63 protein-coding genes, 1 tRNA gene and 1 other RNA gene (2 of these 65 cut by a window edge) are annotated in these 57671 nt (G+C 39.8%); 38 read left to right on the top strand and 27 right to left on the bottom strand.

What is annotated here, in order from left to right:
- The 10 genes from tgt to VHO47_04350 all read right to left on the bottom strand — a co-directional run.
- On the bottom strand, positions 1–136 hold the 5' portion of the coding sequence (gene tgt / locus VHO47_04395; GenBank protein ID HEX2978330.1) for a tRNA guanosine(34) transglycosylase Tgt. Its footprint begins 998 nt before the window's first position; 136 of the gene's 1134 nt are visible here — the first part of the coding sequence; its start codon is at positions 134–136; its stop codon lies off the left edge, out of view.
- Positions 133–807: a queuosine precursor transporter gene (locus tag VHO47_04390; GenBank protein HEX2978329.1), complete on the bottom strand. Its 675-nt coding sequence runs from the start codon at positions 805–807 to the stop codon at positions 133–135. Before VHO47_04390 ends, tgt begins: the two co-directional genes overlap by 4 nt.
- A 12-nt stretch (positions 808–819) precedes the next feature.
- Positions 820–1695 carry a hypothetical protein gene (locus VHO47_04385; GenBank protein ID HEX2978328.1) on the bottom strand — a complete coding sequence of 292 codons (876 nt, stop codon included), beginning with the start codon at positions 1693–1695 and terminating at the stop codon, positions 820–822.
- A 181-nt stretch (positions 1696–1876) separates the two neighbouring features.
- A complete protein-coding gene (locus VHO47_04380; protein ID HEX2978327.1) occupies positions 1877–2392 on the bottom strand; it encodes a hypothetical protein in 516 nt (171 codons plus the stop codon).
- Between the two features lie 7 nt (positions 2393–2399).
- Positions 2400–3017, bottom strand: coding sequence for a hypothetical protein (locus VHO47_04375; protein ID HEX2978326.1), 618 nt, complete (start codon positions 3015–3017; stop codon positions 2400–2402).
- 10 nt (positions 3018–3027) lie between these two features.
- Positions 3028–3699 carry a hypothetical protein gene (locus VHO47_04370; protein HEX2978325.1) on the bottom strand — a complete coding sequence of 224 codons (672 nt, stop codon included), beginning with the start codon at positions 3697–3699 and terminating at the stop codon, positions 3028–3030.
- A gap of 8 nt (positions 3700–3707) precedes the next feature.
- Positions 3708–4646 carry a UDP-N-acetylmuramate dehydrogenase gene (gene murB / locus VHO47_04365; GenBank protein HEX2978324.1) on the bottom strand — a complete coding sequence of 313 codons (939 nt, stop codon included), beginning with the start codon at positions 4644–4646 and terminating at the stop codon, positions 3708–3710.
- Complete coding sequence (locus VHO47_04360; protein HEX2978323.1) at positions 4612–5571, bottom strand: rhodanese-related sulfurtransferase; 960 nt, start codon at positions 5569–5571, stop codon at positions 4612–4614. The genes murB and VHO47_04360 overlap by 35 nt, the downstream gene beginning before the upstream one ends.
- 77 nt (positions 5572–5648) lie before the next feature.
- Positions 5649–6437 carry an ABC transporter permease gene (locus VHO47_04355; protein ID HEX2978322.1) on the bottom strand — a complete coding sequence of 263 codons (789 nt, stop codon included), beginning with the start codon at positions 6435–6437 and terminating at the stop codon, positions 5649–5651.
- The gene (locus VHO47_04350; protein ID HEX2978321.1) at positions 6434–7411 is read right to left on the bottom strand and encodes an ABC transporter ATP-binding protein; all 978 of its coding nucleotides are present in this window, start codon (positions 7409–7411) and stop codon (positions 6434–6436) included. The genes VHO47_04355 and VHO47_04350 overlap by 4 nt, the downstream gene beginning before the upstream one ends.
- A 242-nt stretch (positions 7412–7653) precedes the next feature.
- Here VHO47_04350 and pheT point away from each other — a divergent pair, with 242 nt between their 5' ends.
- The 7 genes from pheT to VHO47_04315 all read left to right on the top strand — a co-directional run bounded on the left by pheT (position 7654) and on the right by VHO47_04315 (position 15238).
- Complete coding sequence (gene pheT / locus VHO47_04345; protein HEX2978320.1) at positions 7654–9969, top strand: phenylalanine--tRNA ligase subunit beta; 2316 nt, start codon at positions 7654–7656, stop codon at positions 9967–9969.
- Positions 9966–10430, top strand: coding sequence for a signal peptidase II (lspA, locus tag VHO47_04340; GenBank protein HEX2978319.1), 465 nt, complete (start codon positions 9966–9968; stop codon positions 10428–10430). Before pheT ends, lspA begins: the two co-directional genes overlap by 4 nt.
- Positions 10427–10858, top strand: coding sequence for a phosphatidylglycerophosphatase A (locus VHO47_04335; protein ID HEX2978318.1), 432 nt, complete (start codon positions 10427–10429; stop codon positions 10856–10858). Before lspA ends, VHO47_04335 begins: the two co-directional genes overlap by 4 nt.
- A 34-nt stretch (positions 10859–10892) precedes the next feature.
- On the top strand, positions 10893–12101 hold the full coding sequence (locus VHO47_04330) for a hypothetical protein (protein HEX2978317.1): 1209 nt from the start codon (positions 10893–10895) through the stop codon (positions 12099–12101).
- Positions 12092–12754, top strand: coding sequence for a phosphoribosyltransferase family protein (locus VHO47_04325; GenBank protein HEX2978316.1), 663 nt, complete (start codon positions 12092–12094; stop codon positions 12752–12754). The genes VHO47_04330 and VHO47_04325 overlap by 10 nt, the downstream gene beginning before the upstream one ends.
- A gap of 80 nt (positions 12755–12834) precedes the next feature.
- A complete protein-coding gene (locus VHO47_04320) occupies positions 12835–13884 on the top strand; it encodes a peptidylprolyl isomerase (GenBank protein ID HEX2978315.1) in 1050 nt (349 codons plus the stop codon).
- Positions 13885–14062: 178 nt separating this feature from the next.
- Positions 14063–15238 carry a hypothetical protein gene (locus VHO47_04315; GenBank protein HEX2978314.1) on the top strand — a complete coding sequence of 392 codons (1176 nt, stop codon included), beginning with the start codon at positions 14063–14065 and terminating at the stop codon, positions 15236–15238.
- 25 nt (positions 15239–15263) lie between these two features.
- On the opposite strand, the gene sbcD is transcribed toward VHO47_04315, so the two are convergent.
- Both sbcD and glmU read right to left on the bottom strand, forming a co-directional pair.
- Positions 15264–16511, bottom strand: coding sequence for an exonuclease subunit SbcD (gene sbcD, locus VHO47_04310; protein HEX2978313.1), 1248 nt, complete (start codon positions 16509–16511; stop codon positions 15264–15266).
- Complete coding sequence (glmU, locus tag VHO47_04305) at positions 16508–17980, bottom strand: bifunctional UDP-N-acetylglucosamine diphosphorylase/glucosamine-1-phosphate N-acetyltransferase GlmU (GenBank protein ID HEX2978312.1); 1473 nt, start codon at positions 17978–17980, stop codon at positions 16508–16510. Before glmU ends, sbcD begins: the two co-directional genes overlap by 4 nt.
- Positions 17981–18186: 206 nt before the next feature.
- Here glmU and VHO47_04300 point away from each other — a divergent pair.
- The 5 genes from VHO47_04300 (at position 18187) to rsmA (ending at position 22377) form a co-directional block, all read left to right on the top strand.
- A tRNA-Ser gene (locus VHO47_04300) sits at positions 18187–18277 on the top strand.
- A gap of 46 nt (positions 18278–18323) precedes the next feature.
- A complete protein-coding gene (locus tag VHO47_04295) occupies positions 18324–19565 on the top strand; it encodes a hypothetical protein (GenBank protein HEX2978311.1) in 1242 nt (413 codons plus the stop codon).
- Between the two features lie 23 nt (positions 19566–19588).
- The gene (locus VHO47_04290) at positions 19589–20626 is read left to right on the top strand and encodes a rod shape-determining protein (GenBank protein HEX2978310.1); all 1038 of its coding nucleotides are present in this window, start codon (positions 19589–19591) and stop codon (positions 20624–20626) included.
- Positions 20627–20713: 87 nt separating this feature from the next.
- Positions 20714–21361, top strand: a complete 648-nt coding sequence (locus tag VHO47_04285) for a hypothetical protein (protein ID HEX2978309.1) — start codon at positions 20714–20716, stop codon at positions 21359–21361.
- Positions 21362–21597: 236 nt separating this feature from the next.
- Positions 21598–22377, top strand: a complete 780-nt coding sequence (gene rsmA / locus VHO47_04280) for a 16S rRNA (adenine(1518)-N(6)/adenine(1519)-N(6))-dimethyltransferase RsmA (GenBank protein HEX2978308.1) — start codon at positions 21598–21600, stop codon at positions 22375–22377.
- On the opposite strand, the gene VHO47_04275 is transcribed toward rsmA, so the two are convergent.
- Entirely contained in the window at positions 22367–23503 is a 1137-nt protein-coding gene (locus tag VHO47_04275) for a hypothetical protein (protein ID HEX2978307.1), read from the bottom strand. The genes rsmA and VHO47_04275 overlap by 11 nt on opposite strands.
- Positions 23504–23579: 76 nt before the next feature.
- Here VHO47_04275 and VHO47_04270 point away from each other — a divergent pair, with 76 nt between their 5' ends.
- The 5 genes from VHO47_04270 (at position 23580) to VHO47_04250 (ending at position 26657) form a co-directional block, all read left to right on the top strand.
- Entirely contained in the window at positions 23580–23732 is a 153-nt protein-coding gene (locus VHO47_04270; protein ID HEX2978306.1) for a hypothetical protein, read from the top strand.
- A 38-nt stretch (positions 23733–23770) separates the two neighbouring features.
- Positions 23771–24376, top strand: a complete 606-nt coding sequence (locus VHO47_04265; GenBank protein HEX2978305.1) for a hypothetical protein — start codon at positions 23771–23773, stop codon at positions 24374–24376.
- Positions 24377–24407: 31 nt separating this feature from the next.
- Positions 24408–24923, top strand: a complete 516-nt coding sequence (locus tag VHO47_04260) for a MauE/DoxX family redox-associated membrane protein (GenBank protein HEX2978304.1) — start codon at positions 24408–24410, stop codon at positions 24921–24923.
- A 75-nt stretch (positions 24924–24998) separates the two neighbouring features.
- A complete protein-coding gene (locus VHO47_04255) occupies positions 24999–25814 on the top strand; it encodes a hypothetical protein (protein ID HEX2978303.1) in 816 nt (271 codons plus the stop codon).
- A gap of 195 nt (positions 25815–26009) precedes the next feature.
- Positions 26010–26657, top strand: a complete 648-nt coding sequence (locus VHO47_04250; GenBank protein HEX2978302.1) for a hypothetical protein — start codon at positions 26010–26012, stop codon at positions 26655–26657.
- On the opposite strand, the gene VHO47_04245 is transcribed toward VHO47_04250, so the two are convergent.
- Together VHO47_04245 and VHO47_04240 are read right to left on the bottom strand one after the other, a co-directional pair.
- Positions 26654–27334 (bottom strand): TVP38/TMEM64 family protein, encoded by a 681-nt coding sequence (locus VHO47_04245; GenBank protein ID HEX2978301.1) that lies wholly within the window; start codon positions 27332–27334, stop codon positions 26654–26656. The two genes, VHO47_04250 and VHO47_04245, sit on opposite strands and share 4 nt — an antisense overlap.
- Positions 27335–27720: 386 nt before the next feature.
- The gene (locus tag VHO47_04240) at positions 27721–28119 is read right to left on the bottom strand and encodes a hypothetical protein (GenBank protein HEX2978300.1); all 399 of its coding nucleotides are present in this window, start codon (positions 28117–28119) and stop codon (positions 27721–27723) included.
- A 134-nt stretch (positions 28120–28253) separates the two neighbouring features.
- Between VHO47_04240 and VHO47_04235 the strand changes: the two genes are divergently transcribed.
- The 3 genes from VHO47_04235 to VHO47_04225 all read left to right on the top strand — a co-directional run bounded on the left by VHO47_04235 (position 28254) and on the right by VHO47_04225 (position 30836).
- A complete protein-coding gene (locus VHO47_04235) occupies positions 28254–29414 on the top strand; it encodes an FAD-dependent oxidoreductase (GenBank protein HEX2978299.1) in 1161 nt (386 codons plus the stop codon).
- Positions 29415–29481: 67 nt separating this feature from the next.
- Positions 29482–30183: a TIGR00730 family Rossman fold protein gene (locus tag VHO47_04230; GenBank protein HEX2978298.1), complete on the top strand. Its 702-nt coding sequence runs from the start codon at positions 29482–29484 to the stop codon at positions 30181–30183.
- A gap of 8 nt (positions 30184–30191) precedes the next feature.
- Positions 30192–30836: an LOG family protein gene (locus VHO47_04225; GenBank protein HEX2978297.1), complete on the top strand. Its 645-nt coding sequence runs from the start codon at positions 30192–30194 to the stop codon at positions 30834–30836.
- On the opposite strand, the gene VHO47_04220 is transcribed toward VHO47_04225, so the two are convergent.
- On the bottom strand, positions 30812–31489 hold the full coding sequence (locus VHO47_04220) for an HAD family phosphatase (GenBank protein ID HEX2978296.1): 678 nt from the start codon (positions 31487–31489) through the stop codon (positions 30812–30814). The two genes, VHO47_04225 and VHO47_04220, sit on opposite strands and share 25 nt — an antisense overlap.
- Positions 31490–31586: 97 nt before the next feature.
- Between VHO47_04220 and VHO47_04215 the strand changes: the two genes are divergently transcribed.
- Genes VHO47_04215 through VHO47_04205 form a run of 3 tightly spaced genes read left to right on the top strand, consistent with a single transcriptional unit; the run spans position 31587 to position 33936 of the window.
- On the top strand, positions 31587–32246 hold the full coding sequence (locus VHO47_04215; GenBank protein ID HEX2978295.1) for a hypothetical protein: 660 nt from the start codon (positions 31587–31589) through the stop codon (positions 32244–32246).
- Positions 32246–32932, top strand: coding sequence for a polyprenyl diphosphate synthase (gene uppS, locus VHO47_04210; GenBank protein ID HEX2978294.1), 687 nt, complete (start codon positions 32246–32248; stop codon positions 32930–32932). The genes VHO47_04215 and uppS overlap by 1 nt, the downstream gene beginning before the upstream one ends.
- On the top strand, positions 32929–33936 hold the full coding sequence (locus tag VHO47_04205; GenBank protein ID HEX2978293.1) for an NAD(P)H-dependent glycerol-3-phosphate dehydrogenase: 1008 nt from the start codon (positions 32929–32931) through the stop codon (positions 33934–33936). Before uppS ends, VHO47_04205 begins: the two co-directional genes overlap by 4 nt.
- Before the next feature lie 41 nt (positions 33937–33977).
- On the opposite strand, the gene VHO47_04200 is transcribed toward VHO47_04205, so the two are convergent.
- The 4 genes from VHO47_04200 to rnpB all read right to left on the bottom strand — a co-directional run bounded on the left by VHO47_04200 (position 33978) and on the right by rnpB (position 36257).
- Positions 33978–34550 carry a hypothetical protein gene (locus tag VHO47_04200; GenBank protein ID HEX2978292.1) on the bottom strand — a complete coding sequence of 191 codons (573 nt, stop codon included), beginning with the start codon at positions 34548–34550 and terminating at the stop codon, positions 33978–33980.
- 64 nt (positions 34551–34614) lie between these two features.
- Complete coding sequence (locus tag VHO47_04195; GenBank protein ID HEX2978291.1) at positions 34615–35133, bottom strand: hypothetical protein; 519 nt, start codon at positions 35131–35133, stop codon at positions 34615–34617.
- Positions 35134–35193: 60 nt separating this feature from the next.
- Entirely contained in the window at positions 35194–35892 is a 699-nt protein-coding gene (locus VHO47_04190) for a PASTA domain-containing protein (protein ID HEX2978290.1), read from the bottom strand.
- A gap of 23 nt (positions 35893–35915) precedes the next feature.
- An RNA gene (rnpB, locus tag VHO47_04185) (RNase P RNA component class A) lies at positions 35916–36257 on the bottom strand.
- Between the two features lie 558 nt (positions 36258–36815).
- Between rnpB and VHO47_04180 the strand changes: the two genes are divergently transcribed.
- The 3 genes from VHO47_04180 (at position 36816) to VHO47_04170 (ending at position 41092) form a co-directional block, all read left to right on the top strand.
- The gene (locus VHO47_04180) at positions 36816–37097 is read left to right on the top strand and encodes a hypothetical protein (protein HEX2978289.1); all 282 of its coding nucleotides are present in this window, start codon (positions 36816–36818) and stop codon (positions 37095–37097) included.
- Between the two features lie 134 nt (positions 37098–37231).
- Positions 37232–39073: a transglycosylase domain-containing protein gene (locus VHO47_04175; GenBank protein ID HEX2978288.1), complete on the top strand. Its 1842-nt coding sequence runs from the start codon at positions 37232–37234 to the stop codon at positions 39071–39073.
- A 90-nt stretch (positions 39074–39163) separates the two neighbouring features.
- The gene (locus VHO47_04170) at positions 39164–41092 is read left to right on the top strand and encodes a hypothetical protein (protein ID HEX2978287.1); all 1929 of its coding nucleotides are present in this window, start codon (positions 39164–39166) and stop codon (positions 41090–41092) included.
- Here the strand turns inward: VHO47_04170 and VHO47_04165 are convergent.
- The 3 genes from VHO47_04165 to VHO47_04155 are packed head-to-tail and all read right to left on the bottom strand — an operon-like array spanning position 41047 to position 44105.
- The gene (locus VHO47_04165; protein HEX2978286.1) at positions 41047–42087 is read right to left on the bottom strand and encodes a UDP-N-acetylglucosamine--N-acetylmuramyl-(pentapeptide) pyrophosphoryl-undecaprenol N-acetylglucosamine transferase; all 1041 of its coding nucleotides are present in this window, start codon (positions 42085–42087) and stop codon (positions 41047–41049) included. The two genes, VHO47_04170 and VHO47_04165, sit on opposite strands and share 46 nt — an antisense overlap.
- 13 nt (positions 42088–42100) lie before the next feature.
- On the bottom strand, positions 42101–43669 hold the full coding sequence (locus VHO47_04160; GenBank protein HEX2978285.1) for a tetratricopeptide repeat protein: 1569 nt from the start codon (positions 43667–43669) through the stop codon (positions 42101–42103).
- Between the two features lies 1 nt (position 43670).
- Positions 43671–44105 carry a DUF721 domain-containing protein gene (locus VHO47_04155; GenBank protein HEX2978284.1) on the bottom strand — a complete coding sequence of 145 codons (435 nt, stop codon included), beginning with the start codon at positions 44103–44105 and terminating at the stop codon, positions 43671–43673.
- A gap of 170 nt (positions 44106–44275) precedes the next feature.
- On the opposite strand from VHO47_04155, the gene VHO47_04150 reads away from it, so the two are divergent.
- The 4 genes from VHO47_04150 (at position 44276) to VHO47_04135 (ending at position 46977) form a co-directional block, all read left to right on the top strand.
- Positions 44276–44569, top strand: a complete 294-nt coding sequence (locus VHO47_04150) for a hypothetical protein (protein HEX2978283.1) — start codon at positions 44276–44278, stop codon at positions 44567–44569.
- A 109-nt stretch (positions 44570–44678) separates the two neighbouring features.
- Positions 44679–44990, top strand: a complete 312-nt coding sequence (locus VHO47_04145; GenBank protein ID HEX2978282.1) for a hypothetical protein — start codon at positions 44679–44681, stop codon at positions 44988–44990.
- Between the two features lie 32 nt (positions 44991–45022).
- A complete protein-coding gene (locus VHO47_04140) occupies positions 45023–45466 on the top strand; it encodes an archease (protein HEX2978281.1) in 444 nt (147 codons plus the stop codon).
- A gap of 53 nt (positions 45467–45519) precedes the next feature.
- Positions 45520–46977: an RtcB family protein gene (locus tag VHO47_04135; protein ID HEX2978280.1), complete on the top strand. Its 1458-nt coding sequence runs from the start codon at positions 45520–45522 to the stop codon at positions 46975–46977.
- A 363-nt stretch (positions 46978–47340) separates the two neighbouring features.
- Here VHO47_04135 and VHO47_04130 read toward each other — a convergent pair whose 3' ends face one another.
- The 4 genes from VHO47_04130 to VHO47_04115 form a co-directional block, all read right to left on the bottom strand.
- Positions 47341–47703 carry a hypothetical protein gene (locus tag VHO47_04130; protein ID HEX2978279.1) on the bottom strand — a complete coding sequence of 121 codons (363 nt, stop codon included), beginning with the start codon at positions 47701–47703 and terminating at the stop codon, positions 47341–47343.
- Positions 47704–47833: 130 nt separating this feature from the next.
- Entirely contained in the window at positions 47834–48613 is a 780-nt protein-coding gene (locus VHO47_04125) for a hypothetical protein (GenBank protein ID HEX2978278.1), read from the bottom strand.
- Positions 48568–49233 (bottom strand): dTMP kinase, encoded by a 666-nt coding sequence (gene tmk / locus VHO47_04120; GenBank protein ID HEX2978277.1) that lies wholly within the window; start codon positions 49231–49233, stop codon positions 48568–48570. The genes VHO47_04125 and tmk overlap by 46 nt, the downstream gene beginning before the upstream one ends.
- Positions 49230–49925, bottom strand: a complete 696-nt coding sequence (locus VHO47_04115) for a hypothetical protein (protein HEX2978276.1) — start codon at positions 49923–49925, stop codon at positions 49230–49232. The genes tmk and VHO47_04115 overlap by 4 nt, the downstream gene beginning before the upstream one ends.
- A gap of 201 nt (positions 49926–50126) precedes the next feature.
- Between VHO47_04115 and VHO47_04110 the strand changes: the two genes are divergently transcribed.
- The 8 genes from VHO47_04110 to VHO47_04075 form a co-directional block, all read left to right on the top strand.
- On the top strand, positions 50127–50312 hold the full coding sequence (locus tag VHO47_04110; GenBank protein HEX2978275.1) for a ferredoxin: 186 nt from the start codon (positions 50127–50129) through the stop codon (positions 50310–50312).
- Positions 50312–51889 (top strand): AMP-binding protein, encoded by a 1578-nt coding sequence (locus VHO47_04105; protein ID HEX2978274.1) that lies wholly within the window; start codon positions 50312–50314, stop codon positions 51887–51889. The genes VHO47_04110 and VHO47_04105 overlap by 1 nt, the downstream gene beginning before the upstream one ends.
- A 3-nt stretch (positions 51890–51892) precedes the next feature.
- Complete coding sequence (locus tag VHO47_04100; GenBank protein HEX2978273.1) at positions 51893–53008, top strand: glycosyltransferase; 1116 nt, start codon at positions 51893–51895, stop codon at positions 53006–53008.
- 323 nt (positions 53009–53331) lie between these two features.
- On the top strand, positions 53332–53676 hold the full coding sequence (locus VHO47_04095; GenBank protein HEX2978272.1) for a hypothetical protein: 345 nt from the start codon (positions 53332–53334) through the stop codon (positions 53674–53676).
- A gap of 116 nt (positions 53677–53792) precedes the next feature.
- Complete coding sequence (locus VHO47_04090; protein ID HEX2978271.1) at positions 53793–56033, top strand: hypothetical protein; 2241 nt, start codon at positions 53793–53795, stop codon at positions 56031–56033.
- A gap of 99 nt (positions 56034–56132) precedes the next feature.
- On the top strand, positions 56133–56624 hold the full coding sequence (locus VHO47_04085) for a hypothetical protein (protein HEX2978270.1): 492 nt from the start codon (positions 56133–56135) through the stop codon (positions 56622–56624).
- A gap of 77 nt (positions 56625–56701) precedes the next feature.
- Positions 56702–57205, top strand: coding sequence for a hypothetical protein (locus tag VHO47_04080; protein ID HEX2978269.1), 504 nt, complete (start codon positions 56702–56704; stop codon positions 57203–57205).
- A gap of 167 nt (positions 57206–57372) precedes the next feature.
- Positions 57373–57671, top strand: the 5' end (the start) of a protein-coding gene (locus VHO47_04075; GenBank protein HEX2978268.1) for a hypothetical protein. Its footprint extends 1009 nt past the window's final position; only the first 299 of its 1308 coding nucleotides appear in the window; it begins with the start codon at positions 57373–57375; the stop codon falls past the right edge of the window.

The following is a 57671-nucleotide window of genomic DNA, read 5'->3' as shown; positions in this document are numbered from 1 at the left end:
CCTTGAGCGTAGCGTTGGTGCCAACGGCGACAAAATTAGGAGTATCAATTGCTCCATGCGGCGTATGAATTCTTCCTACGCGGGCACGTGATTTTTTTGATTGGTGAATGAGTTCAAATCTAAACGGTAAATTCATGGCCTATTGGTCATTTGGCCTATAAACCTCGATAGCCAGATAGCTGGAATGGTAAGTATTACGGCGCATAGTTTAATAAAATAGCTGATAAGGACAACGTCCCACACAGATTCTACTATGCCATAAAGCCCTAAAAAGGTGAATAGAAGGGTGTCCACCAGCTGGGCAATAATCGTTGAGCTGCAAAAGCGGGCGATCATGAGATTTCCCGATAATTGCTTAGAGAGCCATGCAAAAATCGCTCGATCCAGATGCTGAGATGCTAAATAGGCAATGAGCGATGCAGCAATAATGCGGGGGCTATTGCATAAAAGCGCCTGAAAATGAGGATGCATCGAATCGCAGAGTGCTGGCAGATACCAAAGCTGAATTTGTCCGGCAATGGCTGCGACAAACATCATAAAAAAACTTATCCATATTGCGCGAATTGCTGTTTTGCTGCCAAAATATTCCTGGAGCATATTAAGCGAAAGAACGGCACCGATTGTATAGGCATCGGCAGCGGTAACAATAAATCCGCCCAGAGCAATTTGCTTGGTGACAAACAAGTTTGCAATAATGCTCAGCGTCGCAACGAGCGCGATAAGTGCATCTTTACCTATGCGGAGCGCATACAGAGTTGAGAAGCTAATAATAAGAGAGTGGATGATAAAGATAAATTCATTATTCATGCTGTAGACCGTTTATAATAATGTCTCTGTGTCTTTTCTCAATTCATTATACAATGCTCTCATTTTCACATACTCTGGACCATATTGTTTAACTGCTCTATTTAACTGCAATTGTTTTTTTACAAGCTGTAGATCAAAACTAGTTGTATAAAGATCTGGCATAGTTGCAATAGTAGGGCATTCTATACCCGAGTCTTGATGTGTTGTTTTCAATTCATCTATTTTAGCATCTAGCCAATGGGATGCGTCATCTGAAATTCTTTTGCCAAAAAATATTTTTAAGCTCTTTAAATTAGTTGCTTTAAAGCCATAGGTATTAGCTTCAAATGAAGAGTTTTCAGTGTCGATCACATAAAGCTTATCATTGGCATAAATGATATTTTGATTAGCATTATCGCCGAAATCGCTCAATCCAGATAGTTCAACAAATGAGGCAAAATCTTTCACTTGAGCTAGCGAATATTTTTCTTCCTGTTGGTCACTAGGTGTAATCTTTTGTGCAAAGATCTCTACAAGTCCATCGGATGTCTTTTTTGCATATTTCAGGGGTATACCTACATACTTAAACTTTTCATTCTCAATTAATCTCTGTGCGCGATAGGCATTGATAAGGCGATCAATATCATTGCCTTTATCTATTAACGTTGTTAGATCTGTCGTTTCCGGAATTTTAAAATGGGCGACAAATTTTTCGAGCTCACGCTCACCGCGTGATTTTTGGGGTTTATTGGAGCAGGTTTTATATAAAATCGTCGGAACAGCAACGCATAAAGCAGTAGCGGCAAAGAGAGCTTGAGGATTGCTTTCCAGTCCAAATAATCCGGCTTTTAGGGTGTTACTTGTAGCTATCTGGAAAAGTAAGGTAATTAACACCGATTTTTTTAACACAAGGATCTCCATATCGTGAATCAAATTTCATTGGTAAAAAACGTAACAACGCAGCAAACGCGAAAATGATTAGATTTTAACCAGAATACCAATTGACCGTTACGTGTCAAATTGAAAAAATTTGTACAATCCGATAGTGATCTTAAAAAGGTACCCAGGTTAATTTATTGCATAGATTTTTTCAATCAAAATACACAAAGTTAAATGTAGGCGAGTTTTTAGCGCGTTGAGCAATCAATTCATAGGCTCCCAGAACTGCAACCCACGAAAGCAGAAACGTACTTAAAGCAGCAGTTTCAAATGGGTACGAACTTAAAATAGGAAATAAAAAGGGTATTGGTTTATGCCATGCCTTTTTGTTCTCCCTTTTTTCAAAGTGTTCGATTCCGAGGAAAAGCTTGGCGAGTGGTATAATTGCATGGATCCCCGAAGCGGCAAGACCAACGCTGAATAAACCTAATGTAAATTGATCCGATTCTTGCGATGGCAATTTACTGTGCAATCGAGACCAAAACGTTTTTTTGGCAAGTTTATCGTTATTTTTTGTATTAAGATCAAAATTATAAAAAAGGTTCTTGCGAAGATCAATTAAACAATGCTGATTTGGTGGATTCTCAGGAAAAACGACCTCAGATATACTGTTGCTGTGGCTCTTAATGAAGGTAAGTTCAGGAAAATTTTCAAGAATGAGTTCCAAGTTTAATTTATTCAGTCGGTTTTCGGAAACGTCTAGAGATTTTATTGGTTTTTGACATGAGTAATAACCAAATGATAATACGTGTAACGCTTTTTTGATACGCTGAAATTTTTTTGTCTGCAAGAGCCTGGATGCCTTCGAGTGTTTTTAAGTAACCAGTTTTAATCGTAAGGGTGCCATTTTCTAATGTAATAGAGCGATTTTGCGCCGAAACTTTTTCTATTTCCAAAAGATTATGAACCGAATAAGATTTCCGCTTCAATAATTCTAAGCATAATTGTTTTTTTTCATCGCATACTTTTAGATACTCTGCAGCTTTATAAAGGTGAAGAAGTTTATCCCAGGTAAGAGCTTTTTGTTTTTTTATTTCGTACATAATTCCAGGGAAAGATGCTTCGGGACGTGAAAGTATATTTATTGCCAAAACTGAAATTGTTGGAAGTGCAATCTTGGCTTGCGGTTTGAGTGATTGAAACCGAGATAGTTCTTGCATGGTCAGAAAGGTGATGCCATCGGAGCATTTGATTTGGTGTTTCCAAATATTTTTGTTTATGGGAAAGTCTTTCTCCATGCAGTTAAGCAAAGAGCTGATGAGAAAAAAGAAAAGCCAACCAAATTGCTTCATTGGTAAATGTTTAATTTTTTGCCCAGAATTTTTTATAAGCTAAATAAGCGCAGCCAAGAGTTGTAGCTACGCTGGCAGTTGTAACCGCAGCAATGCGCCCCCAATAATATTTTCTGTAATATTCTTCTGGGCCAGGAAACTCGGCAGTGGTATAGTTGTTCCAGATTTTTTCTGCTGAAAATTTAAGTGTGTGAATGGTCGCAAGTGTGATTCCTGTTTCGGCAAAAAAATTTTGTTGACGCAATTTTAGCGTGGAGCCGGAGGGATGCCATTCTGGTTTTTCAAGCAGGTACCATTTCTCTCCCCGATAGACAATAGGTTTTGACTTACATGTTTGAAAATTATAATATCGAGTTTTAATTTGAAGTTGTCGCGCATTGAAAAGATCTTGCCCGGTAGCAGCCTGGACAACTTTAAGTTCATCATTCGCGAAAAATATTTTTTTATGGTTTTGTGATTCCCAGTTGCAATTGCGAAGATATATCACTCCGTAATTTTTTTCTGTTTCGGGTACTATCGTGGAAACTCTATAAGTGGATTTTTTTTCCTCTTCGAATATTATTTTATCCCCTTCGGTGCAGACGGGAATATTTTTTGCATTTTTCTCGAGAGTAAAAATTCTTGGATTTGCGCTTATTGCAGTCACATTCATAGCAAAAAGTACAAGTAACAAATAATTCATAATTTCTTCTATATTAATGTATCTTTAAATCCAATTAATCTGCATTCAGCATGCGGCGTCAAATTAAATTCTTTATGCACCAATTCCTGCATTTTTTGCGCCAAATTAATAATATCGGTGCTCGTTGCGTTGCCGCGGTTGATGATCATGTTTGCATGTTGATGAGAAACGATTGCATCACCAACAGAAAGTTTTCCTTTTACCCCGATTTTATCTAAATAATAAGCGATATAAGGCAGTTTTACTCCAGTTTTTTCTGGTTCAATTTCATGAGGCAAAAAATTTCTAAAAAAGCTGCCGCAGGTATTAGCTATTGGATACCGTTTGAAGCGATGCCGCATAATTTCTGTGCGGCGCCCGCGCGCATACGCCGTTTCAAGTTCAGAAATACGTTTAGTTTTAAAAGTTGCATGGACCAAATAATGTTTTTCATCGTGCAGCGTAGAAAAATCGTACGCAAAATTGAACCACTCGGGAGAAACTGTTTTTATAATTCCCGTTTCTCGCTCAATAACTTCGGCCCTTACTAAAAATTGATCAAGTAAGAATTCAAAATAGTGCAAATTAATATAGACCGATCCGCCGACGGTGCCAGGAATGCCGCTGAACTCTTCAAGTGCACTTAAATTATGCTGCAAGCAATATTCAATCAAATCGTTAATCGTAACGCCAGCTCCTGCATGAACAAATGCTATTTTGTCATCGATAATCTCGTGAGTAATTTGTTTGAGAAATGGACGAATTACCAAACCGTCAAAGCCATCATCACTAATTAATACGTTGGCGCCTTCACCTAGTACGAAAATAGGCAAATTATTTTGCTGTGCAAAGGCACACGCATATTGAAAGTCTTGCGCGTTTGCAGGCTCAATAAAAAAACGTGCAGCTCCGCCCGTTTTAAACCAGTTTTTGTCATTTAATGGAACATTGTGCTGGATCAGATTCATTGCTTTGATTCGTGCGCCCAATTCGTGATGGCTTAGTGCGAACTTTTACTTTATGCTCACGTACTAATTGTGAACAGATTTCGCTGCAGGTATTTATTAACGTTGATTGGCAATTGTCGCATAAGATTACCTGTTTATTACATTCGGCGTTGATGCAATTGATAGGTTCATCATAAGGTGCGTTGCAGCGATCACAATTGCCCACGCAATCGTCATTAATTTTTGCTGTGACGCGTCCATCAAACACATAATTTTTTCCGCGGAAGAATCCGTCAGGAAATTGTTCGGTATAGCGCTGAATGCCGCCATTAATTTGATATACTTCTTTGGCTACATTTTTCGATTTTAAATAGGCTGATGCGCGCTCGCAGCGTACGCCCGAGGTGCATGCCATTAAAATCTTTTTATCTTTAAATGTTTCTAGGTTCGTATCGATAAATTCAGGAAACTCCCTAAAATATTCAGTAGGGGCGTTGATGGTGTTTATCGTTTTGAATTGGCCGATTTTCCACTCATAGCTGTTTCTGGTATCAAGGACAATCGTATCTTCATTCATATGCGCCATAAATTCGTGAGCTTGCTGAGGAGAAAGATGTTTTCCCGCGTCTTTTGCGGTGAACTTTTTAGTATCAAGGCCTAAATGCACAATTTCTGGGCGGACGGCAATGCGCAAACGAGGGAAATAATCTGCGGCGCCAGCGCTATCTTTAAAATCAATGCCGCCAAATAGTGGATGTTCCAGCATCGTTTTTTGATAAAGTTCTATACCTTCATCGGTGCCGCCAACCGTGCCATTGATTCCTTCATGCGCAATTAAGATCCGGCCTTTGAGCCCAAGTTCAACGCACAGTTTTTTTTGCCATTTCATGATGGCTGTTGGGTATTCGATATCGACGTATTTATAAAAAATAGTAATTTTGCCCATAAATCCCGTTACCGCGAATAAATAATAGTTTTTTGTTACTTTATCATGGATCTATTTACTCGTCGAGCTGCGCTTTTTTACTGAAGGCTGGTAAAGCCCTTGATGCGGGATTGCTCAAACATAAAAACAAAGAACATCATCGATAAAATAACGTAGATAATATTCAGTACGATGCTTATCACAAGGTAGTCCATTGGAAAATAGTGATGCGTCACGATCGTGCGCAACCCTTCAAATGCATAGGTCATTGGCATTAGTTTACCAATATATTGGCCCCATTTTGGGAGTGTTTCAAGTGGATAGTAGACTGAACTGAATGGTGAAAAAATCCAACTAACGGTCCACGAAAAGAACAGCGCTTTTCTTCCCCAGTACATGATAAATGCGGTGGTGAAAAAACCGATAAATAGGCCGGATAAAAGAAGCGAAAACAAAAAGGGGAGAAGCATCAACCCTGAAGAAAAAACATTGCATGAATAAAGGAGCCAAACCATCGCGACGCAGATAAAAAGTGTATAAAAGATTCTAAAAAAACTCAGAATGATGATCGCCGTCATCCACTCAAAAATAGTGAGGGGGGTGGAAAATAAATTAATAAAGTTTCTATCCCAAAGCTCTTCGAGTGCGTTCATAGAAACCGCATCATGAGCCCTTTGCACCACGTACCAAAACACCAAGCAACTTAACAGTACCAGAATATTGGAAGACAACGATCCGTGCTGCTGGTCTTGCATCCACATGCTTGTCATTCCCCAAAGAATGATATCTAAAATAGGCCATAAAATATCATCCAAGAAATTGTGGAGATTGCGTATCCAAGTAAGCATATAACGAACTACCATCGCCCAGATGCGATGCCATTTCATGCGAGTTCCTTGAGGGTTTTATGCGGATTTGTGATTTTTAAAAAATAATCTTCCAGCGTCGGTTTCTCGATCGAAATAGTGGAATAAACGATCTCTTCTCGAGCAAAATGCTGCAATAGTTGAGCAATTGAATGCTCATCGAGCTCAATCGTAATTTTTTCTTTATCGATGCTATGCGCAACCGCATGACGATTCAAAAACTGATCCATTTTCTGTATATCGTGAGCGCCAGTAAATTGGACTCTCACCGTGGTAACTTCTTTTGCTAGTGTACGCGGACTGCTATCAGCAACCAGCATCCCATTATTCATAATAAGAACTCGATCGCACAATGAGGCAACTTCTTCCATATTATGCGATGCAAAGAGCATCGCAGTACCACGTGTTTTTTTTTCCTCAAGCAAGAACTGGCGTACCGTAAGTGCAATCTCCGGATCTAGAGAGGCTGTCGCTTCATCAAGAAATACGATTTCTGGTTGTGCTAAAAACGCTTTAGCTATCATGACGCGAGAAATTTGCCCATCCGAAAGCTGACCTGTTGAAAGATCTTTTAACTGAAAAATGCCAAACGTGGTTAATAATTGCTCAATGCGATTTTTTCGTACAGCTCGCGCAAGGCCATATAAACGAGCACAAATATCAAGATTTTGTGCAACGGAAATAGTGATGGGCAGTTTAATTGAGCCGCTGGCAAAAGCGATTCGCTGAAGAAGCTCGGAGCGGTTGAGAAAAAAATCCTGATTAAAATAATGAATTGTTCCAGAGGTTGGCTTTAAGGTTCCGATCAGCATTTGAAGCGTCGTCGTTTTTCCCGCACCGTTTGGCCCAAGTAGGCCCACGATTTCCCCTTTATGGATATCAAATGAAACGTCGCGCACGGCGATCGCCTGAGATATTGTGTGCGCAAAAAAGGGGCGCGTTATAAACGCCTTCGTGAGGTTTGCGACGCGTAAAATCGGTTCTTGCGGCGGCATAATATAGTTATGGGGTAATGTGAGGAAAACATACTTAATTGAGTATATAGAAAAAGTAATGAATCGCCACAAGCAATTAGAATTTGCTCCGATTGATCATTTTTGCAATTTGGCGTACTCTAAAATTCATACATTTTGAGCCAAAAATCTGATTTTTTCAGTATTTGTAATGCAAATTGTGGACGAGTGTTCTCAGGGTAATAGCCTCCAACAGCCTCCGATAGAAAAATAAGGGTATTGTTATGAAATTATCGCTCTCTTGGATTTTTGATCATTTGAAGGGATCATGGGCAGATTATGATATCCAGGAGTTGGTGCGCCGTTTTAATACGACGACCGCTGAGATTGAGCAGGTTGAGCATATTACGCTTAATACGGACCATTTCACGTTGGGCACCGTTTTAAAGATTGATAAAGAAAAAGTTATTCTCTTCAGCGCGGAGCTTGATAAAGAGTTTACACTGCCTTCTCGCACTGATGCAGTAGCGGGCGCTGTGTTTCTCGTCTTTCACAACAATAAAGATGTTCGTTGGGCCACGCTTGCCGATTGGCATGCGGCTAAAGAAGGGCTCATTGGCGCATTGAGCGCGACCGAAAAAGAGCTTGAGGGATCTTGGAAAGATTCTTTTGAAAGCGAAGATTATATTTTGCATCTTGATAATAAATCGGTGACGCATCGGCCTGATTTATGGGGCCATCGCGGCATCGCGCGCGAAATAAGCGCAATCTTAAAAATTAAAATGCGTTCAGAAAAAGAAATAATCAAAAAGTTTCCGATCGAACGGCACGAGTCGATTTCGTCTTCAAGCAAAGAACGTCCATTTTCTCTGAAGATAAAAAATCCTGAGTTGGTTAAACAACTTGGCGGTGGCTATATTTCATCGATCTCCTATTGCCCATCATTAATTTCGATGGCGCATCGTTTGGCACGTGTCGATAGCAAACCTATCGACGCAATTGTGGATACTACTAACTACGTTATGTTTGATATTGGTCAACCGATGCATGCGTTTGATGCAGCAAAAATAGATGTGAAAAAAATTGAAGCTGGATGCGCGAACCGCGAACAAACGCTTGAACTTCTTGATCGCCAAACAATAACGGTCGATCCTGAAGATCTGGTTATTAGCGACGGTGCAAAATCTTTAGGACTTGCTGGCGTTATGGGCGGGGCATCGTCAGCGGTAAGTGCAACAACGAAATCCATTTTTATCGAAGCGGGATGTTTTGATGCGGGAAGAGTTCGCAAAACGGCATTGCGTGTAAAAAAACGTACCGAAGCATCATCTCGGTTTGAAAAAAGCTTAGATCCTAATAACGTGATTAAAGCACTCGGGAGATTTTTAACTCTTTTGAGTGAAAATAAAATTGAATTTGAACTTGCGGGTTCTCTTGTACTCTTGGGGCATGCAGTTGGGCAAGAAGAGTTAAAAATCTCGCACGATTTTATTACTTCTCGTTTAGGTGCACCAGTTCCAGCAGCTGAGATTGGAAAAATTTTAAAAGCGCTTGATTTTGGCGTTAAGAGGGAGAAAAATGTTTATCATTTAAGCATTCCTACTTTTCGTTCATCGAAAGAAACGTTTGTAAAAGAAGACATCGTTGAAGAAATTGGGCGCTTTTTTGGATACAATACTATTCCGCTCGAAATGCCAGCTCTAAAACTCAAACCATCATCGCTTTCAGCTACGTTTCAAGAACGGAATCTAAAAAATTTCTGTGCCTATTCACTTTCAGCGCACGAAGTAACGAATTATGCAATTTTTGATGAAGAGTTTTTGCGTCAATTAAAATGGCAACCTGCGCAAACGGTTACTATTCAAAATCCTGTTTCAGAAAACTGGCAAGCGATGGTAACAAGCCTTGTGCCGCATTTAATAAAAAATGTGGTTCAGAATAAAACTGAGCGTGAGCTTCGTTTTTTTGAATATAATAATGTTTGGGATAAAAAGGGCACACAGGTTATTGAAAAAAAGAATCTAGCCGGAATTATTTTTGCCAAAGCTGCGCTTGATTTTTATGTTCTTAAGAATCAATTGAGTAAGCTTTTTTCTATGCTGAATATAGCAGCTGAATGGAAACAAGCGACTACTATCGAGCCCTGGATGCATCCGCATCAAACTGCGCGCATTCAAGTAAATGGCGCATCTCTTGGGTATGCAGGAATGGCAAACAGCGCATTTCTTGGGAGCGTTGTCGAAGGAAATGCATTTATTTTTGAGCTTGATGTACAAGAACTGACTAAAAATGCAGCGGTTGATGCGCAACGTTTTACTCCGTTAGCAAAATATCCTTCAACTTGGTTTGATATTAGCATGATGATTGCGCGTACGATTACGGTTGAACAAATCAAGAAAACTATTTTAGATGCGGATGGCAGAATTTATAAAGTCGAACTTGTAGATTTCTATGAAAAAGATGAATGGCAAGATCAGCGATCGGTTACGGTTCGTTTCTTTGCGCGCGATGCAGAAAAAACATTATCTCAGCAAGAAATTGATCATTTGTACGATCACGTTCTCATGAAATTAAAAAATACCGGCGCGGTGATTCGATGAAAAATAGATCACTCTTTTATGCCGCATTATTTTTTGGAATAATTATTCTAGATCGCGTGAGTAAATGGTGCGTTCTTACGTTTCTTTCATCAAGTTATCGTATCACATCGTTTCTTGAATTGACTAAAACGATGAATCGTGGAATTTCTTGGGGATTTTTTAATTCAGCGCCCGAATATGCTTATTGGATAATTACGTTTGTAATTGGTGCGTTTTGCATGATGCTTATTTGTTATGCATGGCAACGTGCGGCAAGAGGATTTAGCATTGTTGGCGAAATGCTTATTATTGCGGGCGGCCTTTCTAATTTTATTGATAGAATTATGTATAGCGGGGTTGTTGATTTTATTCTGGTTTCTTTTGGGCAGTGGTCTTGGCCGGTTTTCAATGTGGCCGATGCAGCAATAGTTATAGGTGCGGGATTGATGATTATAGAATCGTTTGGGGGAAAATCAAAATGAGTAGCTTTGCGCAACGTGCAGTAACACTTTCAAAAATTGGGTATGCACCGGCGCCGGGTACGATGGCGACGCTCGTAACATTGCCGTTGGTAATTCTTATTTCGCGGTTTTCGTTGGATTATCTCATTATTCTTGCAGCAACAATTGGCATTGGTTTTGCATTGGTGCGCGCAAGTTTGCCTTTTTTTGATAAAAAAGATCCGCACGAAATTGTGATCGACGAAGTTGTTGGTTGCTTGGTAACTTTTTATGGTATTGCGTTAACCTCAACCACGTTATGTGCAGGATTTATTCTTTTTCGCATTCTTGATATCTGTAAACCATCGTTTATCGGCCGCACAGAACGTCTTCCTGGCGTTTGGGGAATTATGCTTGATGATATCGTAGCGGGCGTTGTTGCAAATATAGTGCTGCGTCTTCTTTTTTAGGGAATGTAGGATTTTATTTTTTTAGGGTGGACAAATGCGTTTTATATTCGGATTATTTTTTCTTTTCACAATTTCGCAAAATATTTTTTGCAAAGTAGAGCAAAGCTACTGGGTAAATGTCCAAAATTTTTTTGGAATGAATTCACCAGAAAATGCGCGCTGTAAATTTATCGAAAAAACAATTCATAATAAGCAGTTTGAAACGATTTACGATCTTATTAAAGATGAAAAATATCAAGAACAGCGTAGTTGTTATTTGCGCGGCAATTGTGAAAAACATCCGATGGATGAGTTTGTGCAAGAATTGCAAAAAAATGGCCTGACCGTAAAAACGTTTGTAAAAGAAGTGTTGAAGGAACAGGGAAAACGTGCACTTGAAATAACAAAAAAAGATTTGGGCATATCTGATCAATCGGTAGAGAACGTAGAAAAAGAATTAACAAAATTGGAAAATTATCAAAAAAAATTATCGCAGCAAAAAATTTCAATTTACCCGGATAGGGATTTTCTTAGGCGAGATAATTCTTTAGCGATCACTAAAATGATCGAAGAGATTTGCGAGCAGGAACAGCTAAAAGGGTCTTTAAAAGTTACTTACGACAGAAAAAATAATGCCCGCATCGCTGCAATGGGAGAAGCTATTAAACTCACAAAGCGGCGTACTAAGACATCCTCCATTTCAATAGTAAAACAGCCGCGTGACCAAGTCTTATTATTAGGAAGAAAGTTTTTTTGGCTCACTCGTGATCAGCAAAAAGCAACATTACTTCATGAGATTGCTGGCCATGGGAAAAAGCGAGATCATGCATACAGGATAATTTTTTCGCACTTGATTACGGTTGGTGAAAAAAAAATTGAATTTTCTGATCTCTGTCTATTCGCTGAATATCGTGCGGACCAGCGACCTGCAGCTCAAAGACTAGATCATGCCTTGCTGATTGAAAACTTTTTAGCAGGCCATGCATTTCATGAGAACAATGGAGAGTTGTTGGTTATGATGGAAGAGTTGTATGGCAAGCCACCAAGCACACATCCCGATTCTATTGATCGCTACTACGCTGTCAAAGTGATTCGACAATTGCATCAGACAATGCATCGATTAAAAAATAATAAAGTTCATGGACGTTATTCTGAAGACCAATATTTAAAATATATAGTTGGTTATGAATTTATGTGGGATAGATGGTGCTACGAACAAAATCGCAGTGAACAAGTTGAGAAATATTTTCATCAATGGGAATAATTAAACATTTACTTATTAATAATGTGCGCCACCTCATTGCACCATCATTTTGTACCTATTGTGGCATTATTCTTTTTGAAAAAGCATGGTGGTGCGCGCAATGTGCAGCTCAAGTAAAGCCCGTTGTTTCAAAAACTATTGAAGTCACTAAATCTTTTCAGATGCCAGTTTTTGCGGCCGGTGTTTATGAAGAGCCACTCAAATCGCTTATTCTTGGAAAAAGTTGGTCTTCCCGCGTTGCCAGTGTTCAATTGGGAGAGTTAATTTGGCAACGCACTGCAATTTCTGTTTTAGATTTTGATTATATTGTTCCAGTGCCTTTGCACTGGCGGCGTTATGCATGGCGCGGATATAATCAAGCAGAGGTGATTGCGCAAACAATAAATAAAATTTCTGGAAAGCCGATTGCGCAGATCATAAAACGAAAAACATCGACTCCTTATTTATCATCCAGAAAAATTCACGAACGCTCCGAAATTATTTGCGATGCGTTTGCTCCAATCGGAGATTTAAAAAAGTATGATGGCGCAACTCTTTTGCTTATTGATGATTTGCTGACAACTGGAGCCACATTACACGCAGTTGCGCGCACTATTTTATACGGGTGTAAACCCGAAGCGCTTTACGGAGCTGTTGCTGCACGCGTTATATGATTTTGCAACGATTTTCGTTCTATGGTACGCTACCACCAGAAAAAAATAATTATATGTATCAAAGAAAGGATCTCGTGAAGATGCATCTTTATAGATCACTCCAAGGAGTGTTTGTTTTATCAATTTTAGTAGTTTTGCCTCAATGTGATTTTTTTGGCAGCAAGAATGAAGAAAGAAGCGAATCATCTGCCGCTGTGGATCAAATGCCAGCGGGAAGTGGAGAAGTTTTACTTTCTATCGATGGCAAACCGCGCATTACAGTTGATCGTTTTGAAAATTATGTAAGCACTGTTCTTGAAGCGCAACCGCAATTAAAGCAGCTTATTGCGCTGATGCCAGATGCTGAAATGGAACTTTTCAAGAGCATGGCAAATGAAGAAATGCTTCAAGCTTGGCTTGCAAAAAGTGGCATAGACCAAAAAGACGCATACAAAAAAGATCTTCAAATGATCGTTGATTTCGGCAAGCGTCAATTGGCGGTAAAATATTTCCAAGAAGCTCACCCAGTAAATGTGAGTGAAGCGGAAGTGCGCAAGTATTATGATGAAAACAAGAAAACCATTCCTGAGCTCATGATGAATCGCGGCGGCGTTGCAGCGCAAATTGCAACATTTGATAAACCATCAGATGCTCAAGCATTCTTGGCAAAAGTGAAAGAAGGCAAAGCTGATTTTGAACAAGCAGCACGAGAAGCAAAAGGCAACGTTAAATCGTTCCAAGAAATTAATGAAATGAGTTTTGATGTTGATCCAGTGGTTCGCGAAAAAATAAATGGCATGAAGAAATTCCCTGCTATTGAAATGGCTTCAGGTAAAGACAAAACGTGGGTTATTAAAGCAACCGCTAAAAAAGATGCACAATATGTGCCGTTCGATCAAATTAAGCCCCGCATAGAGGCGTTCTTGCAGCAGCAAAAAATGGGCGAATTGTTCAATAAAGAGCTCGAAAGCCTCCGCAATGAGTTCAAGATCGTTGAAAACAAAGACTATTTTGAGCGAAAAAAGAAGCTTAAAGAAGAAGAAATGAACAATATGATGGAAAAGGGTGGCCAAAAGCAAAGCATGAATCAGGGCGATGAAGAGCAAGGGGACAGCATTTCCCAAGCGCCATCAGCCATAAAGGGTGCATAAGGCCAGTTGCGCATTAGCGTGAAACATTTTAAGCTAATAACCAGAAGGGGCATTATATCGGTGCCCCTTCTTATTTTGACCCCAAAAAACTTAAGAGTTTGTTTGGGGACCCCGAATAAAAAATGAGATCTCTGGTAAAAAAGGCAAGGCTGGGAAACTACTTTAAAGGATGACTCGAATGAATATGCGTAATTTTCTCCTCTTAATCGTTTTGCTAGCCGGTTTTAGCTCTGGAGGGTTTTGCAAGCCTTCTACCTCCCCTAAAAAGCAGGCAACGGTTACTAAGAACGCTTTACCGGCAACTGCGCCTAAAAAAGCAACGAGCGTAACCAACAAATCAGCGCAAAAAAAACCTGCAGCGGCAACGCTTGCTGCAAAAAAAAGTGATGATTCATCTAAGGCACAAAAAGGCTCTAAAGCCAGCAAACAACTGACCCATTCTCAAGAGATAAAAAAGACCGACGATCCGCTAGCGGATAAGAAAATGCTCGTCGTTGCGCCCCCAAAACCCATGAAAGCGGGCAGAGTTTATCTGGATGGGGTTGCCTGCGCAGTTAACGGCCCAGAGAGATGCCAAATTTTTTGCGAGACCGACAAATACCGGCCAGGTTTAGCGCCAATGGCTGCTCGCACTGATGCTGAAAAACTAGAGATGTTTGCGTTTAATGAGTTGGTTTATCAAAATTGGATGCAGCTTATTGAGCGCCAAAAAATGGACCCGAACGATAACTCAATCGTCAACAATTATATTGATGGCCTCTGCAGACAAAATAATTGGAGCATGAGCGATTTAGAAAAAATTCTTGCGCAATCTGGCTATACGCTGCAAGAAGGTATTAAAGAGCTGAAAAAAATGTACGCGGTCAATTATATGAGCGAAATGAAAATGCAAGGCGTTGTGGTACCTGAAAATGAGATAGAAGCCTATTACAAAGAGCATCCAATTTATAATGAACCTCGAGTAAAAATTTCAAGAGCATTTGTTTCTTTTTCTCAAGTTAGTTCTAAAGATGAGTTGGTAAATAAAATTGCCGCGGGCGATACTTCATTTATTACATCTTGGGAAGATGAGTTTTGGCTCAAAGAGAGCGAAATGGCGGAGCATATGCGCTTTCTATTATCGCTGGATGTAAATAAGATTTCTGAACCACTAGAAACGAATGGCGGCTTTGAACTCTTTAAGGTATCGGCAAAAAAACCGCAGCGCTTAGTTTCTCTCAAAAAACGCTATAAGCATATTGTTGCAGAATTGCGCCAAGAGAAATCGGTCGATCTATTTAAGAAATATAAAGATCAGCTTTTTGATTCTGCATCGATCGTTTATTATTCTCACGATGCAACAACAAGTGCATAAAATAGGATCTGAAACTCTATTTTTTTCAGTCATTCCCACTCGTTATTTCGTTTAGAGCCAGTTCATCTTTGAGTGCAAGCGCTTTAGCAATAAGATTTTCTTTTTGCGCTGCTAGTTCTGGCTTGCCGGAAAAATAGAGATCCAAAATAGTTTCTAGATCCATATCAACTTTTAAATTGGATCTTTTTTCACGATTTTTTGGTTGGTGCACCGGAATAATGCCTACGACATGCAGTGCTGAAGCGCATGCGCGTTCAATTTTAGATAAGTCGACCGTATCTTTTATTGTTGGAGCGACGTGATAAATAATTTTCAGAATTGCTTGGGCGATATCGTGCTCTTTGAGTGCATCAAGAATTTGTTGTGTGTGATCGCAATCTGCTTGTAAATGAACTTCGATTTGAATAAAAGGGCGTGCGGGCGTTTTGATAAATTCGTACGATGTTTTCCCTTTTTGGGAAATCCGTACATCGCAAAAACCTTTTTCTTCCTTTCGTTCCCCAAAATCTATTCGTTCTGGCGATCCTGAATAAACTACTGGCGGGTGCGCGTGCGCATTTAAATCTTGAAAACGATGCAAATGGCCAAGGCCGACATAGTCAAACGGCGCAATTGCTAATTGTGATGGTAAAAAAAGTGGATCATTTCCGTATACCGCTCGTTTTTCAGAACCAGAAAAAATTCCTGAGCTTACGGTTAAATGCCCAGCAAGAACTGAAGGCAATTGTGGATCAAGTTGGGTAATTAAATGCTGCAAAATTGCGACCGTTGATTGAGAAATATAATCGGTTAATTCTCCCGCAGATTTGAACATATGATTTTGCGATGTGGCGATCGTTGTACGATTCGGCCACGGGAGCCCGACAATATTTACCGGCCCACTTTTTGTTTGTAACACAAACGCATGCGGCTTTGCCATTACATGAAAACCGCTTAGTGGCAAATCATTAAAGAGATCAAGCGTGTGCGCTTTTCCAAAGCTGAGTGGATTATCATGATTACCGACCACCATAACGAGTGGAATTTGTGCTTTGTGCAGTTTCAAAAAACATTTAAGCAAAAGGCGTTGCTGCGTTGGGCTTGGATTCGTTGTTTTATACGCGTCGCCCGAAAATAAAAAGAAATCGACTTGTTCTTTAATTGCGTACTCGATGCAAAAATCGAGCGCTCGTTCAAAATCCAGCAACCGAGTATGAATCCCTGTTGCTGGATCAATCTTGCCATAATTTTCGACGCCAAAATGAATATCAGCGGTGTGTACAAAACGTATCATGTGTTGCCAGAAAGTGCCGAATCGTTATGGGTTTTGAGTGCGCCGACAAATGAAACCTGTTCTGTTTCATTTACAGTATCTTTTGGTTTATCTTCACCTTGCTCAAATTTCTTGCGTAACTTGGCAGCATATCCTTCTTTATTAATCTGATATGCGCGTGCAATAGCAAGAGCATCTGCAGGAACTTGTTTATTAATTACAGAACCTGCTGCAGTATACGCATTTCTACCAATAGTTACCGGTGCTATCAGTGTACTATTGCTGCCAATATAAGCAAAATCTTCTATTGTTGTTTGATTTTTAGTTACACCATTATGATTGCAGGTTATGGTGCCGGCTCCTATATTTGCATGTTCGCCAATGCGCGCATCGCCAAGATAAGTAAGATGTTTTGCTTTGCTTGCAATTCCTAAAGAGGTTGCTTTAAGTTCTACGAAATTACCAACAACCGCAGTTTCTTTAATTACCGATTTGCCGCGAATATGAGCGAACGGCCCGATTTGTGCATCCGATTCAATAGTTGAATCTCGTAAGACGGAATGCGAATAGACGATAACGTTTTGGCTAAGTGTGCAATTATCAATAACGGCAAATGGTTCGATAGTGCAATCCGCGCCAATAACGGTTCCATTAATAATGTGCGCACCGTAGCTAATTGTCGTTCCTTTTCCGATCGAAACATTTACGTCAACATGCACCGCTTGTGCTGCAAAGAATCGTACGCCACGTTCCATCCACATCGAAATTAATTCTGAACGTTTAATTTGTTCGGCCGACCAAAGTTCTTTAAGCGTATTAATGCCGCGAATTGTATCAAAAGATGCTTGAATGGTAACAACGTTTTGTGCTTTTGCTATAAGATCGGTTAAATAATATTCATTGCTGGCATTTTCTGTACTCAACGTATTCAAGTATCCTTGCGCAAAAGATTTCTTGAAAATATAAATGCCTGCGTTAATACAGCACGACTCGTTTGCGATGGTTTTGAGATCTTTTTCTTCAACGATTTTTATTTTTCCGTTTGTCTCAATTACTCTGCCGTAGCCAGCAGCGACTGGATGATCGCAATGCGAAACAACAAAAGAAACTTCAGCATTTGAATCGGTATGTTTTGCAATAAGCTCTTCAATAATTGTTTCTGTTACCAGCGGCATATCACCATTCATCACCAGAAGATGATCAGCATGCCAAAAGGCTTGAGAACACATCAACGCATGCCCAGTTCCTTTTTGCTCGGATTGGAGTGCGATCGTAAGCGCTGGATGATGAGCGGTTACTGTTTTTTTTATCGCATCAGCTTCGTATCCTAAAACAAGAGTCGTTGGTAAATTGAGTGACTCTAAAAGTTTTGTTGTATACAAAATCATTTCTTGTCCGCATACGCGTTCAAGTAATTTTGTGCGGCCTGTGTTAAATCGTGTTGATTTACCAGCCGCTAAAACAATCGCTTGGATCGAAGGCGATTTCATGGTGTCTCCTTTTTTGAGTTCAAGTCGTGAGTTTCATAATTTAATAAAAAAAAGTTTCGTGATTTTTCAATTGTAAAAAGCTTAAACGCGAGTTCCTGCTAATGTCAATTTTCATTGTAGCGATGTAATGCGCAAAATTTCTTTAAAAAAAACGAAAATTGGTTATGATTAAGATCACACCTTTGCAAATAAGGTGACGGTACGCTGGAGAGATGGTTGAGTGGTTGAAAGCGGCTGCCTCGAAAGCGGTTATTCCTAATTAAATTGGAATCGGGGGTTCTAATCCCTCTCTCTCCATAAAAACTGTTGCTTTTTAATGCATCTAAAATCAGGATGATAGAGTATGGTGCGCCTTCGAAAAAACCTTCTGCTGTTCACCGTGATCTGTTGTTGGGGCATATCGCTTCGTTCAATGGTCTTTGATAATAGATATTTCCCCTTGTTTCCGCATACATTTTCGCGTACACCGGCAAAAAAAACTTATGCTTCTGCAGATGCTTTTTTTATGCTCGCGCATAATGCTACCGATGAAGAAGATATCACGTTTGGTATTCCTGAAATTTGGGGCCAGTATGATTTAATAAAACTTGCAAATGCGTTTGTACTTCTGGGAAACGCAAATCCACTTGCACCCAATTTTGACCAATTTAGTTCTATTATTTATAAAATGTCTGGCGCAATCGATTCCCAAGGTATTGAATGGGCGTATGAACACCGATTTACGAAACATTTCTCTATTGGTTTCAATGCATTTTTTATGCATCTTTTTTCGCGCATTAATTTTCATTTAGATGACCAACTCATCCGGCAGTACGGATTGAGTGAAGACCAAATTTTGCAGCTTGATCAAATTAGAAGGCAGTTACAAAATTCGCTTGGTTTGCAACCGACAAAATCAAGCACGGTTGGATTTTCCGATATCGATCTTTATTTTAGATTCGGCAAAATTTGGGAATATTTCTTAAAATTCAAACGCATCGATTTAGGAATTCGTGGCGGTATGATGATCAATACCGGATTAAAACGAGATGTCAATAATCCTGCATCGCTTCCGTATGGCGGCAACGGTTTTTTTGGTCTTTATTTAGCAGGTGATGCAGAATTTGAGTTGAAGGAAGATTGGAAAGCGGGGCTTTATGTGCGCATGAGTAAACGATTTGCGCGTACATTCCCGAATAGAATTCCTATTGCAAACGAGCAGCCGCTTTTTGGTGCTGTTCTTGGAGATTTGCGTGTTGATCCTGGATTAACATTTGCAATCTCGCCCTATGCTCGAGTAGAAGATATTCGCGATGGACTTGGCGGTCAGTTGCAATATACGGCCGTAGTTCATTATGATGATTTGTATGTCGATAAGCGCGAAAATCCAGTACCTTCTGCAACATTACAAGCATTGAACGATCGTTCAGATTTTGGATCTGAATATTTTACGGTGAATTTGTTTTATGATTTCTCTCGCGTGCGCAAACCGCATTGGTGCGCACCGATTGTTCAGTTACAATGGGATATGCCGGTCTCGGTACTTGCTGCAAAACGTGTGAGCAAAACGCAGCGATTTTCTTTAGGATTGTTACTTAGTTTTTAGAAAAAAGATAAAGGTGGGCCACTATGAGATTTTTTCCTGCAAAAAAATTGTTTAGCGCTTTCTCGACCGATTTAGCGATCGATTTAGGAACTGCAAACACATTAGTTTATGTACGTAATCGCGGTATTGTTCTGGATGAACCATCTGTTGTTGCGGTTAAGGCAAATACAAATCAAGTGCTTGCTGCAGGGCGAGGCGCTAAAGAAATGTTGGGCAAAACTCCTGAAAGTATTGTTGCATGCCGCCCAATGCGTGATGGCGTGATCGCAAATTTTGAACTTACAGAAAGCATGCTTCGTTACTTTATCCGTAAAGTGCACGGCAATCGCCGCATGCTTATCAGCCCGCGCATGATTATCGGTGTTCCATCGGGCATCACTCAAGTAGAACGCCGCGCCGTTGAAGATTCAGCAAAACAAGCTGGTGCGCGCGAAGTGTATACTATTATGGAACCGATGGCGGCAGCAATTGGCGCTGGATTGCCAGTACAAGATCCATCATGCAGCATGATAGTTGATATTGGCGGTGGAACAACCGAAGTTGCAGTGATAGCACTGAAAGACGTTGTTTTTTGCCGTTCAGTTCGCGTTGGCGGCGATGAGATGGATCGCGCAATTGTACAATATGTTAAGAGAAAATATAACTTGCTTATCGGTGAGCGCACCGCAGAATTGATCAAAATTCAAATTGGTTCGGTGATGCCGGAGTCAAAAGATGAATCGATGGAAGTTAAGGGGCGCGATCTAGTGACCGGAGTTCCAAAAACAATCATTTTGACGAGTGCTGAAGTGCATGAGTCTTTACTTGAAACAATTGCTACGATTGTGGACGTGGTGCGCGTGGCGCTTGAAAATACACCGCCAGAACTTTCTTCAGATTTAGTTGATAAAGGAATTGTGATGGCAGGCGGTGGTTCGCTTCTTAAGGGGCTTGCTCAATTGATTTCAAAAGAGACCGGCTTGCAAGTTCACCTAGCTGAAAATCCACTCCTTTGCGTTGTGATGGGTGCCGGAAAAGTACTGGAGCAATTAGATTTCTTCAAGGACGCACTTCTAAAATAATTTTCCATAGCTATACCAGGGAGCCACTTGCAAAACGTGGCTCTTTTTTTTTGAAACGTGCTATTACTAACAAAAATAGGGTAGGGAATGAATGTAAAACAATTATTGGGGATTTTTTTTCTTTCTGGATCGATAGTTACGGCGGAAGAATCATTATTTCTAAAAAAATTATTATTTTCAAAAGAAATTATGTGTGGGACGGCTTTATTGGGAGCCGCGTGTTACTATAATGCTGATTATATAAAAAATAAATGCACAACATATAAAGAAAAAACGATATGGAAGCAGTCATCTCAAACCGATTTTACCTCAACGGGCAAAGAAATAGTTTTTTCTAATGACGAGATTAAAAAGAAAATGAAGTCGATTCTCATGCCAGGAGAGGTACAAGAGGAATATGAATTTTATGATACTAATAAAAGACTTATAGAATCAACAGCACCCGCGAGCCCTGAAATGAAAGATGACGAAAAAATTCTCGAACATCTTTCGGAAATAAGAATCATCCCTAAGCGGCATGGTATTGAGAGACAGATGACCGTTTTTAAAAAGATCGAGGATGGGCAATGGATTCGTAAAGTAATTACTCAAGTTTCGGAAAAAAGTAAGATCGTTGAGATCGATCAAAAAAAAGAACAATCATTATTGCGGATTCGCAAAATTGTGCAAGGAGTGGGTTGCGGATTGATTTTAATCCGGGCAGCGCGGCGTTTATATAATTGCTTATATTCATAACCCGTTTTAAATTACAAGAGCAAAAAAACTTAAATGGGGAAGAAAAATTAGCCTAGGCACCGCGTTAGGGATTTCACTTTAGGGCATCTTTCTTCAGAACAAATAATTCTTTTGAAATTTCTGAAATTCGTAGATCGTGTGCCCTGGCCTGCCGCTTTTTCTATAAATAAAGCCATAAATGCTGTTTTTTTACTGGTCTATGGTACACTAAAACGGTGTTACTTAAGGATCTAAAGATGCATTTTGCTCATGGCATTCAAATAAAAAAGCAGTATGGCCAGCATTTTCTCCGTTGGCAAGTAGTGATCGATCATATGATCGAGCGCGTATCGCTTGATAAGAATAGTTCTGTATTTGAAATCGGTTGCGGCGATGGTTTTTTAACTCGCTCAATTTTAAAACAGCCAATCAAACAATTGTGGGTTTTTGAAATAGATCCACAATGGGCAGATTTTGTTCGTAAATCGATGCCAAATAAGCGGATGACTATTTATGAGCAAAATATTTTAGATCTTGATTGGTCGATTTTCGAACCTGATCAACCATGGACTCTTCTTGCCAATCTTCCTTATCAAATTACATTTCCTATTTTGCATATGCTGCAAAAAAACAGGCATCTTTTGCACGAAGGCGTCATTATGGTGCAGGAAGAAGTCGCAGAAAAATTGCTCAAATCGCATGGCCGCGGCTATGGGTATCCCTCGCTGTTTTTCCAATACTATTTTAATTGGGAAAAGCTTGATAAAGTGCCGCCTCAAGCGTTTGAACCGCCTCCAAAAGTGCACTCACGTTTATTATATTTTAAGCCAAAAGAAAATGTTGCCCCCATACCTGATGAACCAGCGTTCTGGGATTTCATTAAAATGTGTTTCCGCCAACCGCGGCGTACGTTGAGAAATAATATGCAACAAACCCATTTTGATATATCGATTATTTCTGAAGAATTATTAGCTTTGCGTGCACAGCAAATGAATATAGACGATTTTCTAACGCTTTGGAAAAAACTTAATTCTTAGTCGCGTATTTAACCGCATCAATCTCTTGGTTTGCTTGACGAATAATATCGCAAATCCGTTCATCAAATATTTTTGTATTAAAATTTTCAGGCCGGCATGCCAGCGCTTCATCTTTTAGTTGCTCAAGGAGAGATATCGGGATGAACGGCATACATATTCTCTTGCAGCCAGGTATTTTAACAAACATAAATTCGCGAGTTGGATGAATTTCAACAGAACCGTGGCATCCCTGTCCATGAGCATTTCTCATTGCCTGCGCGATAATTGGCAGGAATACTGCTACGGGGAGGGGATAGAGTGGAAATTTTGGGCGATAGCTGGTTGGCGACCAACCAAAAGACCAGAGCTCAGAATGGCCCGGATCAGCATTTCTGCTATGCAATCGATTTTTTATGACGCACCTTTGCATATCCACACAGCAATTTTTTCTGCATCGTTTTGTTGAATCGCGCCTAAACTTTAACTGTACTTGGGTTATTCGGTTTGAAAGAGGTTTTTGCCGAGACGGATAAAAGGCGCGGTCAGAGAACAAGATTTGTGAACAGAAAAAATCTAAACGCTGAATCCGATCCCCTTCAGAATAGAAATTATCAATTCTTTTAAAAAATGAACAATCGGCCAAATCGTACGATTCAGGAAGAATTGGGACGCCAATCAGCCAAAGATCTTCAACATGAAACGTGCAAGAATCAAAAAGTGCTAAGCGGAGCGCAAAATTCCCCCCGTGGCTATAGCAAACTAATCTAATTCGGGGTTCTTTTCCTTGAGCACGTAGAGCGTTTACGAGTGCTTCAAGATCTTGATAAAAAATTTGGGCTTCAAGCGTCCATAATCGCTGACTTAAAAGGCCAGACCAACCAAACGTATAATAAAGATTCTCGGGCATTTGCGGATTGGCCGATTTTGCAATTGCATCAAAACTGCGAGCAATAACGCCTGATGCGTATCCTTTTTCATAACAATCCAAATCGATTTTCTTTAAACCCATTTCTTGCATTGCATGATATTGATAGAAAAAATCGTCTTTGCGTGTAAGTTGAACGGCTCTTTCATATACCGAATTGCTGATATCGTCTCTTAAAAACCGGATAATATTAGCGGTGGTAAGATGAGGTTTAATACTCACAATTCCATGAACAAAAATAGTAATCCATTGTTCCTCCGCGCAAAATAATGCGCGTGAGCAAAGAGTGAAAGCGAAAATGGAACTTAAAAAATATTTGGGTAATCGCATAACATTCACTATTTTCGATTCAGTTATTTTCCTAGTTCAATCGTATCAATTTTTTGAAGCGCGAGCTATCGTTTTTTGCGTTATCGTTTCTATTGTGCGGTTCTCTGCGCTCTTTGTATAGTATAATTAAAATGGTGGGTGCGCTTTCTAGGAGAATGGATGTTCCCTAAAAAAAATATCAAGATTGTTTTTTTATTTGGTGTTTTATTGTACGACGTGCAGATACTCGCTATTCCCAAGTATTCTCGCTGGAACATGCTTTTATTGCCAACATATTCATTAGCACTTTTGGTCGGCGTTGTTGGTGGTGAAATTGGGGGGGCAATACTAGCAGGATCAGCTATAGGCATCGATAGGCTCTGCATGACTTTTGTGCAAAGAGATTTACAAACCATTTATATTCCTCGGCCAGACATTTTATCGCCGAGTAGAAAAGCGCGTAAAGATAGATTGCCAAATGATGTTCAACGACTTATTAATGATTATTCGAAAAATATTCAAGAAATTACTGCCAAACAAGTTTTTGGATCAACTAACGCAAAAAAAACATACAAATTTTCTCAACACTATACTTCGTTTTTTTATACCATAAAAAATCGAGGGATTATTTCTGGTGAGGTCAATAATGGAAAGTTTGAGCCCCTCGTAATTATTTATAAAAAGTCGAAAGTTATCGATCATCGCTGGAGCAAACGGGCTGTCATTTTCGGATCGATTTTAGCGGGGGTTGGAATCGGTTGCACAAAAGCCTTAAAAGGAACGTAGTTTCTTCAAAAAAATAAACAAGGAAAAACAAATGAAGATGCATAATTCAAATCCTACCGCAGGAATTACACTAAAGTCGTTTGCACCATTATTTTTCATTTTAAGTATTATTTTATTGTTCACAGTATTGCGTAGATTCATTTACGGTTGGAACATTATTGATGCAACGAACGATTTTATGGGAAGTTTTTTTATTGTTTTTAGTCTTTTTAAAATCTACAATTTGCATGGATTTGTTGAAGCATTTTCAATGTATGATCTTATAGCAAAGCGATCAATCGCTTACGCGTATATCTATCCATTTATAGAATTTTGCTTGGGCATTGCGTATCTCACTGGTATTTATCCCATTGCTACTAATGCGATAACTCTTTTTCTCATGAGCGTGGGAAGTATTGGCGTTGCTTACGAACTCGCGCAGCATAAAGAAATAATATGCGCGTGTCTTGGCGCAGTTTTTAAAATACCCATGACCTACGTTACGCTTCTAGAAGATCTTTCGATGGCAATTATGGCGCTCGTGATGCTTATTTATTATTATCGCTAAAATTTCTACATCGATATCAATTTCTTGAATCATCATTGATCGGTTGGTTAAGGTGAAAAAAACCAAAAGGAGTCAATGATGAAAAAAATTCTTTTTATAATGGCACTTTGTGCCGGATTGGTATCGGGTAATTTTTTTGCGATGGAAGCGCCGCAAGTGCCAGACACAAAACAAGAGCAACTCGAAGTTTCTGATCTAAACACACCAGATGAATCAGCCTACTTAGCATCTCGCTCGTGTGGTCTCTCACATGCAATAAGTAGTAAGGTTGTGGCAAACGAGCCGGCTAGAACAATGTTAGAAGAACAATGGGGCTTCAAGGGGGATATAAGCAATGAGAATAATAAAGTTCTGTATAAAAGAATGAGAGCATATAGAAAAACATGTGAAGAGGCTGCAAGATGTGCCGCGGATAAAAAAGACGAAATCGAAAAAGAAGAAGCGGCGTTGTTAGAAAATCCTTTGCGTGTGAAGGGCAGTTATCTAGGAGCAGGTTTTGCGCAGGCAATAGTCGGTATGGGTTGTCTTGCTCTTCTTGCCTATGATATAAAAAATATGATCAATGGCGGATTGATTGAAAAAGAGTCTTTATTTACAGCGCAAACAGCTCATTTAGGAACCATGAAAGCTTCAGCATACGTAATGCTATGTTCGGGCTCATTATGGGGATTGAAAAATGGCTTTTACAATGTAAAAAAGGGAGCAAATCTAGCAAAAGAGCTTGAGCTCGAAAAATTAATTGCTCGTGATAATGAGATTTTCTTTAGCGAGATAGGCAAGTTTATGAGCGGGATGCGCAAAGCGAATCCTAACCTGAAAACACCAAAAGGGCAAAGAAATAAGAAAACAGCAACGATTAATGAAGCGAAAAACACCGTTAATCATATTTAAAGAAAAAAGTTAGCTAACAACTGATGCCAAATGGCCCATAGAAATCTGATATGGGCCCGCTTTTGGGGGAGAACCATGTGCGTACTACTTATATGGTTTTTTTTCGTTATCAATATAATGACGCACATCTTTGGAATGGAAACCGTAGTAACGACAAAAAATTTAACTGTTCCATCGGTTAACATATTATGCGCATTGAGCGAAAATAAGCCGATTGCAAAAGGCGTAGCTGAATTATTCAGGATTGATACACTGACTTTGAAGAATAAACAATTCGAAGAACTTTGGAGTACTCGCAAAACATTTGAGGCTATTAAGATAGGATTCGCCAATAATCCGGGATTTAGTGATGTAATTAAAAATGGGGCTGAAATTAAAAAACTTCTCATTGATAAGGAAATGAGCGAAAAGTTAGAAAAAAAGAGCTCTTACCAAATCCGAGGTTTATTACTGGGCAGTTTTCAGGTGGGTGTAGCAATAGGTTTAATCAGTTTAATTGTATACGATTCAAAAAAAATGTTGAACGAGATATTTGCTAACAGAACAAATAATATAGAAATCTTGAAAGCTTCTGCGTGCACCCTAGGGCTTGGATTTTCTTCATGGAAATTGGCTCTTTCTGGTTGCTGGGATATTAAAAAAGCAATTGGACGAGAGCTTTATTGCAAGAATCAGATGAGCATCGCGAAAGAAAATATGCTATTGGCTGTTAAATTGGATCAATTCAGAAACAGATTGGATAATCCTAAACAGAGCGAGCTTGAAAATATTGATTCAAGTAGCAGTGAATATGGAAGCAGCGGGGTTTACCCGAGTAACCAAGACAGAACGAAGGATACCTAGCGTAAATTTTTCCGCTTTTTAAGAAGCACAGGAACTAAAGCTAGTAAACCTAAGCAAAAAAGCGCTGCAAAAAGATGTGGCGATAAAATATCACGCGGTGAGTTTATAGTGCACAGTTGGCGCCCAGCATAGGTATAAATCATTGTTCCAGGAATAATACCGAGAGCGGTCGTCCATGCAAAGGTGCTGAATGAAATCGTTGTAAGACCAGCAATGATATTAATCAAGAAAAATGGAAAAATAGGAATAATGCGCACCATCAGAAAGTAGTAGCTCCCGTATTGTTTTAATTCATCATTAAATTTTTTTAGCTGAGCAGAATAGCTTCTTTGCACCTGCTCTCCCAATAGATAGCGTGTTGCAAAAAATGCGAGAGATCCGCTTACGGTTGCGCCAATAATAATAAAAGCTGTTGCTTTTAAAACCCCGAATAAAAAACCACCGGCAAGAGCAAACATGGCAGCGCTGGGCGTGAGAACCGTAACCACAATATAAAGCAATATATAGATGATGCTTGCTTTGGTTTGGCTATTTTGTACATGTAATAGAAGCTCTTCTTTGACTTCATTAAAACATGCAAAACTTAAATAGGATGAATGTTGTGCAAAGTAGACTGAAAAGCTCATCAAAAGGAGAAGAAGAAGAAGAGTAATTTTTTTTTGTTTTGAAATGATCATATTCTTTTCAAAATGTTAAAATTTTATTTCACACGTAAACGCAGCTCGAAAATCAAAGAGGCGTTGCAATCCATATCTATTTTGTGCGATAGGCACTTGAAAACTTCCTTCCATTAGGAAATTTGCTCGTGTCCAGCTCAGAAGTGGCCCGAAAAAATAACTGCCTGGCCAGTATTTTGCAACTTCTTTTTAAACAAAATATCTTGTTCATTTATAAGTGTAACAAACTGCATAATATAGTAAAAAGATGACAGAGAGTCTTCATCAAAGTGCATGGTCCATCAAATACAAGTCCTAGATCTATTTCGTTTCCGTTTTTTTAATCGGCGTTTGCTTCTGGCCTGCCGGGCGAACGGCTGACCGATATATCAACGACGCCCTATTTATTATTCAATTATTTCATCGCAACATTCTGCAGCTTCATCGCATTTTGCTATGCAATCAAGAGTGGCATTCATGCAGCCTTCGTTGCCAGTACGGCATTCTTCGATACATTTTTTACAACTATCGACCACATCGTGGCAGATTTGCATACAATTATCGTAAAGAGAACGACCAGCAAACGAGCCATCTTTGAGTTCTTGTTTGCACCATGCGATCGTTTGATTGCATGTTTCAATAGTAATTGACCATTGTTTAACAGCTTTTCCAACTGCCTCGGCGCATTCCGGTCCGTTGCTGGTGCTGCACATATCAACGAGATCTTGGCATGCTGTGATACAATTTTCACATTCAACAATAGTATTATTTAAAATTTCTTTTGATTGTTCTGTAAGCTTTGGCATGATCTACTCCTTTTTTTGTTTACCATAATTCAAGAAAGCTTCGTTCGTCAATTACTTGGAAGCGCTGAGCATCTTGTATTTTATTGGGACTCTGCGGTAAAGTGAAATCGATTTACTATTAAAAGGAGCCGGCGATGAAAAAACTGATAAAAATCGCGCTATTAAATTCATTTTTTTTTATAACTACGTTATCCCATGCGGTGGATTTTCAGCCTCTTTGGACTATCGTGGGTGCAGGACCAGCAGGCCTTGCGGTAGTTGGATTGCTTATTGATTTGGGGGTTGATCCTGATAAGATTGCTTGGATCGATCCTGAATTTGATGTAGGCCGACTTGGCCAATATTATTACACGGTACCTGGAAACGCTACAACAAAGATGTACATCGACTATTTGAGTGCATGCAATACATTTCAGGAATGCGCGCCCGAAGCACTTGATGAGTTGAAAAAGCTTGAATTAACAGCTGCGTACCCGCTGCACGTTATTATTGATCCTTTGAGGAAAATTACCGAATGTTTGAAATCAAAAGTTCACGCAATACATGGGAAAATAAAATCGCTTCATTTTGATAATGAAACGTGGCATGTAGCTACCGAAACGAGTCACTTTGAATCCCGTTATGTTGTGCTTGCTACCGGTTCGCATCCTAAAGAGCTCGACTATCCTGTTGAGCATAAAATTTCATTGGATCTTGCGCTTAACAAATCGTTTTTGGCACAGCATGTACACAGCACAGACACGGTGGCAGTAGTTGGCAGTGCTCACTCGGCTATGCTCATTCTGAAATTTCTGTCTGAGTTGCCGGTTGGAAGAATCGTGAATTTTTATAAAAATCCGCTCGTTTATGTTATCGATCATGGTACATGGGTTGAGCATCAGCAAGCTGGGTTGAAAGGAACAACCGCAGAGTGGGCAAAAAATGTTCTGGAAAAAAATCCGCCAGCTAATTTAGTACGAATTTTTAATACGCCAGAGTCTCTTAATGCTTGGTTACCGATCTGCAATAAGATCATCTATGCTGTTGGTTACGAACCGAATCAATTGCCTCCTATCAACGGTAAAACAGAACTCATTTATGATGATATATCGGGAATCATAGCACCGCGCTTATTTGGAATAGGTATCGCATTTCCGGAAAAATATGCTTATCCAGATGGAAGCACCGAATATCGAGTCGGGTTACGTTTTTTTATGGAATATGCGCAGCGTGTTGTTCCTGAATGGATGACCAAAAAAGCGGTGATGAGCAGATTCGCTTCGTTTGAATCATTATTCATGATCGATGTACTCTAGTTTAATTTGCAGAAAGAATGAGGCGTTGCTGTTTTGCAACGCCTCATGTTTTTAAAGGTGAGGAATCATGTTTGCAGGGCTTAAACGTTTTTTGTATACCTACGGCGTCTTGCTCAAGGGATCTCTTCGAACAACCTTTCAACTTATCTATGGGGTCTGGAAAATATCAAAATTACCGCAACCTATTGTCACCGTTTTCGGGGGATCTCGCCTTGAGCAAGATACGATCTATGCACGCCAAGCGCATCTCCTAGCACATAAATTAGTCGAGCTTGGAATATCGGTTATTACAGGAGGCGGACCAGGTATTATGCAAGCAGCGACCTGCGGCGCTCGCGCAGAAATTCCAGATTCTTCACGCGCTAGAACGCTCGGGGTACTCGTTAGTGGCTTGTCCGATTCTGAGCCGTTGAATGAGTGCGTGATGGACGATTATGTTGTGACTGACTATTTTTTTGCGCGTAAATATTTATTAATTAATTACTCGGTCGCATTTGCAGTTTTTCCCGGGGGATTTGGAACGTTGGAAGAATTAACTGAAATATTAACATTAATGGAGACAAAAAAATTATCTGTAGCTCCCGTTGTTCTCATCGGTACAGAATATTGGAAACCATTTTTATGTTGGCTCAAAGATTATAGCCTCAGAGAGAATTTGATTAGGCAGGAGCAGCTTAATTATATTAGGGTGACCGATGATCTTGATGAAGCTGTTAAGCTTTTGCAGCATGCATGCCAAGAATGTGCGGATTTGCTGAAAAAGAAATAGGGGAATGGGTGAAAAATAAAAGAGTTCCTGTTGTCGCTTCGCGTTGGATTACAAGTCCGATGTTTTGGTACGGATGGTTGAAAGTCATACGCATGCCGCAGCCTATTGTAACGATATTTGGCGGTAAGGAAATGCATAAGAAAGATGAACCTTATGGGCAAGCGTTCAAATGCGGATCTCTTTTGGCAATTCGTGATTTTTCATTATTAACTGGTGGGGGTCCGGGAATCATGGAGGCGTCGCTTTGTGGTTTTCAAAAGGAAAAAGATAAAAAAGGGAGTGCGCTTGGCATCGGTGTTCGGGGCGTAGATGATCATTTTCATTTAGCCTGCGATGCAAACTTTGTGGCTATGCCTTCATTTGCCGCACGCAAATGGCTGCTCATTCGATATTCGGCCGCTTTTATTATTTTTCCTGGTGGCATAGGCACTTTGGATGAGCTTGCTGATACATTAAATACTATTAAATTTTCAATTATACCGCGCGTGCCGGTTATTCTTATTGGCACCCACTACTGGAAGCCTTTGGTAGCTTGGTACAGCCAGGGGTGTAATCAGTCGTACATTCGTTCAGATTTGGCCGATGTGCTGACGATTACAGACGATGTGCGCGAAGCAGTTGACCTCATTTACGATACACGTTTCAAGATATGAGGCAAACTAAGTTCTTCGTATCCTTCAATAATATGATGTGCTTGCTCAAGTTGTGACCTGCGTTTTGCTGTATTTATACCGATGCAGAACATCCCGGCACTTTTTGCTGCCGCCAAACCGTGCGCCGAATCCTCAATAGCGATGCAGTCTTTCGGGCTCATCCCGAGTTTTTCGGCCGCATGCAAATAGATCGCTGGATCAGGTTTTCCTTTGTTACTGACGCGCGATATTGGATAAATATGTTCACCAAAAAGTTTCGAAAGGCCAAGCGCTCGATCGGTGATCGCTACCGTTTCGTCGTGTGCATTAGTCGCCACGCCCGTCTTTAGATTATGTTTAATCACGTCACCGTGAAAACTTAAAAATCCTTGAACGAACCGCACTTCGTGCACATACAATTGGTTTGCGCGTAGCGCTTTTTCTTCCGTAAGTACTGCGAGCGCATCAGGTAAATCAAAATGGTTCTTTAAAAAAGTACAACTTTGATTGAGTGCGAGGCCGTTCAATTTTTCTTGCAGCAAAAGCTCGATTTCTGATGAAACCGCAATGCCGCGATGGTTGAGCAATTCCTTAGTTGCTCGTTTCCAAATATGTTCGGTATCAACGATTGTGCCATCTAAATCAAAGATGACGGCTTTATACCGATTTATCATGAATTCCCTTTCGGTGTTGTCCCGTAGCGGTCTTGTGTATATACTACGTTTATGTGTTTTAAATGTTTCATTGTTTTATGTTACCTCAGGGGTAGTTATGATTCGCCCTTCATCAAAAGCGCTTTTCGGGCTCGCTCTTAGTTTTATTTTACTTCAAATAGTCAGCCTTTTTAAAGTAAACGCTATTTTGGGTTCCCAATGTGCGTTTTTTTCGTTGAGTAATTCTGTACTACCTTTAATCGGTGTTTGGTGCGGATTGCCGCTGGCAATAGGTGGATTAGTTCTAAGGGGATTGCTGAAAGGATTGTTGTTCACTGATACTATCTTCACACCATTAGCATATCATATTCCAACCATTTGTGCATCTGCTTATTGGTCCGCAGAAAATAGAGCGATCAAAATTCTTATTCCGCTGATTTGTATAGCGCTTTTTTTGGCGCATCCGGTTGGAGCTCAAGCCTGGTGGTATAGTTGTTATTGGTTTATCCCCATGGTTATTCAGTTGATTCCTGTCCGCTCTCTTTTTCTAACGGCATTTGGTACTACATTTACGGCGCATGCGGTTGGTTCTGTTTTGTGGATCTACTGTTTATCGATGACGGTACCGATGTTTGCCGCATTGATGCCCATTGTTATTATTGAGAGGTTAATTTACGCTTCAGGTATGGTGCTTATTTATTATTGTGGCAACTGGTTTGGTGAAAAATTAATAAAGATCAAAAGTTTTGCAATTGGTTTAAAAGGATCGATGGCGTGATGAATCATTTGGCAATAATTATGGATGGTAATCGACGCTGGGCGCGATCAAAAGGTTTGGGCTCGCTGGTTGGGCACTCGAACGGTTTTGAGGCGGCAAAGCGGGCGGTCGAATTTTGTTTAAAGAAGAAAATTCCCTATCTTTCGCTTTATACCTTTTCTATTGAAAATTTTAAACGATCTGAACATGAACGAAGTTATCTTTTTGATTTGCTTGCTTCAAAAGCTCCTCAACTGATCGACGATTTTCTTAAATATGGCGTGCGGGCTCGATTTATTGGGGATCGATCACTTTTTCCGGCGCATTTGCTTGCAACAATTGAAAATCTTGAATTGCAAACAAATCAAGGGCACAACCTGCAGGTAAATTTTCTTTTTTGTTATGGTGCGCGCCAAGAAATTGTTCACGGCGTTAAATCTATAATTCAGAAAATAAAGAACGGTGAACTTTCTGAAAACGATATTACGGATGAAACGCTTAATAATTCATTGTGGACCGCTGGAATTCCTGAGCCCGATATGATTATTCGAACTGGCGGCACGAAACGAATTAGTAATTTTCTTCTCTATCAAGCAGCTTATAGCGAATTTTATTTCCTCGATTGTTTATGGCCAGAAATTACCGAAGATCATTTGCAAGCTGCGTGCTTAAATTTTGAAGAATGCAAAAGGAATTTTGGTACATGAAGCATGTAGCAGTTCTTGGTGAGGGAGCATGGGGAACAGCAATCGCAACATTGCTTGCCCAAAATGGATTCACTGTTCATTTGTGGTGCTATCATAAAGAAGTTGCTCAGGAAATTCGGACAAAAAAAACTAATTCACGTTACTTGCCTGGTATTTTGCTTTCAGATTTTATTATTCCAACAACAGATTTAGCAGAATTATTTAATAAGTCTTCGATCATATTTGAAGCAGTTCCGGTGCAGTATTTGCGTTCAACATTGGAAAATTGCAAAAAATACCTGCGATCAGATCAAAAATGGATTGTTCTTTCTAAGGGTATTGAAAACAAAACATTATTATTGCCAACCCAAATGCTGGATGACGTCTTAGGACCGGTTGCACATAAAGCTGTACTCGTTGGCCCCAGTTTTGCCGGGGATGTTGCTACTGAGCAAATAACAGCAGTAACGCTCGCTACCACCGATTGTGATTTTGGTTTAGAATTGCAAAAAATGTTGAGCAACGATTTTTTTAGGCCCTATTTATCGCTCGATCTTATTGGTGTACAAATTGGCGGCGCACTCAAAAATGTTATTGCACTTGCAATCGGCATGCTTGATGGAGCAGGTTACTCAGATAACGTAAAATCTTTTATTCTTACGCGCGGATTGCATGAAATGATGCTCATTTGTCAGTTGCGTGGCGGAAGGCCTGAAACAGTATTTGGACTTTCTGGCGTTGGTGATTTAGTTCTTACCGCAATGGGAGAGCGTAGCCGCAATCGCGAAGTTGGAAAACGAATCGGCAGTGGGCAAACAATTCAGCGCATTCTTGAACAAACAGGATACATTCCCGAAGGTGTGAACACCGCTGCTTCGATTAATCAACTCATTGAAGAGTTTTCTTTGGATTTGCCAGTATGTAAAGGCGTGTATCAGATAATTATCGGAACAAAAAAAATCGATGATTTACTAAATGAGCTCATGAAAAGACCGCTCGAGCAAGAGTGCGTTATTAAAAATTAATGTAAAAGAGGCATGTAACACACGCCTCTTTATTTTTACTATCACTTATTATTTTTTGCAGCTTCAAACTTAGGAAAGAAGTGCTCTTTGAGTAGATCTCTTGTTTGATTGAGAAATAGGGTGAGTTCTGCAAGTTTTTGATTATTATACTCTTCGATTTCTGAAATTTTTGCAGTATCAGTATTATTTTTTTTTACAATTTCAATGAGCTGCTGTTCTTTCCGGTGTTGAAGATTTAGGAAAGTGAGCGCTTGAATCGCGGCAGAGTTGAGCATTAATTCTAGCGCTGAAAGTTGTTCAGTATCTGGAACAAGATCGATTTCTTGCAAATAAGCTACATAAGCAGCCAGTAATTTTTCTGACGCAGATTTATTTTTATTAATTTTTGCGATAAGTGCGAGCCCCTTTTTTTGCGTTTCACCTGGAACCACCAAAATTCCTTTGACAGTTCCATCCTCTACCCTGATTGTTTCATTTTGCGCAGCGATTCCTTGGAAAATTTGTAGTCCAGGAATGTGTGCTACTGGTTGAAAATTCTGATGCGGTTGATTATTGCAAGAGGCGATAAAGCTCTGTCCGATTATTAAAATAACGATTAGGTTTTTTGAATTCATTGATCTCCTAAAAAATAAGGGACAGCGAATGCCGTCCCTTAAGATAGTGTTTTTTTAAAAGCGATTAAGCAGCCATTTGCATATCTGTAGCTACACAATTTTCTGCACAAGCATCTTTTTCACATACTTGATCGCAGCAAACTTCTTCATTTTTTACTGCTGGGCAAACGCCATCTTGGCATGTTGATTCGCACGTAGTGCATTCTTCGTCCATTGCCACTTGGCGTGTTGCTTCTTCAGAATCAGTAAATGCGCCGATAGATAAATTACCTTCGATGTTTTTATCCATTTTGCAGCAATCAGCAATTTGGCACATTACGTTTGAAACTTCAGGCATAATATTTGTTTGATCAGCTTGTGTTTGGCACATCATAATGCAATCGCTGGCCATGCCAACAATGCGATTCCAATTTGCCTCATCACATCCGGGCTTTCTGCTTACAGAAAATCTGAACTCAATGCCTTCAATTTTGTTAGCCATTTCTCTCATTGAAGTAGATTCAGCAGCAGGGCATGTTGAGCAATCTGCTTGCGCAAGAGATGAAACCAACGCAAAAGCGTAAAGTGAGATTTGTTTTTTCATAAATTCTCCTTGAGAAAAAAAATATATGGAATTCGAGCTCAGTATAACAAAGGATTTCGGTTATTCAACCAAGAGCTGAACCGGAATATAGCTTTTTTGATTCATAATTGTGCCAGAAAGAGGGCGCTGTTCGCGAACGATGCATTTTGAACAATCGTGTGCAAAGGCTTTCTCACGATCGTGGATGATTTCTACTTTGAAATTATTTTCCTCGATAAAGGAAATAAGATCAGCAATTCTTTTGCCCCTGATATCGGGGAAAATAAATTCTTTGTTTACGGGTGCCGTACTATATACCATTAGTTTTCGGTTTGTTAAATCGGTATTTGCTGCAGGAATTTGGCCGATGCATGAACCCGCTGGTTGCAAACTAGGAATTTCATAGATGGTCAATAACAATGAATTTTTCTTTGCGAGTTGATCAATTTCATACATAGATTTTCCAATGCAATCAGGTGTTTGCATGAGCGTTGATTGTTTTGAGACAACGCAAAAAACAGGTTGGTTAAGACGGGTCAATTGGCCAGCTTGAGGCGTTTGATTTACGATTGTTCCTTCGGGTAAATCGTTGTCCTCTTTTCGTGCCAAAACACGCAAATTAAGTTGATTTTCAGCAAGAATAAGCGATGCACTATGAATAGTGGTACCAATAAGTGCTGGAACTGGTATTTGTTGTTGAGCATAGCGAACATAAAGAATGCAATAACCAGCCATAAAACTTAAGAAGGGAATTATCCAAAAGAAAGAGTTAATTTTCAATGTGGTTGTGCTTTTAAGAAAAAAGTTAAAGGCAATCAGTAAGCCAGATTCTGTTTTCGCTTACGCGAATGACAATCATTTATCTATGCGACGTACCCGCACGTTAAAACCGGAACGAATACCGTTCGTGCCTATTGTGTCTTGCTCCAAGCAGGGTTTGCCTCGCTATGCTATCACTAGAATAACGCGTGCGCTCTTACCGCACGTTTTCACCCTTACCTTTTTTATACAAAAAGGCGGTTATTTTCTGTGGCACTTTCCATGGGCTTACGCCCCCCTTAGTTTCTAAGGTGCTTTTTCGTTAGGAGTCCGGACTTTCCTCTTTCCCTTTTTTATAGGGGAAAGCGATTGTCTAGATTGCCTTTAATTTTTATATTTCAAAAGTATCCGAATCAATAACAGATTAGCAAAAATCTGAATAATGGTACAGGATATCTCGCTCGGAGTTATTATCCAAGAGGGATTTTGTAAAAAATGGGCGATAACGAGCGAGCAGAAAAAAAATAGGTACGAAAAGAGGTCTACCCTATAATTCAAAAAAGGCAGAAGGGGCACGATCCATAAGGTAGCGTATGCAATAACGTTTACGCTTTCTTGTGCACACGAAATATAAGAAAAATATTCAAGATAGAGAAATCCTAGCAATGAGCACAAGGTTGGTAGAGAATTTGTAGCAAAAAGCGCAACGGAAAAGAGTGACCATAATAATTGCAGGTAAGGATAGGAGAAAAAATAAGCGACAGATAGATCGGCAAAAAAAAATACGGGCAGAATTACATATATATTGGGTGTGCAAATAATATTCAATTTGGGTCCTCCGTTAAAAAATTGACTCCATCGAGATATTATATTGACAAACCACCTTATTCAAGTAACTTTTATACGAAATAATAAGGATACCGTTATTTTTAGGAGTTGATTTTATGAAAAAAAATCTATTATTCGGGGCGGCACTTGCTAGCTTAGTACTTGTAAATGTTTCTAATATTTCTGCAGAAGTTGAGGTTAAGTCTGTTGACAATACTTCAGTGGTTGCGCGTATTAAAGAAGTTGGATCAACTGTTATAGCGCACGTTCGTTCTAATCCAATTAAATACGGTGTGGGCGCAGCTCTAATTGCTGGTGTTTTGGTTGCTTACAAAATTGTTTCTAGCCAAGAAGAACAAACATCAGGTGATATGACAAAGCTTGCTGCACGCAATTAAGTGCGAGCTTGGATTAGTCATTTGATTAATTTGAATTTAAAAAGGCCGTTTGAAAAAAACGGCCTTTTTTTTATCCTTTATTTATGAATTTGTCACGCATCGTTACTTTCTTCTTTCTAGTTCTCGGTTCTTTGATGGGAATGCTCTTTGGATGTTTTGTTTTTATTGCAGCGTATCCTTGGATCGATGTCTCGGCCTTACATCGGGATAGTGCCCTTCGGCCCTCAATTATTCTAGATGATGAGGGCATTGAATGGGCACGTTTTCAAGTAGACCGCAAAGAACCAATAACGATTTCAGCAGTCCCTGAACATGTGATTCAAGCGTTTATTGCGGCTGAAGATCGTTCTTTTTTTAAACATACGGGCATTTCTTGCCGCGGCATTATTCGTTCTTTATTTGTTAATCTTTATCACAGAAAAAAAATACAGGGCGCGAGCACCATCACGCAGCAACTAGTGCGAATGCTTTATTTTGATCCGGAAAAAACATTTATTCGTAAAATTAAAGAGCAAATTGTTTCGCTTATGCTCGAACAGCAACTCAGCAAACATCAGATTCTAGAACTATATTTAAATAATGTTTATTTTGGCTGTGGAATTTACGGCATTCAAGCAGCAAGTCAACGTTTTTGGAATTGTTCAGTGCAAGATGTAACGATAGATCAAGCTGCAGTTCTTGCGTCAATTATGAAATCGCCGGGGCATTATTGTCCACTCTTATTTCCACTTTCGTGCCAAGAACGCAGAAATGTTGTTTTGCACGCGATGTTTCAATGCGAATTCATCACTAGAGGTGATTACGAAAATTTGATAAAGAAACCGCTTGAATTGGCAAAACCAACAACTTTCCATGCGCCCCATGCAAAAGAATGGATTCGTGCATTTGCCGAGCAGGTAATTGGGCGCGATCAACTTTATAAAGGTGGTTTGATTATTCAATCGACGATAAATCTGCAAATACAAAAGGCAGCAGAGCAAGAATTTGAAAAAAAAATTAGCCAATTGCGTCTTAAGATGATGCCAGAAATAGACGGAAGTCTTATCGTCATGGAGAGTGCAACTGGGAAAATAAAAGCGTTGGTTGGAGGCTATAGTTTTGCGGCATCGAAATTTGATCGCGCACATGCAGCGCATCGCCAATTCGGTTCGATTTTAAAACCTTTGGTGTTTGCTGCGGCGGTTGAAAAGGGAATTCGATTTGATGAAGTTGAAGTTGATGAGCCGATAGAAATTCCTTCGGGAAATACCGTTTGGAAGCCAGAAAATTTTTCGAATCAATTTGATGGCCCGATGACGCTTGCGTATGCGCTTTCGCATTCGAATAACATCGTGACTATCAAAACATTATTGCGCATCGGCGCAGCGCGCGTCGCTCAGCTTGCGCGCGATTGCCAAATAAAATGTCAAATTCATGAATACCCTTCTCTTGCGCTTGGTTGTATTGACGGTACGCTCAAAGAAGCGGTAGGAATGTTCAATATTTTTTCTCAACATGGGGCGTATGTAGAACCGCACCTCATTTCGTGGGTAAAGGATCAATGGGGCGCTAAAATATGGAAAGCGCAGCCAATAAAAAAACAGATCATCTCATCCGTGGTAAGCGGACAAGTTGCGCACGTTCTTGGCTTGAGCATCGAGCGCTTAAAAAGAAGGTACCCTGATTTATTGCAAACTGAAGCGATTGGAAAAACTGGAACAGAAAATACGTGCCGCACCTGCTGGTTTATTGGCTCAACGCCAACGCATACGACCGGCGTTTATATTGGCTGCGATGATAATCGATCGTTGGGAAGATATATTTTTGGGTCCGCTACTGCTTTTCCTCTGTGGTTATCTATGCAGAAGCACCTTCCATGCACGCAGAAAAAATTCACCTACGATCCTTCTTTAAAATCTATAATCATCGATGAAAAAACAGGAAATCGTTGTGCAATGAGCGATTCTGGCGCAACCCGAATTTTAGTTGCTGATTAAATCGAGCCTTAGTTGGCCGCATACAATGCTTGCTAATCGCATAATCAGGTTAGTAGTATAGCAATGTTTTTAAGAAGCAAGGAGAAACGGATGAGCATAATCGGCAATCCATTTTATTGGGTGATAATTTTTCTTTCTCTCATCACGCCGCGTGTTGGGCAGGCGAGTCAGAACGATCAATCAAACCAAAACGAAAACATCGATCAAAAATGGGACGATTTAAAAAATAAGTTTGTAAATACGGCTCAAAGTGCCAGTGACGGTGCCGGTGGTTTTCTTAAAGGTATTGGCCAAAGTGTCGGCATTGTAACAGCTGATTATCACTACAGCTTTCAAATATGGAACGATACTGCAAATGCCGTGCTTGCCGCTACGCAAAGAATAGTTCCGGCAATGGGGATGAGTATTTCAGAAGATTATGATTATGCGCAGTTAGTTGAGCCATTCACTAATAGTGGTCAAGCGTTTTTGAATCAGCAGCTTTATTTTAGCGTGGTTCTTTTTGCTGATCCTAAAAATAGTTTTGGACAGCTTCTTGGCAAAGCATCTGTACAAGACCTTCAAAAATTAGCAGGCGCATCAGCCCAGTATCAGATTTTTTCACGGGATATTTATCCTTGGCAAAAAGATGATGATAATATGTATTTTTATCGCGTTTACAGATCAAAAAGTGCTTTTGCGGGAGAATATTTGGGAATTAAAACGGCGACGACCGATTTTCTGGGCATGTTCTACAATAATAGTGCAAAAGATGTTATGCTCGAATTTATTAAAGACGGCCAAGATTATAAAATAACTCTTGAAGCTGGCAGTTTTAATTCATTGCAATCTACTTCAACAGATCTTCCTTTTTCAATTCGGCCACAGCCGGGCAAGAAAGCTGCGTTTGTTTTTTCAGCGGGCAATACTCCATTTGCAACGATGCCAATTGCCCAGCAGGGAATAGGCAACGTTTCATATAACGAAACCACAAAAACATACGATCCGGCCGGCCCTATGCTTTATACCTATGAAGTATATTCTAAAGACAATGCGGCACTTGATGTAACGATTCAAGGATTATCAATAGGAAATTTTGATCAGCCAACCTCGGGAAAATTAAGAGATATTAATCCAGTTCAATGCCATGTATGGCGACAATCTGCACAGCAAGCACAAATCGAGCGCATGAAAGCCCGTACAAAAGAAACACTCGATGATACCAGCTCTATTGCTTACGATGCCCCAGAAACCTTTTGGGTTGCTTATAAAACGCACGATTATAGTATTGCAAAAAAGGTAGAAGCGGGAAAAGTTGTAGATTTTACGCTTATCCGACCACAAATAAAAGAAAAAGAGGCGTGGCTTTATGGCGTTACGCTTTTGACTAATGACGATACAAAAGCAAAAAAATTTCTCGATCGTTTAAGTGAAGGAAAAATTGGGCAGGGAGCCGTGTACACAAAGGCTGGGTTGATGGGCGCCGAATTTGATCTCTCTAAAATTAGCGCAAATACTAATGGGTTAATCGCCGATACCGATCCAAAAGACGGAAATCGTTCAGGGGTCGTTGGGTATGTGATTTTTGCCGATTCGTTTTTGCCAACAGGTGTTGATAGTTCAGCGAACTTTTATTATTTTGCGCCTTCGCCAGATCTGCGGATTGATCAATTATTGGGACTTGTTTATTTTTCGGATGATTCGTATACCAAAGATCAAAGTGGCGCAATTACTCTCAAGCCCTCTATTGCTCAAGCGGCACAGAAAAATTTTCTTTCTTGGATTACGCAGTATCCGAAAAATAAAACAACTGTTGAAAATGAGCTGAAAAAATATATTCAAGACAATGGAAATGCAGTGCTCTTTGCTAATGGTTCAGCGGCTAATAGCCAACGGGTTCTAACTGGGCAAGGACAACATATGGTTGATATGATTTTGGATGGGCCAATAAGTATAGCAAACTATCCGCTCTTGCGAAAAGCAGGGATTAATTATTATGTGTTTACGCTCGGTGGTAGACCCGATTCTTGGCCTTCATAATGTAATGCAATACGAAGGGCATAATCAAAAAGTTCTGGGTCGGTTACTAGATCGCTTTGGCGCAAAACATATACGAGTTCAGGATAACGTTCTGCTAACGCAACGGCGTTAGCATTTTGATGATTATCTGCACAATTTTCAAGCGGAATGGTAATGCATGGCTTTTGAAAAAAAAGTGTTTCAAATAATGATCCAGCGCCCGCTCGGCAGACCACCAAATCTGCTTGATGGTAATACGCATCAAGTGCATTATCGTAATCAAACACTTGCGCTGCCAAGCCATTGATTTTATAAAATTCTGCAAGTTCCCCTACATGCTGAGCACCCGTTTGATGAATAATATGAAGTGAGGGGGCAAGTGGGCTTTCTATAAGCCAATTTTTCACAAAAGAATTAATAAATGCAGATCCTTGTGAGCCACCAAGCACTAAAATTGTTTTATGTTCTTTGCGCTCGACGGGAGTTAATGCTTCTCGTTTTGCAGTTTTGAATCGCACTGGATAGGGAGTGAGTATGCATTTTGACGCGGGTAATTTATCGAGTGCTTGTTCAAAGCAGATATAAATACGCTGAGCAAAATAAGAAAGTAGTCGCACCGCTTTGCCGGGAATGGCATTAAATTCATAAATCTCAATCGGAATACCAAGCGCAGCACCACTCAAGCAGACAGGGATAGAAATTGCGCCACCAAAACTTATAATTTTTGACGGTCGCTTTTTTTTCAATAGTGAAAATGCTGCTGCGCAACTTTTGGTAAAAGATACGATAAATGAAGGATAGCGCCAGAAGCGCAAACTAGGGAATTTTTTAAGGTGAAGCTTTTCGGTGTTTTCTATGAATGAATAATTTTTCAGAATAGAATGCTCGAGTGCGCGATCTGAAGTAAAAAAAAGAAAAGGGGCATTCGTGCGTTCGCGATATTCTTGTGCGATCGTGACGCACGGCACAACGTGGCCGCCCGATCCTCCCGCAACAAAACAGATAGGATTATTCATACAAAATACAACCTTATGATAATGAAAGTTCTTTGTGTTTTTTGGTCAGCTTTTGAACATACTTTAGCTTAGGTAATTTCTTGGTGATCTGATAGTTACCTAGAGGAATTAAATCCGGTGCTTTATAGAATTTTTTTTCTTTATACCAAATTTGGGCCTGTGTATTGAGAAAAAGATGGTTGTTGGGATCTTTTTTAAGCGCAGCATCGATATGCAATTGCGCTGCTTTAAAATTTTTATCTTTAACTAGATAGTAATCGGCTAGTAGATGATTTAACGGTGCATAATCTGGATTAATTTTACGTGCTACGCTGAGCGTTTCAAGCATTGAGGGCCACTGATGGCGCTCGTAATAAATAAGCGCGATTTGATAAAGCATCTGTGTTTTGGTAAGTACATCTTTTGACGAAGCAATTGCTCGGTTAAGATAATACAGAGCTTCAGAAAGGGTGTTTCTCTTAAGCGCAATATCGATCAAATAAAAAAATGGATAGGTGATCGAAGGATTTGAATGCGCATAATGTTTTAGTGTCGCTACAACGGCCCGCTGCTCGGTTTTATTCATGTACATGAGGTGCAAAATCCGATACCAAGAAGGATTATTCGGATTTTCATCGATCCAGTTCTTCAAGAGAGTGATTGCCTCTTTCGATCTTTTAAGAGAACCAAGAAGCTCAATTTTAAAGAGCCGACCATTCTCATCGAAGGGATGGATCAATAAATGATCATTAATGAGTTCCAGTGCTGCAAGAAATTCTTTTTGATGATATAAATCGAGTGCGCGATCAAAAAGAGAATCATTGAGCGGCATAAGCTTGGCATTTTCTTTCTTGAGCATTAGGTTTAATATTTGGCGCTCGACGTTAGCATCGTGCCCCACTATTGAGAGAAAATTGCGATAACTTGCCATTGCTTTGTCTACGTTACCAGTGAGTTCGTTTATCAAACCGGAAAGTAGCCACCCTTGTTCAAAATTTGGATTCAACTCAACACATTTGTGGATGTTTGAGACTGCTGCATCTTTTTGCATGAGTTGCAAACAAATTTGCGCTTTCAAGAAATAAAAAATAAAGCTCGAACTTTTTTCACCGCGGATTTTTAAATAACGATCCATAATTGCGACCGCTTGCTCAGGATGCCGAGCGCGGACATGTGCCGCTGCCGCATAATAGACTAATTCTGCATCTTCTGGATGTGAATCGGCTAACGCCATGATTCGTTTATCAGCTTGAGATTGCTTGCCGCTCAACTCCAGCGCTTTGATAATAATCATTTGAAGATCAAGCTGTTGCGGAAAGTTTGCTTCGATCTGAGGAATCATCGAAATTATTTTTTCATATTGTTTTGTATTGAAGAGATTGTGAATATAGCCTGGATAGCTATAAAGCGATCCGCCAGATCGCATGATAGTATCAAAACATTTTTTTGCCACATTATGCTCTGCTGATAAATCATTATAATAGCCCCAAATATAAAGATGAAAATGATTCGTAGGCCCATCATCAAGATGTGGGGGCGGCGTTGACGCTAAAGATAGTGCTATTATGAAGAGAAAACTTCCCAAAATAGTTAAGTGCTTCATGTTATTCTTTCTCCCTATTGCAGCGTTGTAAAAAGTGAAATAAACCGATGCGCAATTCTGGATCATTTATTTTGCAAAGTGCAGCTTCCTGCTCTCGTGATAGTGATAATGGAGCGACAGCCGTAATTCGCTTAAAAGAAGGCGTGCAGCCACCTTTTTTTTTCTGCGCAATCTGTTTAAATCGTATATTTTTTATTCGGGGCTGGTCGAGACTTTTATTAATTGTTTCCAGAATGACCGGAGATAGAAGATACATTTCTTGAAGCCAGCTTGAGTTAAAGACGCCTAGGGTGATCGTATCGTCAGTAATTTTGAGGAGCGTGACATGTGCTTTAAGATTGCCAACAATACTTTGCCACTGTGCCAGGAGTGTCACTTTCCACGATTGGTCTGCAGGGAGTAAATGTGGTAGGAGTTCTTTTATATGCGTTGGCATCGATTCGGAATCCTTAAAAAGTGGTTCGCCGTTCATGTAGTTTAGATATTTATGGCTTCCAGATCAATGATTATGCAAAAGCACCGAGTTGAATAACCGATGAATTTATCTTATAATGATTGCCATACTTTTCATTTCAATAAATTATTATTTTTTCAAAAGGGCATATTTTGAAACTGAGATTATTAACTTTTATAATGCTAACTGCATGGACGGCGAGTGGCGTTTCGAGCCCAATCGCCTCAGGATTAAATCAAGCGGTGCCCACTGTTACTACTCTGATTGGTTATGGGGTTATTTTTACACAAACTGGACAATACTGGGCAGATTTTCCAGGGACTAATTACAGCACTCCAAATTTTCAATCTTTGGCACAAATCGCACCGCTTCAGCATCAAACTCCAAATGCAGCAACTCAACTCATGCGCTTGCAGTTAAGAACCCCCAGCTCAGGTAATTCTTGAGGCTTTATGACATTTCGTTCAGCCAAATAGTGCTACAGATTCTTTGCATTTGCCAGTATACTTATCGATCGTTCACTCTGCACATCTCCTTACAACAAAGGACCCTTCGATGAAATATAATCTCTTAGGAATAGTATTTTTTGGCTCATCCGTTTTGGTAAATGCGGTTGGCCCTATTGAAAATGAAAAAGAATCTAAAAAAAACAATCAACATGCGGTCTCCATTGCCACGAAGGTAATTTTGTCAACCGTTCAAAATCCTGAATTCGATTTTGGTAGCGCCTCACAAGGTGCACATTATTACCCATACGTTGGTTCGGAAAATAATGAATTAAATTGCACCCAACCCAGTGATAGTAGAGGTACCAAAAAAACAGATGACACGATAACCGTTAGCGTCTCAGGTTGTTCCGTTTCGTAGAGATTTTTTTGTAAAAAAGGGGAGTAAGCGAAGTGCAAAAAAAATTTCAGGTAGAGTCGCATACAGCCGATTTGAAAATTCGCGTTTTTGGCTCGACGTATGAAGAATTATTTAAAAATGCGCTTATTGGTATGTTTCAATCAATTGGGCCTTCGGCACCAAATTGTAGTCAAAAAAATAATCTCCTTGTTTGCAACGATCTTCCCATCAGCCGCGAATTAAATGTTTATGGCGAAAATCTAGAAGACGTTCTTATCAATTTTTTATCTGAGGCATTATACCTTTCAGATGTTCATAACGAAGCATATCTTGACGCTGTGGTTTATGAATTGAGTGCGCAGGCTCTAAAAGCTTCGCTCAAAGGAGTTCCGGTTTCTGGTTTTGAAATAGAAATAAAAGCTGTAACCTATCATGAATGCCATATTACTAAAATGGCTGATGGCCGGTGGACCACAGAACTCGTTTTTGATATTTAATCAACATTCGCATACAAAAATAACCCTCCTGCTGTTCGTAAAAAAAGGAAGCTATGGCAGAAAAAATAACTCAAGCCGATTTGATAAAAATCGAAAAATATCTTTATGAGATTCCTCGTACTTTTCGCGCAGATATGCTGGTACCAGCACGCATTTTCGCTACTGAACGCATGCTGAAAGATATCGGCATTGATCGTTCTCTTTGGCAATTAGTGAACGTTGCGACATTGCCTGGTATCGTTAATTATGCGCTCGCCATGCCAGATATTCACGAAGGATACGGGTTTCCAATCGGCGGCGTTGCAGCGACCGCTATTGATCATGGCGGTGTCATATCGCCGGGGGGAATTGGTTACGATATTAATTGTGGGGTACGCCTTTTGAGTTCAAATGTCACTGAACAAGAAATTGCAAAAGATCTTGAGCGATTAGCGACAGCACTTTTTAACGCAGTACCATCAGGCGTTGGCCGGGGCGGCAACGTCGTGATGAAAGGAAAAGATCTTAATAACGTTCTCGCTCGCGGCGCACCTTTTATGCTTGAAAAGGGATTTGGCGAGCCTGCTGATATTGAATATTGCGAAGAGCGTGGATTCATGAACGGTGCAAATCCAGATCTCGTTTCCGATAAAGCAAAAGAACGGGGAGCCGATCAATTAGGAACGCTCGGTTCTGGTAATCATTTTCTTGAAGTGCAAAAAGTTGATGAGATTTTGGATCCTGAAACGGCAGAGATTTTTGGTTTGCGCAAAGATCAAGTGACCGTGATGATCCATTGTGGCTCTCGCGGCTTGGGCCATCAAACGTGCACAGATTATGTACGCCAATTTATGCCCTTATTACCAAAATGGAATATACAACTGCCCGATAGGGAGTTAGTATGCGCTCCTTTTAAATCACCTGAAGGCCAAGAATATTTTGCAGCAATGCAAGCATCAGCAAACTTTGCATGGGCAAATAGACATTTGATTGGCCACTGGGTGCGGCAAGCATGGCAAGAACTTCTCGGAGATAATGCACATCTTAATTTAGTGTACGATGTTTCGCACAACATGGGAAAAAAAGAGAAACACGAGGTTGGTGGTTCGATGCTTGATCTTTTAGTTCATAGAAAAGGCGCTACGCGTTCGTTCGGTGCAGAAAGACCAGAGGTTCCTGCAAAATATCGTCCGGTTGGGCAGCCTGTTTTAATTCCCGGGACAATGGGAACGGCGTCTTATGTACTCGTTGGCACGAATAAGGGAATGGAATTATCATTTGGTTCCTCATGCCATGGGGCTGGAAGAAAAATGTCTCGCTTTGCGGCAAAAAAATCGGTTCGTGGATCTGCACTTCGGGGGCAATTAGAATCAAAAGGGATTATTGTGCGATGTGATTCTGATGCAGGACTTGCAGAAGAAGCGCCAACCGCCTACAAAGATGTTGAAGAAGTAGTAAATGTTGTGCATGATGCAGGCATCGCAAAAAAAGTAGCGCGTTTAGTGCCGATCGCAGTAATTAAAGGTGGATGATAATAGGTGTTCATTTATTTGTCAGCATTGAACTTTCTGAATCAATTCGGCAGCAGCTTGCCGTGATTCAAAAAAAATGAAGCACAATGAACTTTTTACAGGCATCTTACTTTAGCGCGTGTCAAAAAACTTATTGGTCCGCAAAGACTTGAAGCGTACTTACATACGCAACAGCCGGAAAAAATGTGCTCTACCGTTTTGATATTTACTTTAAAAGAATCGGTATTGTTTCAAGAAGGATCTGAGCATACGACAATAGCAATATTTTACTCAAATCGGTAAGTAAAAAAGTAGGCCGAGCGTATACACTAATTAAGTGACAAACACTCGACCTACCTTAATTTACGTTACTTTATGCTCAATTTATTGTTGTTTGGTATATTGCAAGCAAAAAATAAGATTTTCTCTATGACTTTGCGTTATAGTTCTGCAATCTATCCAATAGCCAAGATTACCATCATAAGCGGCCTCTTTTTCTTTGCTTAATCCGCTTATCATAAAGCTTAATCCGTTTATTTTTATTTTATCTTTATCTTCTTTAGGCCAGTTTGAAAAATCTTCAACAAATTGTTTTAACTTTACAGGAAGATTTTCTTTGCAGGTCTTAAATTCAGTTTCTGAAATTTGATGGTTCGCGTTTAACTCAGAGTTTTTACTGTAAGTGCCGCCTCCAAATATGGAGACATTACAAAGAATAAGTGCTGTCAATAATGATATTTTTTTCATATTTTTTCACCAATATTTAAAAGTCATAAATCCAATAACGGTCTTCTTGATATGCGCTTAGGCGAGTTATTATGCGTGATTAAGGGTAACATTTATTTGCTATAAGCACAACAGGATCTAATGCCCAGGATTAAGAGTAATTTTTTTGCGTTTTAAGGTATAAGTTTTTCCAGAAAATTTTACTGCTTCCCGGCATTGGCGGATGTAAGAGTGCATCTTTTAAGCCAGCGACCATAACGCTTGCAGTACGACTATTTTTTTCATTGTTATCTTTGGTTCGATATATCGTTTGTTCTTTCTCCAGCCAATAAGCAAGCAATTGATCAATAAGTTCCAGCGTTTGCCGATCATGCAAATCATGCTCATCAAGAAGTTTCAGTAGGACATCTGGATGCTTAAAATTAAGTGAAACAAAAAGTGATGCGATTGGATGGGTAACGGCCGTTGCTGCTATCGATTTAAGATCGGTGATCAAGCAGCGCGAACGAATTGTAACCAGCAATCCATCGGTTCGCTCAGCTAACAAAATAAAATGATAGCCGCGTGGTGGCTCTTCAAGAATTTTAAGCATGCGATTAGCACATGCTGCAGATAAAAAATCGGTTTTTTTTAAAACTAAAAAGAAATGTTCATTTTCCTCTAGCGAAAGAAGCGTTTTTTCAAGAAGCTCATCAATCTGATCAAGCGTATAATTAGGATCTGGGTAAGCCCAATAAACGCCATGATGCTGATTTTCTTTTAATTGAATGCAGGCTACGCACGAGCCGCATCCTTTTTTTGCGCACCAATAGTTTTTAAGAGCATACATTGCCGCTTCTTTTGCGTCATACTCGTTGCCGACAACCAGATGAGCTGGATGCAGCGTTAAGACTTCGCTGAGTCGGTGATGCGGGGATTGGAGGTGAGCCATAAGTTAATCTGGTTAAAGGTGAACGTTGCCAATTCATTCGGCGCGAGCTTGCTATCAACTATGATAACATTTTTTGCGTTTGCATAAAGAGTTTCAAATCCATCGATCAATCGCTGTGTGAATTCGTTTGCCTGTTGTTCAAATGAGGTGAGTTTTTTGCCGCGCGAAATTAATCGTTCGTGTGCCGTTTGTGCATCAATGCGTACATAAATTACTAAATCTGGTTTGATATTTTGCATTGCCCATTGGTTTACTTGTGCAATCATGGTGCGATCGACTCCTTTCCCAAATCCTTGATAAACGATTGATGAATCGCTCAAGCGATCAGAAATTACAAGTTTTTTTTCATCAAGTGCTGGAATAATCACTTCTTGAAAATGCTGAGCACGGTCCGCGGCAAAAAGCAAAAATTCGCCGATTGGCGAGAGCGGCTTTTCTTGATGCTGCAAAATAGCGCGCAGCGATTTTCCCAATTGGCTACCGCCCGGTTCGCGCGTTAAAAGCGTTGGAATTCCCTTTTTTTCAAATTGTGTCGCGAGAGTTCGTGCTAGGGTTGACTTGCCCGATCCGTCAATTCCTTCGATGGCAATAAAAAGGCCACGCTTTAATTTTGTTATCATGATTCTCCCTGTTCGTCGTACGCTGCCGCCAATTTATCCAATTCTGAAGCAACACTATTCGTTTTTGCAAATGATGGAGTTTCTTTCTGTCGCTCCTTCAAAACGTTGTGGCAAAATAATTGAGTTGTCTTAGGAAAGTTTTTCAAAACGTCCGCTAACGCTTCAGCTATGGAGACCGTGGTTTCATACTCACCACCACATATATTACTGCAATGCCAATACCAAGGCACGAAACATTGTCGCGATTTAAATTTCGCATCCAAAAGGAGCTTGATCGATGTGAGCGGTCCCTCTTTGAGTTGCTTTTCCAAGGTTTTTAATGCTGAAGGTGTGCCGATATGGGCCGCCGCTAGCATTTTCTTGGATCCTAGATCATTAAGCTGGGAATTCTTGAATTTGATGTTTGGCGCCAGTTGTGAAATAAAATAGTTATTCAAAGAATCATCAGACTCTAAATCCTTTACCATTTTGTTCAACTCGCTGCAACAAAGGGCTATTTTGTGCATCTCATTTTTAATGAGGCGGGTATTTTTTGCAAACTCTTGTTCATTAGTTGTATCAATAATCGTGCGAAAAATAAGTTGCCATGCAAGTTTATTAAAAATGATCGGAGCCGGAGTTTTAGGAGTAAGCTCCATTGCATTTGTTTGAAAAAATGCGTAACACAAAACGAATAAGAAAAACTTTCTCACAGTTTATCCTCGGTTGATATACCAAAAGATTTAAATAGGCAGATTGTTTACGATTTCAGTTAAAAACAAAGTATAGCAAAAACCTTAAACAGTTCGATTACTTTTGCCACGAGCCACGAGTTTTTTGATAAATGTTGAAAAAAACTTTATGGTAAATAATAAAAAGCCATTGTCGTGGCTTGATTATCCGAAGGAATATTTGTGAAAAAAGTTACTATTCAGCCCGGATGTATTACCTGTGGCGCCTGTGAATTTATAACGCCCGAGGTTTTTGAGGTTACCGATATTTGTCGTGTAAAAAAAGAAGCTAATTTTAACGCGCACAAAGAGCAGATTAAAGAAGCTGCGCTTGCATGTCCTGTTGCCGTTATTAAGTATGAGGAATAATGAGTATGCAGGTGCGCCATTCTCGGGCCGAAATTGGCCGATTCGATCATTTAAAGTCTGAATTTTCCCGTAACGGTTCGTTTATTTTTGCGGGGCATTTATTAAAAAGAGCAGCAACTAAGTTTGCCGATAGGCCAGCGCTCATTGCTGATGAGGGAGTGGTTAGCTATAAAAAACTTTATGAGCGAGCGACTGCCGTTACTCTTGCGCTAACGCAAATGGGAGTAAAAGCCGGGGATCGGGTTTGCGTACTTTTTGAAAATTCGGTTGATTTTTATATTGCTTATTATGGTGCATGGCAAACCGGCGCGGTTGTGGCCCCACTCAACACTTATTTACATGAAAAAGAACTCGATCATATTATCAGCGATGCACAACCAAAAGCGCTCCTTGCAGGCACCCAGCTTGCTGATAAAATAAAACTCATTGCTCGAGAACTTCCACCGCTCATATCCGCAGATCAAATGGCGCAATTTCCATCTCCATCCGATGATCAATTGAAGAATCTTGAAATTCCTGAACGGGCAGAAGATGAAATTGCGGTACTCCTTTATACTTCCGGAACGACCGGCGTTCCAAAAGGGGTGATGCTGAGCACTAAATGTATTCTGACCAATATCATGCAAGGTTTAGCAATTTTAGACGTTCACCCAGAAGATCGGGTGTTTGGCGTTTTGCCATTTTTTCACAGCTTTGCGCAATTTGCATGTGTTTGGGGAAACTTAGTAGTTGGTGCAAGCGTTATTATTGTGCCCAAAATTGACCGCAAATACATTCTTCATGGGTTAAGCCATAAACCTACCGCGGTGCTTGGCGTTCCTGCAATGTACGGCCTATTTTGTTTGATGCGCACCATAGATTTTAGTTCCGTTCGATACTTTGTTTCGGGTGGCGATGCGATGCCCGATAAAATTCGTACCGGTTTTGAAATTATTTATCGCCGAAAAATTAGTAACGGCTATGGAATGACCGAAACGTCGCCATTAATCGCGATTAACTTTGACGAGGAATTGTGCGATCCAAATACAGTCGGCCGTCCGGCGATTGGCATCGATTGTTCGATTCGTGACGGAGAGAATAACGAAGTTCCCTACGGTAAGAAAGGGTTGCTCTGGGTGAAGGGCGGCAACGTGATGCTTGGTTACTATAACGCGCCTGAGCAAACCGCAGCAGTGATGCAGGATGGATGGCTGAATACTGGCGACTGCGCCTATTTTGATGATCAAGGTCGCCTCGTAATTTTTGGGCGCGAGAGGGATATTATCAAGAATAAAGGGCTCATTATCTATCCGCAGGAAATCGAAAATATTATTATGGGCCATCCGGCGGTGATCAAGGTGGCGGTAGTAGGAAAAAAAGATGAAGCAATAGGTGAGATTCCGGTAGCGTTTATAGCGCTGAAAGAAAAAGTGGCCGATATTGAAAAGCAGCTGAAAGAATTATGTGGCCGCAATTTAGCTCCTTATAAGATTCCGAGAAAATTTATTGTGATGGACGATTTACCAATGACCGCGCTGGGAAAAATAGATAAAAAGAAGCTTCGCGCTGAATTAGCAAATCACACGATAAGAGACTAAAAAATGGGGAGCGTAGTTAAAGTACTTCATATCATTTCAAGTCTGAAAATGGGGGGCGCTGAAAGTTTGCTCTATGATTTAGTGGAGCGTCTTCAAGAAAAAAACATTCAGCAAGCAGCGATTTATTTTCACGAAGGCCCGTTTGTAGAACGTATTACTGGGCTCGGCATAAAAACCTATCATGTTAAGGGCTATTTTTGCGCATTCGATCCGTTTTTTTGGGTTGCGCTTTATCGAGCAATTGATTTAGAAAAACCCACTTGCATACACGCATCGCTTTGGGCTGCAAACGTGGCAAGCCGAATAATCGGAAAACTTAAAGGTATTCCGGTCATTTGTGTGCTTCACAATAACCATGATCAAAACGGTTTGGTGCGAAATGCGATCGATTCGCTCTCCCTTTGGTTGGCAGATGAAATTATCGCAGTTTCAGAAGGAATTTGCCGCACCATGAACGATTATCGCTTTATGCCCGCGCATCGTGTTCGCATTATTAAAAACGGCATTGACAGTGATCGAATACGCAATAAAAGTGAAAAAAATCTTGTCTGTAGAGAAAGTTTGGGCCTTAATGAAAACAATTTTGTATTTGGCTCAGTAGGCCGTTTTGTCCCACTCAAAAATTATTCATTCTTGATCGAAATATTTGCAAAGATTCACAAGAATAATCCCTTAACCCGCTTAATTTTAGTTGGCGGTGGCCCGCAGGAAGCCCATCTTCGCTCTCTTGCCCAGAAATTGAATGTAGGCGAGGTTACTATTTTTATCATAGGAAAAAATGCGATCGGCTTTTATCCTATTTTTGACTGCTTCGTTCAACCTTCGATAAAAGAAGGTATTTCAATCGCGCTCCTGGAGGCGATGAGTATTGGGGTGCCCTGTGTGGTTACCAACGCGCAGTTAGAGCACGATGTCATTCAACATAAAAAAAATGGGCTTCTTTTACCCTCAAATGATGGCCCCCTTCTTTACGATAATCTATGTGCGCTCATGGCCGACAGGTCCTCGGCTGCTGCACTCGGGCAGGCTGGAATGGCTACTATAGCAAGCGAGTTTAGATTTGAGCGAATGGCAGATTCTTACTTTGAGCTCTATGAAAGACTTTCTGGGAAAAAGTAGAAAATATTTGCATTTTGAAATAATATTTTGATATGTTTTTTCTTGATGATGCAGTTGCAAGCGCGATCGGAATAAAATTTGATTTTTGTGTGTGCTTGATGTATCATCAACACAGAATAATTTATTATTCAATTTAATTAGATAACCTCCATTTCCCCTGTCCACGACGTTCTGTCTGGATAGGGGTTTTTTTTACCTTTGTAGTATTTTAGCAGGACGCTCAATCTTATTTCTAAATTAAAAACCGATTTGCTCTGCGTTGTAAAACAGCTAGGATAGTTAGCGAAGTTAAGATTTTCTACTCTTGTAATAAAGGAAGAGTTATGAAATTGCAATATGTCGCTGTATTAATATTTTTAAATAGTGAAGCAACGCAATATTGGCCGTTAAGCAAACCAGTTGTTGTTAAAGTTGAGGTTAAGAAGATCGCCGAACAGTCACAAAATGGCCAGGTGCCGTGCTCGAACTTACATTTTGAACAACCTCAAGCAATAACAATGGAAAAAGCAAAAGACAATGAAAATACTGGTTTGCGAAACCGCAAAAATAAATACCGTTGTGAACCAAAACCAGAAACGAGCTCTACGCGTCCGCAGCCAATAAATAGAGCCCATCCTTTAGGTCTTTTCTCTTTATTTTTTTGCGCTAGCCAACCTGGGGATAATTAGCTTTTTTTATAGGATGCTATAAAAAATATCGTTTTTTCAAACCTTAATTAATGACTGATTGAAAATTTTATAAAATCGGTTATACTAATAGTTGAATTAAAAGGGGTTTGAAAAAGATGAAAAAATTATTATTCCTTAGTTTATTATCACTTTTAAGCGTAGAAGCTTTTGCAGGAATATTTGGTACTGCCGCTAGCCGTATACAGTTTAAAAAGCCTGCACAGCCAACACCCAAAGCTAAGCAATCTCCTATAATTAGGCCAACCCAAACTAAAACAGTGACGCCCGCATTCTCTGAAGCAAAAATAGCTCCATCGATTGAGCAAGAAAAAGCGGATCAGCCTTCTTTTATTCAAAAATTTACTCAATCAGTTAAATCATTTAAGTTTACCCAGCCATTTTTTCCTGTTTATTCTGCACCTCTAGAAAAACAAGTAGAGCAAGAGATTGAACCAGAACCTTCTCAAGAAAAAATGTTAACTCCCGCTCAAATGGCACAAAAAATAAAAAGCCAAGCCGAAAAACAGGCAACGATTAAAAAAGCTGAGCCAATAAAAAAAGAATATCCAGCAATCGACTATCCGATGTATCAAGAGCCTTCTCTTATAGAACCAGAACTGGAGCCGGAAGAATTTATTCCTGCCGCGCCAAGCGAAATAGAGGGACAAGAGATCGCGCAGCAACGTTTTGATCAACGAGCGCTTACAAAGCCCCAAATAGAGAGAAGAAAAATTGAATTAATACTCGCGGGTTTTGATACGATTGCTCAGCACGTTTTAGAGCAATTGCCGCAAGAAGAATCACAAGAAATGATTCCTTTTGAAGGATACGGATCCCAATCTGTTGCTCAAATTGCAATGCGTATTGGCTCATTGAAAGGGCTAGAAATACCTCAAGTACAGCAATTGGTTAAAAAGTTAGTTGTCGATATTGCACGTTTAAGCGGTTACAACTCAAGGCAGGATGTTATTCAACTTCCGGATGATGCAATATTAAGAAATTTATTTGGTAACACGGTTCAGAGACTTAATGCTCTTGCGATTAATGCAGAGCGTAGGGAGCAGCGCCCACAAATTACTGAGCAGAAATATCCTGCGCTTACTGAATCAATAAATAATGGCCAATCCAACTACATAATACCGATAGTTTCACCGGCAGAAATTATTCCACCTATTCCGTTCGTTGATGAACCGATCATTGAAATTGCGCCGGAACCGGAAATAATTATACAAAAGAATATTCAAGAGCCAATTAACAACGCGATAGAAAAAGTTGAACCTCGAGTTCCTACCCCATCGATTGAGCAAATAGGAAAAGAGTTAGAAACAAGCATACCAAAAGCGCAAGAGAATAAAGAAGGGCAAGAAAATAGTATCATTAAAGAATCCGCTGCGCTCAAAGAGGGCGTCTCTCAAGAGATTGCGCGCCAGAATGCTTTAATAGAGTTAAAACCAGGAACTCTTGAGTTGCAACAAGCGATCGTTTCGGGCGGAAATCTGCCACCGATAATTAAGCGCCCAAGAACTGGTGATGTTGCAGGAGATGATGAAAATGCTTTCAAGAAAATTAAAAAAGCTGACGATCAAAAAGATGCAAAGAAAGCAATAACCGAAAAACAACAAGCAATTCTTTTTCCAGAAAAACTTGAAGAAAAATCAGCAGTGCCGAGAAAAATAGTTGATAAAAAAGTTGAAATGCTCCGTACTGAAAAAGATTCACCATTGCCTAGTTCTGAAAAAAAACAGATCCACAATAAAATGCCAGAACTTAAAAGAGCAAGCGAAAGCATTGAATTTACGCCATGGAGAATGCAGCCAAGTAGATTAAGAATAATCCCTTCTTTGAACAATCGTACAAGATTAAGTGATCAGGCCCCATATGCGTCCACTGGTGCTCTTCCAATGCGAGATTTTAATCAGCCCTTTGCTCTGGCAGATCGCAATAGAAATTCATCGGTAGTTCGCAGTCCTTTACAATATCCATCTATGCCCGGTTTTTTTGATACGGACGAACGAAATCAACTTCCTTATAGCGGCTATTCAGTTCCTGCTACACTGCCAGCAAAAACTGATCAAGTGGAAGAGCAAAAACCTTTAGCTCAATCATTTGGCTACCCAAAAGAAGGCATGCCAACTGTTCCTTTCTTTCCTTATCAAGAAATTGAACCCTACCAAGGGCCGACGGAAGAAGGAGCGGAGGGGAATGCTTCTGTCAAACCAATGCAGCCAAAAGAAAAAAAGAATTACGAAGCTTCGCATTCTTTGATCAATGGAATTTTCATGCTGATATTCTTTATTGCTCTGATCAGCGCTGCAATCATCTGGCGCGAATATCAAAAAAGAAAAAAACCTTTTTAAAAAAAGTTTAAGGTTTGTCGATTTTGGCAATCCTTTATTATTTGCAAAAAATTGGTATCTTTATTGCGAGAAAAATTTAATTTTTTACTTGCAGGCTCTATGATCAAACGTTTTTTTCTTTTGCCATTAGTTACGATTTTTTCGATTGGTGCACAGGAACACGTAAAAAAAATTAATGTTTTATTTAGTAAGCATTATCAGGACTTTGTATACCAAGACCGTGTCCGAAATGTTTCAATAGCGGAAATCAATCAGAATACTCAAGTCGTTCAAACTTTTTGCTTCGATAAAAATAAAAAACTGTTGGTATCGTTTTATGATGCTGAACCATTTTTTGCACAGTGGTGTAATAAATCAAAAAAAGATCGTGTTGATGCTGAGCATCAGTTGCCTATATCGTCCTATGCTCTGTATAAGAGAAATGGAACTCACTTAAAAAAACATTACGAAATTCAAATTGAGTCCAGCGATCCGGAAAATAATCATAGCCCATTGATCGATAATAAACCATACCATTTTTTTGCAACACAGATCGCAGTTGCAGGTATTTTATGTTGTCTTGATTCTTGTGTATTTAACGGTCTTAAATGAACCTTGTAACAACTATTTTTTGTCTGTTTTTCTTAAATCTAAATTTTATGACATATGCATGCCTGCCGCGGTGGTTATTGAATCCGCCGCAGAAACACACGCATCCTGCACGCATTGAAATGGATCCAAAAGACGAGCCGGCTCAAATAGGCGAAGTGCGCATTTGTATTAAATCGGATGAATTTGATGATCCAGAGGTTTTTTCGCAAGTTCCGATAAGTCAATTTGACGAAAGAAAAAAAGTTGTTCGCGTTGAGACGCTTAACCCCAAAAACTTGCTAAAATATCATTCTTATTATGAAGCGAATTCTTTTGCTCATCATTTTGGAAAAAAAGAAGACGTTGAGCAAATTGAAGAATCGTTCATCTTGGGCAAAACAGACCTTATTAGGCAATCGGATATTAGATCATATGCCTTGTACGAAAAACAAGGGACAAAGCTGCACCGTTTGAGCGAATGGCCGCGCGTATATGATCCTTTTTCCAGAGCTTATTTTGCCAATCTTACTATTTTGGTTGTAACTGGTGCTGTTAGCGCGGGAATCGTGAGGAACTTTACGAAATGTCTCGGGTATTATTAATAAAAATCTTTTGTTAAATAAGCTCTTCCTGAATCGCCAAAAATCATCACATCAAAGCAAGCTGATGCGTATCTGTTAAAATGGCTATAAATTTTGCCAATTTTATTCAACTTGAAAAAAATATCAAATTTGATACTATAATAAAGTAATCAATTGCGGGATATTTTATGAATAAAATGAAAATAATTATTTGCCTTTTTTTATACAGTTTTGAATTGGCATTGCATGCTGATTTTCAAGATTTGCAAAAGCTGGCATACAAACAAGCAATCTCAAGGCAACCAAGTACGTCGCGGCCCGCAGCTCTTGGTAGTAATATCACAGAAAAATTTGATGAAAAAGAATTGTTGAACACGGTTTGGCAAAAAGATAATCCAACGACTGTTGATAATTATTTCCGTGCCTATAGAGAGCGCTTGCCTCTAAAAGCAAATCCCACAGAAAGTTTTGTTCGCGCTATTCATGC

The sequence above is a fragment of the Candidatus Babeliales bacterium genome (assembly GCA_036260945.1).
Taxonomy (GTDB): Bacteria; Babelota; Babeliae; order Babelales; family JACPOV01; genus JACPOV01.
This window is presented reverse-complemented; position numbering and strand designations above follow the sequence as displayed.

Coding starts and splice junctions, on each gene's coding strand:
- VHO47_04390 (HEX2978329.1), bottom strand. CDS start 807: ATGAATAATGAATTTATCTTTATCATCCACTCTCTTATTATTAGCTTC.
- VHO47_04375 (HEX2978326.1), bottom strand. CDS start 3,017: ATGAAGCAATTTGGTTGGCTTTTCTTTTTTCTCATCAGCTCTTTGCTT.
- VHO47_04370 (HEX2978325.1), bottom strand. CDS start 3,699: ATGAATTATTTGTTACTTGTACTTTTTGCTATGAATGTGACTGCAATA.
- murB (HEX2978324.1), bottom strand. CDS start 4,646: ATGAATCTGATCCAGCACAATGTTCCATTAAATGACAAAAACTGGTTT.
- VHO47_04360 (HEX2978323.1), bottom strand. CDS start 5,571: ATGGGCAAAATTACTATTTTTTATAAATACGTCGATATCGAATACCCA.
- VHO47_04355 (HEX2978322.1), bottom strand. CDS start 6,437: ATGAAATGGCATCGCATCTGGGCGATGGTAGTTCGTTATATGCTTACT.
- VHO47_04350 (HEX2978321.1), bottom strand. CDS start 7,411: ATGCCGCCGCAAGAACCGATTTTACGCGTCGCAAACCTCACGAAGGCG.
- pheT (HEX2978320.1), top strand. CDS start 7,654: ATGAAATTATCGCTCTCTTGGATTTTTGATCATTTGAAGGGATCATGG.
- lspA (HEX2978319.1), top strand. CDS start 9,966: ATGAAAAATAGATCACTCTTTTATGCCGCATTATTTTTTGGAATAATT.
- VHO47_04335 (HEX2978318.1), top strand. CDS start 10,427: ATGAGTAGCTTTGCGCAACGTGCAGTAACACTTTCAAAAATTGGGTAT.
- VHO47_04330 (HEX2978317.1), top strand. CDS start 10,893: ATGCGTTTTATATTCGGATTATTTTTTCTTTTCACAATTTCGCAAAAT.
- VHO47_04325 (HEX2978316.1), top strand. CDS start 12,092: ATGGGAATAATTAAACATTTACTTATTAATAATGTGCGCCACCTCATT.
- VHO47_04320 (HEX2978315.1), top strand. CDS start 12,835: ATGCATCTTTATAGATCACTCCAAGGAGTGTTTGTTTTATCAATTTTA.
- VHO47_04315 (HEX2978314.1), top strand. CDS start 14,063: ATGAATATGCGTAATTTTCTCCTCTTAATCGTTTTGCTAGCCGGTTTT.
- sbcD (HEX2978313.1), bottom strand. CDS start 16,511: ATGATACGTTTTGTACACACCGCTGATATTCATTTTGGCGTCGAAAAT.
- glmU (HEX2978312.1), bottom strand. CDS start 17,980: ATGAAATCGCCTTCGATCCAAGCGATTGTTTTAGCGGCTGGTAAATCA.
- VHO47_04295 (HEX2978311.1), top strand. CDS start 18,324: ATGGTGCGCCTTCGAAAAAACCTTCTGCTGTTCACCGTGATCTGTTGT.
- VHO47_04290 (HEX2978310.1), top strand. CDS start 19,589: ATGAGATTTTTTCCTGCAAAAAAATTGTTTAGCGCTTTCTCGACCGAT.
- VHO47_04285 (HEX2978309.1), top strand. CDS start 20,714: ATGAATGTAAAACAATTATTGGGGATTTTTTTTCTTTCTGGATCGATA.
- rsmA (HEX2978308.1), top strand. CDS start 21,598: ATGCATTTTGCTCATGGCATTCAAATAAAAAAGCAGTATGGCCAGCAT.
- VHO47_04270 (HEX2978306.1), top strand. CDS start 23,580: ATGGAACTTAAAAAATATTTGGGTAATCGCATAACATTCACTATTTTC.
- VHO47_04265 (HEX2978305.1), top strand. CDS start 23,771: ATGTTCCCTAAAAAAAATATCAAGATTGTTTTTTTATTTGGTGTTTTA.
- VHO47_04260 (HEX2978304.1), top strand. CDS start 24,408: ATGAAGATGCATAATTCAAATCCTACCGCAGGAATTACACTAAAGTCG.
- VHO47_04255 (HEX2978303.1), top strand. CDS start 24,999: ATGATGAAAAAAATTCTTTTTATAATGGCACTTTGTGCCGGATTGGTA.
- VHO47_04245 (HEX2978301.1), bottom strand. CDS start 27,334: ATGATCATTTCAAAACAAAAAAAAATTACTCTTCTTCTTCTTCTCCTT.
- VHO47_04240 (HEX2978300.1), bottom strand. CDS start 28,119: ATGCCAAAGCTTACAGAACAATCAAAAGAAATTTTAAATAATACTATT.
- VHO47_04235 (HEX2978299.1), top strand. CDS start 28,254: ATGAAAAAACTGATAAAAATCGCGCTATTAAATTCATTTTTTTTTATA.
- VHO47_04230 (HEX2978298.1), top strand. CDS start 29,482: ATGTTTGCAGGGCTTAAACGTTTTTTGTATACCTACGGCGTCTTGCTC.
- VHO47_04220 (HEX2978296.1), bottom strand. CDS start 31,489: ATGATAAATCGGTATAAAGCCGTCATCTTTGATTTAGATGGCACAATC.
- VHO47_04215 (HEX2978295.1), top strand. CDS start 31,587: ATGATTCGCCCTTCATCAAAAGCGCTTTTCGGGCTCGCTCTTAGTTTT.
- uppS (HEX2978294.1), top strand. CDS start 32,246: ATGAATCATTTGGCAATAATTATGGATGGTAATCGACGCTGGGCGCGA.
- VHO47_04205 (HEX2978293.1), top strand. CDS start 32,929: ATGAAGCATGTAGCAGTTCTTGGTGAGGGAGCATGGGGAACAGCAATC.
- VHO47_04200 (HEX2978292.1), bottom strand. CDS start 34,550: ATGAATTCAAAAAACCTAATCGTTATTTTAATAATCGGACAGAGCTTT.
- VHO47_04195 (HEX2978291.1), bottom strand. CDS start 35,133: ATGAAAAAACAAATCTCACTTTACGCTTTTGCGTTGGTTTCATCTCTT.
- VHO47_04180 (HEX2978289.1), top strand. CDS start 36,816: ATGAAAAAAAATCTATTATTCGGGGCGGCACTTGCTAGCTTAGTACTT.
- VHO47_04175 (HEX2978288.1), top strand. CDS start 37,232: ATGGGAATGCTCTTTGGATGTTTTGTTTTTATTGCAGCGTATCCTTGG.
- VHO47_04170 (HEX2978287.1), top strand. CDS start 39,164: ATGAGCATAATCGGCAATCCATTTTATTGGGTGATAATTTTTCTTTCT.
- VHO47_04165 (HEX2978286.1), bottom strand. CDS start 42,087: ATGAATAATCCTATCTGTTTTGTTGCGGGAGGATCGGGCGGCCACGTT.
- VHO47_04160 (HEX2978285.1), bottom strand. CDS start 43,669: ATGAAGCACTTAACTATTTTGGGAAGTTTTCTCTTCATAATAGCACTA.
- VHO47_04155 (HEX2978284.1), bottom strand. CDS start 44,105: ATGCCAACGCATATAAAAGAACTCCTACCACATTTACTCCCTGCAGAC.
- VHO47_04145 (HEX2978282.1), top strand. CDS start 44,679: ATGAAATATAATCTCTTAGGAATAGTATTTTTTGGCTCATCCGTTTTG.
- VHO47_04135 (HEX2978280.1), top strand. CDS start 45,520: ATGGCAGAAAAAATAACTCAAGCCGATTTGATAAAAATCGAAAAATAT.
- VHO47_04130 (HEX2978279.1), bottom strand. CDS start 47,703: ATGAAAAAAATATCATTATTGACAGCACTTATTCTTTGTAATGTCTCC.
- VHO47_04125 (HEX2978278.1), bottom strand. CDS start 48,613: ATGGCTCACCTCCAATCCCCGCATCACCGACTCAGCGAAGTCTTAACG.
- tmk (HEX2978277.1), bottom strand. CDS start 49,233: ATGATAACAAAATTAAAGCGTGGCCTTTTTATTGCCATCGAAGGAATT.
- VHO47_04105 (HEX2978274.1), top strand. CDS start 50,312: ATGAGTATGCAGGTGCGCCATTCTCGGGCCGAAATTGGCCGATTCGAT.
- VHO47_04100 (HEX2978273.1), top strand. CDS start 51,893: ATGGGGAGCGTAGTTAAAGTACTTCATATCATTTCAAGTCTGAAAATG.
- VHO47_04095 (HEX2978272.1), top strand. CDS start 53,332: ATGAAATTGCAATATGTCGCTGTATTAATATTTTTAAATAGTGAAGCA.
- VHO47_04090 (HEX2978271.1), top strand. CDS start 53,793: ATGAAAAAATTATTATTCCTTAGTTTATTATCACTTTTAAGCGTAGAA.
- VHO47_04085 (HEX2978270.1), top strand. CDS start 56,133: ATGATCAAACGTTTTTTTCTTTTGCCATTAGTTACGATTTTTTCGATT.